Raw genomic sequence first — 55,933 nt, 5'->3', positions numbered from 1 at the left:
TTGGCCGAAGCTCGACCAGTTGTTGGTCACCGTCAAACCCGGGGCGTCGCGGTCGGCGAACACCAAATAGGCCTGCCCATCCTCGGTGACGGCGACGATCGGCACGACATGGGCGAGAAGCGCCCCGGTGGTATAGAATTTCTCGCCGTTGACCACGGCCTCGTCGCCCTCGAACCGGACACGGGTTTCGAAGGCGGCAACGTTTTTGCTCTTCAGCTCGGAAAACGCGTTGCCGAAACGGATGCCCGAGAGCGCCAGCGCAAAGAGGTCGCGCTTCTGCTCGTCGCTTCCGTCGAGATCGATCGTGCCGACGATCGCCAGATGGTTCTGGGTGATCTGGGCGATCGCCGGATCGGCGGCCGCAATGGTCTCGATCACCTTGGCAAGCGTGGCGTAGGAGACGCCCGGTCCGCCATAGGCCTTCGGCACATTGATGCTCCACAGCCCGCTCTGGGAGTATTCATCGAGTTCGACGATCGGCAGCAGGCCCTCGCGATCGCGCAGGGCCGCGCCGACCTTGAACCTTTCGGCAAGCCGCTCGGCGATCTCGATGGCTTCGGCGTCTGTCTTGATGACATGCGCCGGCGTTGCGGGCCGCGGCCGGGGCGCCACCGGATCGGTGGAGTTGACGCGCGGATGGATGGAATGGTCGATCTTGGTTTCGGGAAGCGTACCCATGGTCATATCCTCATTGAAAAGGGGAGAGAGAAATCAGCTGCCGGTCGGGCGCAAAGCTTCGCTGCGCTTGATTGCCTCGATGTCGCGGTAACGGGCGCCCGGATGCGGGGCCTCGAGCCGAGCGCCAAGGCCGAACAGCTTTTCGCGCAAGGTGCCGGGACGGTATTCGGTGGGATAGACGCCGCGCTTCTGCAGCTCGGGCACGAGATAGCCGACGATGTTCTCGAAGGTTTCCGGGGTGACCGCATAGGCGAGATTGAAGCCGTCGACGCCGGTTTCCTCGACCCATTGCTGCAGCTCGTCTGCAACGGTCGCAGCCGAACCGACGATCACCGGGCCCATGCCGCCGATGCCGCCCCATTCGGCGAGTTCGCGGATGGTCCAGCGCTTGTTGGGATCTCCCTCCGACAGGCTCTCGACCGCGGAATGGATCGCGTTGGTCTCCACCTTCGTGACCAGGTCGTCCGGACGGTACTGCGAGAAATCGATGCCGGTCCAGCCGGACATGAAGACCAGCGAACCGTCATAGGAGACGTAGTCGAGATATTCCCGGAACTTGGCGCGCGCCTTTTCGTCGGTCTCATCGATGATCACCGTCAGGAGGTTGTAGATCTTCAAGCTGTCCGGCGCGCGGCCCGCGGCAACGGCCCGCTGGCGGACGTCGGCGACGTAGTTGCGCAGGATGGTCTTGGTCTGGGCGGCAACGAAGACACATTCGGCGTGCTCGGCCGCAAACTTCTTGCCGGCCCCCGATGCGCCCGCCTGGTAAAGAACCGGCGTGCGTTGCGGCGACGGCTCGGTCAGGCCATAGCCCGGAACGTCGAAATATTTGCCCTTGTGGCCGATCTCATGGACCTTTTCCGGCAGCGTGAAGACGCGGTTGTCGCGGTCGCGCACCACCGCCCCGTCTTCCCAGGAGCCTTCGAGCAGCTTGTAGATTACCTCAAGATACTCGTTGGCGATGTCGTAGCGGTTGTCGTGACGCTGCAGCCCGGCCTGGCCGATATTCTTCGCGCCACTCTCCAGGTAGGAAGTGACGATGTTCCAGCCGACACGGCCTTTGGTATGGTGGTCGGCGGTCGCCAGCCGACGTGCGAAGGTGTAGGGGTGTTCGAACGAAGTGGACGCCGTGATGCCGATGCCGAGATGCTCGGTTGCAAGCGCAATCGGCGCGGCCAGCTGCAGTGGATCATTGACCGGGATCTGCGCCGCTTGATGGATCGCGTGGTAATTGTCGCCCTTGTAGACATCGTAATATCCGACGACGTCGGCGATGAAGATGCCATCGAAAATGCCGCTTTCGAGCGTGCGGGCAAGATCCTGCCAATAGTCCAGGTCCTTGTATTTCCACGACCTGTCGCGCGGATGTGCCCAGAGCCCCGGCGATTGATGACCAACGCAGTTCATGTCGAACGCGTTGAAGTGAATGGTCCTGCTCATCGAAAGGCTCCTCAATCGGTCTCAGTGTGCGAGCAGCATCGCAGAGCGCGGGGAGAAAGCCAGTTATTCTATATTTTTTATCAATTATTCGGGGGAACGTTTTTCCCCGAAAGCGGCATTTGCGGAAAACCGCTCTGTCCCGGCAAGGTCGACCTGGCGGCGTCGAGACGCGAGTGGAGTGCGGTGCGCTGCCGATCCGTGACAATTCGGCAAAAGCATTTCGCCTGCGCCCTTCGGAACGATAAAACATACTTTGTCGATATAATAGATAGATTATACTGTCTACCAAGTGTCGAGACGACATCGTTGGAGCAGGCAGAACATGGTCAATTCGATCTTCGGACAAACAGGCACGTCGATCTTCGAATCCATGTCACGTCTTGCGACGGAGACAGGCGCAATCAATCTTGGGCAGGGTTTCCCGGAGGGTTTCGAACCCGCGCCGCTGATCGAGGCCGCGGTTCAGGCCCTGCGCGACGGCCCACACCAGTATCCGCCGATGATGGGTCTGCCCGCGCTTCGCCGGGCGGTCGCAGAAAACGCAAAGCGCTTTCTCGATCTCGACGTGGATTGGCAAAGCGAGGTGCTCGTCACCTCGGGGGCGACCGAAGCCCTGGCGGACACCTTCTTCGCCCTTCTCGATCAGGGCGACGAGGTGATCGTTTTCGAACCGGTCTATGATGCCTATGCCACGCTGATCCGTCGTGCAGGCGCAAAGGTCGTTCCCGTCCGGCTGACGCCCCCGCACTGGGAGCTGCCGCGCGAAGCCCTGGTCAAGGCCATCACGGCGCGCACCCGGCTCATCGTCGTGAACACGCCGATGAACCCGATCGGCAAGATCTTCGATCCTGAGGAATTGTCCTTCCTCGCCGACCTGGCAATCGCCCATGATCTCATCATCGTCGCCGACGAAGTCTATGAGCACCTTGTCTTCGACTACCGCCCGTTCCATTCGCTGTTTGGCGTCGATGCAATCCGCGACCGGGTGGTGCGCATCGGCTCGGCAGGCAAGAGCTTCTCGGTCACGGGATGGAAGGTCGGTTACGTCACGTCAAGTGCCGGACTGTTACAGCCGATCGCCCGCGCGCATCAGTATGTCACTTTCACCACGCCGCCGGCGCTTCAGGCGGCGGTCGCGGTCGGGCTGACGCTGCCGGATGACTACTTTTCCGACCTGCGCCGGACACTTGGCGCACGCCGGGATCTGCTGGTGCGCGGATTGCGGGACGCGGGCTTCGATGTCGCCGATGTGCCGGCAACCTATTTCGCCGTCGCCGATATCGGCCCGCTCGATCCCGACGGCGACGATCTGGCCTTCTGCCGCCGCCTCACACTCGAGGCCGGCGTCACCCCTGTGCCCGTCTCCTCCTTCTATGGCGACCGCGACGTCAAGAGCCATGTGCGGTTCTGCTTCGCCAAGACGGAGGAGACGATCCTCACCGCGATCGAACGGCTTCGCCAATGGCGCGAAAAAGAGGGTTGGAGGGCGGCATCGTGACCCGCCGCGAGACGCCACCCGACATTGGCGCGGCGATCGCCGCGCTCGAAGCGCGTTATCCAGCCTCGGTGACGACCGGCAAGTCGGCGCGCCGCCTGCATGCCAGCGACGAGAGCCATCACGAAGGTCACGAGCCGGACATCGTCGTGCATCCAAGGACGACGGAGGAGGTCGCCGACATTGTGCGGATCGCAGCCCGTAACCGCGTGCCGATCACACCCTTCGGCGCCGGTTCCGGCCTTGAGGGTGGCGCCATTCCGCAATTCGGCGGCATCTCGCTCGACACGTCCGAACTCTCCGAGATATTCGAAGTTCGCGCCGACGACATGATCGCCCGCGTCGGCGCCGGCGTCCGCCGGCTCGACCTCAACAGGGCGCTGCGCGACACGGGCCTGTTCTTTCCCGTCGATCCCGGCGCCAATGCCACGATCGGCGGCATGGCCTCGACGGGAGCCAGCGGTACCAATGCCCTGCGCTATGGCGTCATGCGGGAAAACGTCCTCGGCCTGACCGTGGTTACCGCCGATGGCAACATCGTCAAGACCGGTTCGCTGGCCCGCAAATCCTCCTCCGGCTATGATCTCACCCGTCTCTTCGTCGGCTCGGAAGGCACCCTCGGCATCATCACGGACGTGACGCTCCGGCTCCATCCCATTCCGGATGCGGTCTCGGCCCATGCCGGGTTCGAGACGCTGGCCGGTGCGGTCAATGCGGTCACCGACATCAAGCGCGCCGGCCTTGCCATCGGCCGCGTCGAGCTTCTCGATGCGTCTCTGGTCGAGGTCATCAACCGCCGCGGCGCCATGCGCCTTGCCCCCCTGCCGACCCTGTTCTTCGAATTCCACGCCTCTCCCTCCGAAATTGCCTCCGTCTCCGGGACCGTTTCCGAGATCATCACGGAAAACGGCGGCGGCGGGCTTCAGTGGCCGAGACCTGGCGAGCAAACGACAGCCCTTTGGGAAACCCGCCGCGATTGTCTTTCCTGGGCGAAAGCTGAGCGACCCGGATCGCAGTCCTGGCCGAGCGATGTCTGCGTACCGATCTCAAGGCTCGCCGAAGTGATCCTGGCGACCCGTGAAGATGTCGCCCGCTCGCAGATTCCGGCCCATATCGTCGGCCATGTCGACGACGGCAATTTCCACTGCGTCTTCATCCACCTGCCCGAGGAAGAGCACGCCGTCGCGGAACTCGCGGACCGCATCGTGACACGTGCTCTCGAGGCCGGCGGCACGGCAAGCGGCGAGCACGGCGTCGGTCTCGGCAAGCGAAAATTCCAGCTCGCCGAGCATGGCGCCGCTGCCGTCGCGCTGATGCGCTCGCTGAAGCAGACGCTCGATCCGCTGGGAATTCTCAATCCCGGAAAGGTCCTGCCGGACCTCTCCCACACCTGAACCGCCTCGCATCTCGAAAAGGAAAGACATCGCATGCGTACTCCCTCCCTGATCGCCGGAACCGTATCGGCCATCGCCCTGTTGATCGCCGCCCATGCCCCGGCCTTCGCCGAAACCATTAAGTTCGGCGTCACCGCCGGTCCGCACGCCCAGATCGCCGAGGCACTGGTTCCGGTGGCCAAGGCCAAGGGCCTGGATGTCCAGGTCGTCGAATTCTCCGATGGAGCGCTGATCGACCCGGCCACCAATGACGGTGACCTTGATGCCAACGGTTTCCAGCACACGCCCTATCTCGAGCGGCAGAATAAGGACCGCGGCCTCAACCTCGTGTCCGTCGCCGGCAAAACCGTCCTGCTGCCGATGGCTGGCTATTCCAAGAAATTCAAGTCGCTCGCCGACCTGCCGGATGGCGCTCAGGTGTCGATCCCGAACGATCCGTCCAACGGCGGCCGTGCGCTCAAGCTTCTCGAAGCCGGCGGCGTGATCAAGCTGACGCCGGGCGTCACCTTCCAGGCCACAGAACTCGACATCATCGAGAACCCGAAGAACATCAAGATCATCCCGATGGAGACCGCGCAGCTGCCGAGGTCGCTGGAAGACGTCGATTTCTCGGTCATCACCTCGCATTTCGCCCTTTCCGCCGGACTCAACCCGAAGAAGGACGGCCTGCTGATCGAAGACCAGCTGTCTGAATATTTCTGCCTGATCGCCGTGGCCGACAAGAACAAGGATGCCCCGTGGGTGAAGACCCTGGTCGAGGCCTACAAGTCGCCGGAAGTGAAGGCCGCCATCGAAAAGACGTTCGAAGGTAACGTCATCGCAGGTTGGTAAGATGAGCCTTCTGGCACGCACAGGGCCGGGCTTGTCCCTGCCCGCCCAATCCGAGCTGGCAGATGTGGTGCAATCCGCACCCGCTGCCGCCCGACCGATCATCGAGGTCCAGTCGCTGACCAAGGTCTATGACCTGAAGGCCGGCCCGGTTCTCGATGACGTCTCCATCGTCGTCGAAGAAGGTTCGGTCCACGGCATCATCGGCCGGTCCGGGGCGGGCAAGAGCACGCTCGTGCGGTGTCTGAATGGTCTCGTATCCCCCACTTTCGGCCGGATCACCGTATCCGGCCGCGAGATCAGCGCCCTGAAGGGTGCGGAGCTGCGCAGGGCGCGGCGCGACATCGCCATGATCTTCCAGCATTTCAGCCTCCTGTCGTCGCGGACGGCCGCCGCCAACGTTGCCCTGCCGCTCGAGATCGCCGGCGTGCCAAAGGAGATGATCCGTCAGCGCGTTCCGGCCCTGCTGGACCTGGTCGGGCTTGGCGGCAAGGCAGATTCCTATCCGGTTGAACTCTCAGGCGGCCAGAAGCAGCGCATCGGCATTGCCCGCGCACTGGCCCTGGAACCGACAGTTCTGCTCTCCGACGAAGCAACCTCGGCGCTTGATCCCGAGACGACAGAGCAGATTCTCGCACTGCTCAAGGACATCAACCGTCGCACCGGCATCACCGTCGTCCTCATCACCCACGAGATGGAGGTGGTCCGCCAGATCGCGGATCACGTGACGGTGCTCGAACACGGCAAGGTCATCGAGACCGGCCCGACCTTTGACGTCTTCGCCTTTCCCAAGTCGCCAATCGCCCGCTCGTTCCTGTCGAGCATCGTCGCCCATGACCTGCCGCCCGAGGTGTCGGATGGGCTGGTTGAGAGCGCCACGGCGGAAACCGATCCCGTGCTGCGCATTACCTTCACCGGCGTTGCGGCCCATGATCCGGTCGTCGCGACCCTGGTCGAGCGCTTCAAGGTGCGGCCCAATATCCTGCACGGGCGCATCGATTACATCGCGGGAAAGCCGCTCGGCATCATGACGCTGATCGCCGAAGGCGGCGAGCCGAAGCTCGATGCCATCCTTTCCTATCTGTCTTCCCTCGGTCTCCACGGAGAGGTCATCGGCCATGCTGTCCGGTCTGCTTTCGCCGGCGCTCATCGCGCTCATTCTTGATTCACTGCGGGATACTGTCACCATGGTGACTGTCGCAGCCTTGCTTTCGACGCTGATCGGCCTGCCGCTCGGCGTGCTGCTGGTCGTCACGTCGTCGGGCCAGTTCCTGGAGCGGCCGCTGTTCAACAAGGTGATCGGCACGCTGGTCAACCTGGTGCGCTCGACGCCGTTCATCATCCTGATGGTGGCTATCATTCCGTTTACCCGGCTGATCGCCGGAACGACGGTCGGCACCTATGCCGCCATCGTTCCGCTGACAGTGGCGATCACCCCGCTCTTTGCGCGGCTTGCCGAGGCTGCCATGCGCGAGGTCGATCAAAGCCTGATCGAGGCCGCCGAAAGCATGGGGGCGAGCCCGCTGCAGATCATCTTCAAGGTTCTGCTGCCCGAGGCCCTTCCCGGCATCGTCGCCGGCCAGACCGTCACTCTCGTCAGCCTGATCGGTTACTCGGCCATGGCGGGCACTGTCGGCGGCGGGGGCCTGGGCGACCTTGGGATCCGCTTCGGCTACCAGCGCTTCATGCCCGAGGTCATGGTCGCTGTCGTCGTCATCCTCGTCGTCATCGTCCAATCCGTCCAGATGTCCGGCGATCTCGCCGCCCGTCTCGTCAACCACCGGATCGCCCGCAGCCGCCGATCCCGCTGAAAGCGCACGGCCGCCGGAAACGGGTGGCCGCCGGCGTTGTCAAATTCATCCTCCGATGGCTGCTCGGGGGACGCCCAATAAGGAGAACTCAAATGACCATACACACCCTCCCGGTCCACCTGCCGCTCGTCGACATTTCGCGCTTCCATGCCGGTCCCGCCGAACGCGAGCGCTTCATCGCCGACCTCCGCAAGATCCTGCACGATCACGGTTTCTTCTATCTCACCGGCCACGGCGTCGATCCCAAGCTTGTCGCCGACGTGATTGCCAACTCGAAGCGCTTCTTCGCGCTGCCGCTCGAACAGAAGCTGGAGATCGAGATGGTGAAGTCGCCGCATTTCCGCGGCTACAATCGCGCCGGCTATGAGCGCACCCGCGGGCAGCAGGACTGGCGCGAACAGCTCGACATCAATACCGAGGGCACGGCGGTCGAGATCGGCCCAAACACGCCCGCCTGGAAGCGCCTGCTCGGCCCGAACCAGTGGCCAGCCGCCCTTCCGGAATTGAAACCCCTCCTGCTCGCCTATCAGGCGGAGGTCACCCGCGTCGGTATCGACGTGCTAAAAGCGATCGCGGTTGCCCTCGGCCAGCCAGAGGATGCCTTTGCCCAGATCTATGAGCCGCAGCCGTCGCAGCTTCTGAAGATCATCCGCTATCCCGGCCGTGAAGTGGCTGAGACCGATCAGGGCGTCGGCGCCCACAAGGACGGTGGCTTTGTCACCGTCCTGCTGCAGGATACGGTTCCGGGCCTTCGCGTCCAGACCGAGGATGGCGTCTGGCTCGAGGCTCCGCCGGTTCCAGGAACCTTCGTCATCAACACCGGTGAACTGCTGGAACTGGCAACCAATGGCTTCGTCCGTGCGGACGTGCACGACGTCATCGCACCGCCCGCCGGTGTCGAGCGTTTCTCCGTCGCCTTCTTCCTCGGCTCGCGCTACGACGCCACCATCCCGGTCATCGCGCTGCCGGAAGAACTGAAGCGTGAAGAGCGTGGTGTGACCGTCGACCCGCTCAACCCGATTTTCCGCGAAGTCGGCCAGAACCACCTGAAGAGCCGCCTGCGGTCGCATCCCGACGTCGCACGGGCGCATCACGCGGATCTGCTAACGCCGGAGCAGCTCGCCGGCGAAGCCGTCGCCTCCGCCTATTGACGCACTTCGGCCCCGGAGCGTCCTTGCGCTTCGGGGCCGAGCAAGGACGCCCGCGCGTAACGCGGAGAAGAGCAAAAAAATCCTGCTCGGGCATTTCTATTAGTCTATAAAATCTATCAATTTTATATTGATCAATTAGTCTGTTCCCATCATCTCATCCATGGGGACAAACCGATGACCAAAACGCCTCCCAGGCCACTTCAGCCGGTATCCGGCACGTTTTCGCGCCGCACGCTCCTCAAGACGGCCGGCATCGCCGGGGCCGCCGCCGGTTTTGGCGCTCTCGCCGGCCGCAGCGGTTCCTATGCCATCGCCGGCAACCTCATCCCGATCAAGCTTGAGTGGACGGAAGTTGCCGCCTGCCATTCGCCAGTGGGCTTCGGCCTTGCCAAGGGCATCTATGCTAAGCATGGCCTTGAGGTGGAACTCTTCTATCAGGGCGCCAGCGGCCAGACGCTGATCCAGGCGCTTGCAACCCGCAAAGCGGAAGCAGGCCCAGGACTGCTCTACGATTGGCTGAAGCCGATCGAACAGGGTTTCGACGTCAAGCTGTTCGCCGGATCGCACGGCGGCTGCCAGCGCGTTCTCGTCAAGCCCGATTCCGGCATCAAGACGCTGACGGACCTCAAGGGCAAGACGATCGGCACGTTCGACGTCATGTCGCCGTCGCGCGTTGCCTTCTCGGTGGCGCTGGCCAAGGCCGGCCTCAACCCGGAGACCGACGTGACCTGGAAGGTGTTTCCCTTCGACCTCGTCGCTGAAGGCGTGTTGAAAGGCGAGGCCGATGCCGTGGCGCACATGGACCCCTGGGCCTATTCCTACGAAAAGCAGCACGGCTTCGTGAAGATCGCGGACACCCAGACCGGCGCCTTCCAGGACCGCGTGTGCTGCGTGCTCGGCGTCAACGGCGACTACTATGAAGCCAACAAGGACGCCATCAAGCGCGTCGCCGCGGCCAACCTGGAAATCCACCAGTACACGGCCAAGCATCCGGACGAAGTGGCCAAGTGGTATTTTGATACGCTGAGGCCGGGCCTGCCGCTCGAGGATCTCACCGAAGTGCTGGCCTCCTTCACCTATCACGACCACTGGTTCGGCAAGGAACTGCTGAAGGAGGTCAGGATCGGCTACGAGGACCTGAAGCTCACCGGCGTTGCCGATGCCTCCACCGATCCGGAGGAAATCGCCAACCGCATCACCATCGACATCTTCGCGTGATCCGGCCATGAGCGAGGTCACCCGAAGCGACATCGATCTTCTGTCCCGGGCTGCAACGCCCCGCAGAAGCCTCCTGTGGCGCGACGGCCTTCTGGCCGCCGCGACCTGGGCGACAGCCGCCGCCATCACGGCACTGCTGCCCGATGTCATCACATGGGGCGCGACCGGCCTGTTCGCCATCGTGACGGGCGCCATTGCGGCCGTATTCCTGGCGCTCTCCCTCGCCGTCCCGCAATTTGGTCGTTCGGCGAGAACCCTGGTCCACTACGGTCCGTGGTTCATAGCATTGGGCATCTGGCTTGCCGCTTGGGAACTGCTGACGGCCAAGCTCGGCTGGCTGCCAAAGCCGTTCTTCTCGCCGCCGCAGGGGCTTTTGCATGTCTATGTGACAGACTGGGATCGCCTGCTCGTCTGCGTCGCCTACACTGCGCGGCTCTGGGGCCTCGGCTTCTTCTCCGGCATCGTGGTCGGCTTTGCCGCCGGCGTGGCGCTGGGCTGGTCAAAACGCTTCTCTTATTGGGGCATGCCGCTCCTGAAGCTGATCGGCCCGGTTCCGGCGAGCGCCTGGATCCCCTGCACCTTCTTCATCTTCCCGAGCACCTTCCAGGCCTCGATCTTCCTCGTCGCCCTGGCGTCCGGCATTCCCGTCGCGATCTTGACGGCCGCCGGCGTCGAACAGGTCAACCGCGCCTATTATGACGTCGCCCGCACGCTCGGCGCCTCCAAACGCTACCTGATCTTCAACGTGGCGATCCCGGCCTCGTTGCCCAATGTCTTCGTCGGCCTGTTCATGGCGCTCTATTATTCATTCGCCGTTCTGGTCGTTGCCGAAATGCTCGGGGCCAAGTTCGGGCTCGGCTGGTACCTGCAGTTCAACACCGCCTATTCGGCCTATGCCAATGTCTACGCCGCGCTGATCGTCATGGCGCTGATCTGCGCCGGCCTCGTGCACCTGCTGTTCGTCGCCCGCAACCGGCTTCTCGGCTGGCAGAAGGGGATCCTCTGATGGCGCTGGCTTACCAACAATCCGAAGTGGCAAGCCAGAACCTGGCCCTGGATATCGACCGGGTGTCGCATGCCTATGATCTGGGCGAACGCCTCCTGCCGGTCCTCGACAACGTGTCAATCACCGTGCAGCCCGGCGAGTTCGTCGCGCTGCTTGGGCCTTCCGGCTGCGGCAAGTCGACATTGCTGCGGCTCGCGGCAGGCCTCGAACATCCACGCCAGGGCGAATTGCGCGAAGACGGCGAAACCATCGGCGGACCGAACCCCGACCGCATTCTGGTTTTCCAGGAGGCAACGCTGTTTCCCTGGCTGACCGTGCGCAAGAACATCGCCACGGGCCTTGATGCCCGCGGCGTGCTGCAAGAACAGGGGCACCGAGTGGACGAGGTGCTGAAACTCGTAAAGCTCGAAGCCTTCGCCGACGCCTATCCGCACCAGCTGTCCGGCGGCATGGCCCAGCGCGTGGCGATCGCCCGGGCGCTGGTCAACGATCCGAAACTGCTGCTGCTCGACGAGCCCTTCGGCAAGCTCGATTCGCTGACGCGGCTGTCGATGCAGAAGGATCTGCTTCAGCTATGGAAGCAGGCCGGCTTCACCGCCCTGCTCGTCACCCACGACGTCGAGGAGGCCCTCCTGCTCGCCGACCGCGTCATCGTCTTTTCCGACCGCCCGGCGCGCATCGTCGCCGAGGTAACCGTCGAAAAACCGCATCCGCGCCGACGCGACGATGCCGAACTGGTGCAATTGCGCCAGACGCTCCTCGAACAGTTGGGGGTAGCTCATGACGTCTGAGACGCGGCTCCCCCTGCTGCTGGGGGCACTCGGCCTGATCATCACGGCGCTGGCCGCCGGTTGGTGGTGGCTGATCTTCGGCACGGTCGTCGAAAGCGGCTACATCACCCATGTCCAGGCGGCGAGCTGCCTCGCCGGGACGTCGGCTCTGTGCAACCTCGCCCAAGCGCTCTGCACCAACGATCATCTGTTCGGCATCCGCTGGTATGCGCCGGAAGCCTTTTGGGCCGGTACCGCATTGCTGATTGCCGCCCTCGTCCACGTCACGATCAAGGCGGACAGCCGCTCCGCCGATCAAACCCGCTCAACGGAGGTAGAACCATGACCATTCAACAGTCGACCGACACAATCGAGCAATCGGCAACGCCGCAGGTTCCTGTAGGCGCACCGAGCTTCAAGAGTCTTCACCCGGAAACCCTTGCGCTCCATGGCGGGAACTTCCGCTTCGATCCGACGACCGGCGCCGTCGCCGTTCCGATCTACCAGACCACGTCCTATCAACTGCCGGGCACGGAGGGCGCCGACAAGCTCTTCGCCCTCGAAGCGCCGGGCCATCTCTACAGTCGCGTCTCCAATCCGACCCAGGACGCCTTCGAGCAGCGCCTTGCGGAAATCGAAGGGGGTGCCGCCGCCCTGGCCGTCTCGTCCGGACAGGCTGCCTCGGCATTTGCCATCCTGAATGTCGCCCGCGCCGGCGACAACATCGTCAGCGCCGCCGGCCTCTATGGCGGTACCTGGGCACTGTTTGCCGCGACGCTGAAGAGCTTCGGCATCGAAACCCGCTTCGTCGACGCTGCCGATCCGGAAGCCTTTGCCCGTGCCACCGACGACCGTACGCGCGCCTATTACGCTGAATCGCTGCCCAATCCGAAGCTTGAAGTCTTCCCGATCGGCGAAGTCGCCGCCATCGGTCGCCGCTTCGGGATCCCGCTCATCGTCGACAATACTGCGGCACCGCTCATCATCCGCCCGCTCGAACACGGCGCCGCGGTCGTCGTCTATTCGGCGACCAAATATATCGGCGGACACGGCACGTCGATCGGCGGCGCCATCGTCGATGGCGGCAATTTCCCCTGGGCTGACCTGAAGGATCGTCAACCCAACCTGAACGAGCCCGATGCGAGCTATCAGGGCAAGACCTGGATCGAAAAGGCCGATGCTATCGGCTTCTTCCCCTATATCCTGCGGGCCCGGGCCGTGTTGTTGCGCGACATCGGCGCGGCAATCAGCCCGCAGAATGTCTTCCAGCTGATCCAAGGCCTTGAAACCCTGCCGCTGCGTCTTCGCCAGCACAACGAGAACGCCATCAAGGTGGCCGAATTCCTCAAGAGCCATCCGAAGGTCGCGAACGTGATCTTCCCGAAGTTCCAGACGGGACTGGCCGGCGAGCGCGCGGCGAAGTACCTGAAGTCCGGCTCCTATGGCGCGCTTATCGGTTTCGAACTTAAGGGTGGCCGCGAGGCGGGCCGGCGCTTCATTGATGCGCTCGAGCTCTTCTACCATCTCGCCAATATCGGTGACGCGCGGTCGCTGGCAATCCATCCCTCGACTACGACCCATTCGCAGCTTTCGGCCGACGATCAGCTCGCGACCGGTGTCACGCCCGGCTATGTTCGCCTTTCCATCGGCATCGAACATGCCGATGACATCATCTCCGATCTCTCCCAAGCGATCGACGCTGCCTGAGGCAACTTGGAAAGCAGGAGGAGGGGCGGATGTGAAACCCACATCCGCCCCTCCTTCGTTTCCTATGAGGCTCGAGCGTCTCCGAGTGCGACCCGATCAGCCGGCCAGTTCACGTTCTTTCCGCCGATCGGCTCCCAGGGTTTCAAGTGCCGTGCTCAACTGGTCGGCTACGAAGACGGCATGGTCGGTCACCTGCGGCAAACCCATCAGTTCGCCGAACGTACCGCGCGCCAGAGGTCCGCCGATGAAGAGACCAGGTGCCACCTTGCCGTCGACGCCAAGCGTCCGGGACCGGCCGTCGCACAAGAGCCCGAGCCCGGTCGGGCAAAGCGCCAGATAGCCCTGCGTCTCCAGCTCGGTCAGAAACGGTTGCGACTTGAGAATGCCCCCATGGGCAGGACCCGTCGTCACCACGACCGAATCCACCGTCAGTTCGCGTATTTCGTCGCTTCCCCTGAGCTTCACGCCGACGTTCAAAGCGGTGCCGACTACTGAAGCGGTAGCAAGAGAGGCGGCCAGGACTTCCAGGCGGCCGGCACGGATCGCATCATCCAGCACGCGCTCGAGCTGAGGTGCGATCCGGAACCGGTGGGCATCCCAATAGGGCCGCACGTGACGTGCCAACCTGCGCCGCGCCTGCACGGGGAGGGCCCGCCAGATCTGCTGGCCTTGGGCACGAACGGCGTCAAGCACCGGATGCCAACCGAGACCCAGGCATCGCGCTTCGCGCAGTGCCCCCCGAATACGGAATAGCAGTTGCGATGCGGTGAAGGCCGGCTGCGTGACGAAATCGCCAAACGGTTCGCGCGCCACGGCAGGATGGCCGCGGGATCTAAGGCCGCGGCGGGAGATGGAAACGATATGTCCGACATGACCGCGTTCGGATAGGGCCGCCACGACGTCGGCCGAGGTCAGCCCGTTGCCGATGATCAACACCCGGTCATTCCTGCCGATCGCATCCAGCGCGCCGGGCGCCGTCGGATCGGTGATGTAGTGCGGACTTCCGGCAAGCGGGGACAGCACCCACGGAGGCGCCGTTTCAGGATGACTGGTGGCGAGCACGACGAGGTCAGCCTCCAGATCCGCCCCGTCGGCGGCGCTGACGCGCCATCGCCCCTTGGAGCGCGTCAGTCCGGTCACGCGCGTCCGCCGGTGTTCCACCGCGCCGCTGGAAAGATAGGGCGCCACCATTGCGAAGGCATATTCCCCAAAGACATGGCGGCGCGGAAAGGGCTGGCCGTCCGGGGCGAAGGCCGTTCCATCACCCGCCAACGCGCCCGTCTCGGCGATCCACCGGGCAAAGCTCTCCGGATCGTCGGGAAAGAGGCTCATCTTCGAAGCCGGCACGTTGATCCGGTTCGCCGGTTCGTCGGTATCGTAGGCCAGGCCCTTGCCGAGTTTTTCCCTCGGCTCGAACACGACGATGCGCGCTTCGCGCCCCGCGCGATTTCGCGATGCCAGATGAAGGGAGACAGCGGCTCCGGTGAAACCGCCGCCGATGATTGCGACGACGGGAAGGGGGACGTAGGGCGGCATTTCGATCTCTCCAACGAGGAAAGGGACGGACGCGAAGGCACAGCCGACCTCGGGTGAATGGGACGAACTTATCCAGATAGGAGCGCTAAGCGAACGCATCTATTTCTATAGATTCAGAATACTATAGATTATTTTCCCTCGCACTCTACGCCTTGATGTCAGGGACATCGGGCGCTTTCCGTCGTCGAGACGGATCGAACTACTCGCAAATCTGGCCAAAGCGGAAATTCGTGGCCGCAAGCCTCGGAAAAAGAGAGAAATTTATCTCTACTAATTTGATGGATTAAATCATCATCTCCTCAATCGCATGCAGAGCATCCGCGACCAGCCAAGGAGAGGAACATCATGGCACTGAAACGCAGAGATTTGGCCGGCCTTGTCGCCGCCACCGCCCTTTTCACCATCCTGCAGGGAGCACCGGCTTTCGCCGCTGACGTCACGCTCAACATCGGCTACCAGCCTATCGTCGAGCCGTCGCGCGTGCCGCAGGCCGACGGCACCTATGAGAAGGTGACCGGAGCGAAGATCAACTGGCAGAAATTCGACGGCGGCGCCGACGTCATCGCTGCGATCGCATCCGGTTCGCTCGACATCGGCTATGTCGGCTCCTCGCCGCTCGCCGCGGCCGCAAGCCGCGGCCTGCCGATCGAAACCATCGCCCTCGTCGGTCTGATCAGCGAGGCGGAAGCCCTTGCCGTGCGCGACATTTCCAAGCCCGAAGATCTGGCCGGCAAGAAGATCGCCACACCCTTCGTCTCGACCGCGCACTACAGCCTGCTGACAGCGCTGAAGCACTGGAACATCGATCCGAAATCGGTCGAAATCCTCAATCTGCGCCCGCCGGAAATTGCCGCCGCCTGGTCGCGCGGCGACATTGACGGCGCCTATGTCTGGGATCCTGTTCTGGCCGAGCTCAAGAAGTCCGGCACGGTGCTTGCGACCTCGGCGGACGTCGCCGACTGGGGTGGCCCGACCTTCGACGCCTGGATCGTCAGCAAGACGTTTGCCGAAGCCCATCCTGACATTGTCGCAGCCTTTGTACGGGTTACCGGCGATGCGACCGCGGCCTATCGCGCCGACCCGGAAGCCTGGGGCCCGACCTCCCCCGAGGCCGCGAAAATCGCCAGGCTGACCGGCGCCAAGCAGGACGAAGTACCGACCCTCCTCAAGGGCTACATCTTCCCGACGCTGGAGGAACAGGCCAAGCCCGACCTTCTCGGCGGCGGCACGATCAAGGCGGTCGCGGAGACCTCGGCCTTCCTGAAGGAACAGGGCAAGATCCCGGCCGTCCTCGCCGACTACGCACCCTATGTCTCGTCGCGCTGGGTCGTCGACGCGTCCAAGCTTTCATTCTGACGAGCCAGACGTTGGCAAGTGGCCCGGTTCGCAAGGCCGGGCCATTTCCGTTCAAGATCCAAGAGGAGATTTGACGATGAGCATATTGTCCTTTCATGACGTCTCGCTGCGCTATCCGGCGCGTCAAGCCGGCTCCGGCCAGCCGCCGCTGGTTCTGGAGCGGATCAACCTTTCCGTCGAGACCGGAGAGTTTATCGTCGTCATCGGCCGCTCGGGCTCGGGCAAGACCAGCCTCCTCAATCTCGCTGCCGGCTTCCTGACACCGTCCAATGGCCGGATCGCCGTGGACGGAGCCACGATCGCGGGGCCGGGTTCCGACCGCGCCGTGGTCTTCCAGGACGATGCGCTATACCCCTGGCTCGACGCCCGCGATAATATTGCCTTCCCGCTCAAGCTGCGCGGCGTGAGCGAAAAGGACCGTCGTGTCCGCGCCGAAGAACTGCTCGAGCTTGTCGGCCTCGCCGATGCGGGACGCCGGCGCATCTCGGAGCTTTCCGGCGGCATGCGCCAGCGCGTCGGGATTGCCCGAGCTCTGGCCTCCGATCCGCGTTTCCTGCTGCTCGACGAACCTCTCGGCGCGCTCGATGCGCTGACACGGGCCAAGATGCAGGGTTTCCTGCTCGACGTCTGGTCTAAGAGCCGCGCCGGTGCGCTGCTCATCACCCACAGCATAGACGAGGCCCTGTTGCTTGCCTCGCGTGTCATCGTACTCTCGCCCAATCCCGGCCGGCTGGCCGCTGACATCGAGACGGGTTTCGCCGCCGAACTGCTGGCCGGGGCCTCGGTCAACCAGATCAAGGCATCGCCGCTCTTCAAGCGCATGCATGACGGGCTGACCAATCTCATCCATTCGATCTCCGACGAAACCGAGGTGGCAGCATGACCCTCATCAGCGAAGCTCCCGTGCTCTTGTCAGAGACGCCCTCCGAACAGCCAAGACGGAAGACCGTCGTCCCGCTCTACGTCTATTCGGGCCTGACGGTGACCGCCATCGTCGCCATCTGGTGGCTGGCAGCGCGCCTGGAGCTGGTGTCCCCGGTCTTTCTCCCGTCGCCGATCCTGGTCGCCCAATCGGCATGGAGCCTGCTGACCGTCGGCTTCGTCGATTCGACCCTTGCCGAACATGTTGTCGCCAGCCTCGGCCGCATTCTCGGCGGCCTGCTGGTCTCGATCCTTCTCGGGGTCCCGGCGGGTCTGGCGATCGGCACCAGCCGCATCGGTCGCGGTATTCTCGATCCGATCGTCGAGTTCCTGAGACCGCTGCCGCCGCTTGCCTATCTGCCGCTCGTCATCATCTGGGTCGGCATCGGCGAAGCCTCGAAGATCACCGTGATCGCCCTTTCCATGCTGCCGGCGATCATTCTGTCAACGGCCGCCGGCGTGCGCTCGGTATCGAAGGATCACCTCAATGCCGCCCGCTCCTTCGGTGGAACGGAACGCCAACTTCTGGTGCATGTGATCTTGCCCTCCGCCCTGCCCGCGATCCTTACCGGCATCCGGATCGCGCTTGGCACTGGCTGGTCGACACTGGTCGCCGCCGAACTGGTCGCGGCAACGCGAGGGCTCGGCTTCATGATTCAGTCGGCCGCGCAATTTTTGGTGACGGACGTCGTGCTGGCCGGGATCGGTGTCATCGCCCTGATCGCCATCCTGCTGGAACTGGCCGCTCGCGCGCTCGAACGCTGGCTGGTGCCGTGGGCAGCGGAAAAATGAGACCCGCCGCTTGAGCCGCGGGGAAGAATGGAGAAAGGGCTCCGGTCGGGAGCCCTTTCGTTTGTCGTACTGCCGCTCGGCACCGTCAGAGAAAGACGAGCAAGCCGGCAATGAAAAAGAAGGAGGCAATCAGCGCACCGGCCGGAAGTGCCTTGCGCAGATCTGGCCTGACGGGATTTGCGGTCCTTGACCGGCGGGAGGAGTTGTAGGGGATGTAGGACATGGGTCCCGCTCCCTCAATAGATCGGGAAGAAGCCCGATTGGAAAATCGCCTGATGTTCCAATGGCTTTTCATTGTCACGAATGTCGTGTTGTTGGATTTCGGTTGCGGGCCGCGGGTCCGCACCACGATCCCGCTCGGCGTCGCTCAAGCCGGCCTTCTCGCCGCGCGACGCGCCGAACACGCTGAAGGAGAAGACATTGATCCCAAGGGGCATTGCGCATTCCTCCTGTGTTTTTGCGAGGCCGTGCTCGCGTTGGAGCTGAAACTTCTCAATGGGCCGCTACGCCACGCTCATCGGCGAAACGATTGTCGCTGACAATTTGATCCTGCGCGACGCGGTGGCGGGCCGCGATTTTCAGAAGCGAAAGCAGTTCGTAGCCGCCCGTCCAGCGTCCGAAACCGCTCTTGATGTTGATGTGTCCGGCCTCGCCGATGTCGATGAGTGCGCTCTGCCAAGAGCTTGCAACGGTCTTGGCCTTGCTGAAGGTCATGTAGGGGTCGTCCAGGCTCGCGACCACGAGGCTTGGAAAGGGCAGCGGAGAAAGCGGCATATCACCAAAGTTGAGAACGCAGGGGTGGAGCTTTTCGGTCGCGACGAGGTCGCAAGGGGCGACGAGCAGCGCGCCGCGAATCCGGTTGGCCAGCGGACTTTTCGCGATGTTGGCGGTCAGGATACAACCGAGGCTATGAGCGACGAGCCACACGTCGCCCGACCGTTCAAGAACCGCTTCGAGCCGGCTGCGCCAGTCGGAAAGGTCCGGACAGGTCCAGTTGTCCTGCTCGACGAAGACGGCATCCTCCTTGTCGCGCGCCCAGTGCCATTGCCAATGCCCTTCGCCAGAACCGTTCAGTCCGGGAAGAATAAGCGTCTTGGAATCGTCAGCAGGGCGCATTCGCATCATCGTTGCCATCCTCGACTTGTGATGTCTGAGGGCCATTATGGCGCAACGCGCGGACTTCGCTAAGAAAGCGACACCTATTCTATATATATTTTGTAGAATTAATTTCTTGGAGCGTGCGAGGGCAGCACCGCCTGCCTCGCCAACGGCCGAACTTGTTCTTGGCCACGCCATAGGTTCTGCAAACAGCCTCGTTTCGATGAGATTGTGCTTCGCAGCGCTATTACCCTCGACATCACAAGACACCCTTTGCTGCGTCGCGCAATCTGCGCCTTCCACAAGACCAGAATTTGGGCAACGCGTTCAAAATCTGTGCATTCGACAAAATAAAATACCTATTACATAAAATTACTAGATTTATGATCGTGGCAATTCCGCATCGAACCCAAGCGATGCGAATTTCACGCAAGCAGGAGATTTCATGTCGAACTTTTCGAAACTAAACCGCCTCGCCGCAATCTCCCTGATGGCCGCGACGGCCCTCTCGGCCGGCATTGCCAACGCCGGCGAGACGCTGGACAAGATCAAGGAACGCGGACTCATCAAGGTCGGCGTCGGCACCACCCCCGGCTTCTTCTCGCCCGGCAGCGATGGTCGCTGGAACGGATTCTTCGTCGACTACGGTCGCGCACTGGCCATCACCGTTTTCAATGACCCCGAGAAGGTGGAGTTCACCAACTCCTCGCCGCAGCAGCGCCTGCCGGCACTGCAGTCGGGCGAGTACGACATCCTCCTGTCGGGGGTGACGCAGACGATCACCCGCGCCTTTAAGCTGGGCTTCCATTTCGGCCCGGTGATCTTCTATGACGGCCAGGGGCTGCTGGTTCGCAAGGATCTCGGCGTCACCAAGGGCACCGAGCTCGATGGCGCCACCATCGGCGTCCAGAGCGGCACGACCGGCGAGTTGAACATCGCCGACTTCTTCCGCAAGACCGGCAAGAAATTCACGCCCGTGACGATCGAGGAAACCGGCGAGTTCGTCAAAGCCCTGGAATCGGGCCGCGTCGACGCACTCACCCAGGACTCTACCGACCTGGCCGGCAAGCGTACCCAGTTGAAGAACCCGGACGACTACGTTCTTCTGCCCGAACGCCTGTCCAAGGAGCCGCTGGCTCCTGCGATCCGCGCCGGTGACGATCAGTGGCTCGAAATCGTCAACTGGACGGTCTACGCGACGATCCAGGCTGAAGAACTCGGCATCACCAAGGCCAATGTCGACGAGTTCCTGAAGAGCGAAGACCCGGCGATCCAGCGCTTCCTTGGCGTCGATCCGTCGCTCGGCGAAGCGATCGGCCTCGATCCGAAATTCGCCTACACCATCATCAAGACGGTGGGCAACTACGGCGAAATCTTCGACCGCAACATCGGCAAAGGCACGACGCTCAATCTTGAGCGTGGCTACAACAATCTCTGGACGAATGGTGGTCTTCTCTATTCTCCGCCCTTCCGTTGATCGCGCCGGGGAAACCTCATGACGATCAAAGTCCTGCCGGGTCCGAAAGGGCCCGGCTTGCTCATACGGGTATCCGAATGGATCGGCCCGCTGCCAGTCAGGCAATCGGCCCTGCTCTTTGGTGTGCTGATTGCCTTCTGGTTCTTCGGTGCCAATACGCTTGAAAGCATGAACCGGGCCGGCCTCACCCCGGGGTTCGGCTTCCTTTCCCAGCAGGCCAATTTCGAGATCGGCGAAAGCGTCATCGCTTACCGGGCCGGTGACAGCTATGGCCGGGCCTTGCTGGCGGGCCTGGCCAATACGGCCAAGGTCGCGCTTTTCGGCTGCATCCTTGCAACCATCCTCGGTGTTACGCTCGGCATAGCCCGTCTGGCCGGCAACCGGCTGATCGCCGCGCTGATCCGCGGCTATGTCGAAATCCTGCGCGGTACGCCATTGCTGCTGCAACTGTTTGTCTGGACGGGCATCTTCCAGAGCCTGCCGGCGCCGCGCAATGCCGTGACTGTGCTTGAGCTCGCCTTCCTGAGCAATCGCGGGGTTTTCGTGCCCTCGGTCAGCATCGCCGGTTTCTCGGTCTTCGTCTGGCTCCCGGTGCTGTGCGCATTTGCCGGCGGAGTGGCCCTTGCCGCGCGGCGGATCTTCAAGGGAAGGAGCCTCGATATCTCGAAGAGCGTGGGGTTGGTGGCCGTTTCAATCGGTTTCCTGCTTGCCCTCCTGGCGCTCTTCGGCCATCCGCCGTTGATCGAGGTTCCGACGCGAGGCGGTTTCAACATTCGCGGAGGCTGGTCGCTGACGCCCGAATTCGCGGCCCTTCTCACCGGCCTCACCATCAACGCCTCGGCAATGATCTCGGAGATCGTCCGTAGCGGCATTCAGTCGGTGCAAATGGGACAATGGGAAGCGGCCCGCGCGCTCGGCCTGAAACCGGGCCAGATCATGCGGCTCGTCGTCCTACCCCAGGCCCTTCGCGTGATCACGCCGCTGATGACCTCGAGCTATCTCGACCTGACCAAAAACTCCAGCCTCGCGGTGGCGATCGGCTTTCCCGACATCGTCAGCGTCGCCAATACCACGGCCAACACCACCGGCCAGGTGATCGAGGCGATTGCCATCATCATGACAATCTACCTCACCGTCAATCTCTCCGTCTCGGCACTCATGAACCGATATAATCGCAAGATTGCGCTGAAAGGCGCCTATCCACGATGACCCTGATATCCCTGCCCTTGCCGGCACCGCGCCGTTTTGCGGCAATGCGCCTTCGGCCGCTCCTTTCCCATCCGACCAATACCGCCGTCACGCTTGCCGTTCTGGCCGTGATCTCCTGGATCGCGTTTCCACTGCTGAAATGGGCGGTCCTGGACGCCGTCTGGTGGGGAACGTCGGACGACTGCGCCGCCAGCGATGCGGGAGCCTGCTGGGCCTTCATCGGAGTGAAGCTCCGCTTCATCCTCTTCGCCTTCTATCCCCCCGATCTACAATGGCGGCCGGCGCTTGCCACCCTCTCGGTCCTCGCGCTCCTCGCAATCTCGGCCATGCCGCGCTTCTGGAGCGGCCATCTGATCGGCGTGTGGATCGTTACCCTGATCACGGCATACCTGCTGGTATCCGGCATCATTGCGCCGCCGCAAGTGTCGACGAACCAATGGGGAGGACTGCCGATCACCGTCTTCGTGTCGATTGCGGGCCTTGGCTTTGCTTTTCCCGTGGCGGTCGCCATGGCCCTTGCCCGGCAATCGCGCATGCGCATCCTGCGCGCGCTCGCCATCGCCTATATCGAGATCCTGCGGGGCGTTCCGATGATCGTTGTGCTCTACGTAGCGATGCTGATCGTGCCGATGGCTTTGCCGTCAGGTGCGCTGGTGGACAAGCTGTTGCGCGCGCAGATCGGCATCACGCTCTTTGCGTCCGCCTATCTTGCTGAAGTCATCCGCGCCGGCCTGCAGGCACTATCGCCTGGCCAGACCGATGCCGCATCGGCGCTTGGCCTTACCTACTGGCAAACTGTCCGACTGATCATCATGCCGCAGGCCCTGCGCGCCGTTATCCCGGCGATCGTCAACCTCTCGGTCGGCATCCTGCTCAATACATCCCTGCTCGCCGTCATCGGTATCCACGACCTGCTCAACGCGGCAAAGTCGTCCGCGACCGATCCGCAGTGGCTGGGCTATTACACCGAAGCCTATGTGCCAGCAGCCGCGATCTATTTCGCCATCAGCTTCAGCGCCTCGCGCTACAGCCTGTGGCTCGAACGGCATCTACGCGCAAGCGGTAATCACTAGGACAATAACTGAGGTGTTGCAGGCAGACTGAAGCAGGCTCCGAACAACCCAGAACATTCCCGGCAGAAAGAGAAGGGGCGCCGCGATGGAAGCGGCGCCCCTTCTGTTTTATGATGCCAAAGTGAGGCATATCTCAAGCGGCGGGCAGCGGCTCCCCGATCGACAGCATCAGGCGGTTCGCCCAGTTGAAGAACGCGGCCCCGTGAATCACGTCGGAGATTTCGTATTCCGTAAGTCCGGCACTCTTCAGCCGCGCCACATGCTCCTGGCCAAAGAACGAGGGAGTGGCGGTCAAGGCCACCGAGGCGGCGACGATCGCGTTCCACCGCTCACCGAGATCGGCAGTCACCCCCTCATCCAGTAGCCGCTGGACGTCCTCTGTCCGTTTCGAGTGATGCGAGGCGAACCGGGAATGCACGGAGGCGCAGAAAATGCAGCCGTTGAAGCGCGAGGCAGCGGTTGCAGCGAGCTCGCGCTCGGCGCGTGGTAGGCCGTCCGCGGTGTTGTAGAAGATATCCTTGTCGGTCAGCGTGCGTGCCTCAAGGATATCTGGATCGCGGGCAAGCAGCATGAAGTAATCAGATCTGAGTCGCGCTGCGTCCACCAACGCTTCGCGATGGCGCGGTGTGAGCTCTGCTTCCTTCAAAGGTTCCAGCCAAGGGGTCCAGCCGATATTGTCCTGCGTAAAGACGTTAGGCGCGCCGACAACGGGCGGTTCGATGATCTTGTCAGTCATTGGATGATCCTTTTCAGGCGGCAACCAGAGCCCTTAGCCCGCTGACGACGCGAAGCTGGAAGGCCAGGAAGGAAACAAGTTGCGAGAGCGTGACGATACCATTGGCGCTCCAGCCGGCATCGATCAGCCGCTGCAGCGCTTCAGGACTGGAATCGCGCGGATGGAAGACCAGAAGATGCGTGTGTTCCAAGGCCGCGGCCAGCCGCGGCCCGAGGATGGCCGCCTCCGCAACGGCCACCTGATAGACGGGTCCTGCCTGCGCCTGAGTACTCAATGGGCCTGCCGGAAAGTGGCCATAGGGACCACGGGCCGTGGCAGCCTTGGCCGCAGTGTCAATGGCAACCGCAATTGCGGGACCGCTTTTCGCATCGGCGAGGAGACCGCCATAGTGACCCGCCGCGACGGCATCGCCATGCAGCAGCGCCACGAAGGTTGCCACGGCAAGGCGCTCGCTGAGGCTGACATCGGCAACCGATGTTGGTTCGAACAACGCAAGATAGCTTTGCTGCGCCTGCGCCTTCGTGACAGGCCGACGCGCACGAAGCGGTTCGAGCCTTGCGCCTTCGCTGGCACCGGCCAGTCGATCGATGATGTCGATATTTGTCTCGGTCATGGGATTTCCAATCAAAGGTTACTGCGCGGCGGCAAGGCGGGCGGCTGATGGCCCCTGCCAGCCGAGCGCCGGGGCTACCTCGGTGGCGGCAAGCTCGATAGAACGCAGGATCGCTTCATGCGGCGGGTCGATCGAGTGTACCTGGAAGACGATGTCGGTGGAGCGGGCCAGCGCCGTATCCTGCTTGAGCGAAGCGATCACGTCGTCCGGCGTGCCGACATGGCTGTCGAGCGCACGGATCAGGTCGTTCACCGAATTGCCGGGAATTCGATGGCCGGCTTCGGCAAAGCGCGCGGCGACACGCGTCAGGCCGATCTCGGCCAGTCGAAGCGCTTCCCTGCGGTCGTCGGCCACGAACAGGCTGCGTGAACCAAGGATGCGTGGCGCACGACCGGCGGGAAGTGCCGCCAGATAGGCATCGATGATCGGGTTCTGCAGATCCCACAGCGTCGCGTCGGGATTGTCGTCCGGGCGCGGCTGCGTGCGCGACAGCATGAGGCCGTCACCGGTTTCGCCTGCGAGTTTCGCTCCCGATGTGGAGAAGGTTGCGAGCCAGACGCGGTCGAGCAGATGGGGGGCCGCCGGATAGAGCTGGTTCCCGGCGCCGAGATCGCGGCCGGCCCATGCATCGCGGACAATCTTCAGGTTGGCGCCATAAACCTCGCCGCGCTTGTCGCTGTCGATGCCGAAAGCCTCGAAGGACTCGCGCGTACCGCCGGTGCCGAAGCCAACCTCAAGTCGTCCATTGGAAAGCAGATCGAGAACGGCGGTATCTTCCGCAACCCGGATGGCATTTTCCATCGGCAGGGTAATGACGCCGGTGCCGAGGCGGATCTTCGAGGTCCGCGCAGTAACATGGGCGAGGAAGACGGCCGGAGCCGGCAAACCACCTTCATCCGCATGGAAGTGATGCTGGGCGATCCAGGCGCTGTCGAAGCCGAAGGATTCGGCATGGGCGATCTGCTCTGCGGCGAGCCGGTAACGGTCCCCCGCCTCGACTTGATCGAGAAGACGCGTGAAGAAGCCAAGCCGCTTGTCTGCCTTTATGCTGGTCATGATTTTCATCCTGCTGCGTGTTTGGAAAAGGTGCCCTGAAGGCGCGCCAACTTCTTCCCCGGAATGGCGGCGAGCAATTCGCGCGTGTAGTCGCTGGTCGGTCGGGTGAAGACATCCTCAACCGAGCCGTGGTCCACCTGTCTGCCGGCATGAAGCACCGAAACGGTGTCGGCGATCTGGCGCACGACCGCGAGATCGTGCGAGACGAACAGATAAGTCAGCCCGAAATCGTTCTGGAGCTTGGCGAGAAGCTCGAGGATCTGTGCCTGGACGGTGACGTCGAGCGCCGAGACCGCCTCATCCAGCACGACCACCTTCGGTTCGAGGATCAGCGCCCGGGCAATGGCGACTCGCTGCCGCTGCCCGCCGGACAGGGCGTGCGGGCGCCGCGTGAGGACGGATTGCGGCAGGCCGACGCGATCGATGATTCCGGCGACCCGCTCGACTCGCTCCGCGCGCGGCACTGCAGCAAAATTCAACAGCGGTTCTTCGACAATGGAGAGGATCGTCTGGCGCGGATCAAGGGAGCCATAGGGGTTCTGGTAGACCAGCTGCACCGTCCGGCGAAACTGGCGAAGCGTCTCGCCGCGCAGATCGTTTAGATCGAGGCCGCCGATTGCGACACGGCCAATGGTCGGCCGGTGGAAACCTGCGATGGCACGGATCGTCGTCGTTTTTCCGGAGCCGGACTCGCCCACGATCGCGTGGGTGCTCCCCCGCTTGACCTTGAAAGACACGCCATCGACAGCACGAAATGCAGTCCGGCCTGCAAGACTGAAATCCTGGCAGAGCCCGTCGACGACGACGACATCGTCGGCATCCTCTGGTATCGGCGCGCGCGGCACGGCCGGCGCCAGGGATGGCGCGTCCGAAAGGAGTTTGCGCGTGTAGGCACTTTCCGGAGCAGCCAAAATGTCGGTGGTTCGGCCCTGCTCCTGGATGCGCCCGCCCTGTAGCACGATCAACCGGTCTGACCGGTCGGCAGCAACCCCGAGATCATGGGTGACAAGCAGGACAGCAGTTCCGTATTCACGACGCAGATCATCGATCAGGTCGAGGATCCGCCGCTGCACGGTCACGTCGAGAGCCGAGGTCGGCTCGTCGGCGATGATCAGTGCCGGCTGGAGGGCAATGGCGATGGCGATCAGCACGCGTTGCTTCATGCCGCCGGACAGCTCGTGCGGATATTGCCTTGCCCGAAGCGCGGGATCCGAGAGGCCGACATGGCCAAGCAGCTCGACGACCATTCGGTCGGCTTCGCGCCCCTTGGCGCGGCCATGAATTTCGAGGATCTCGCGAACCTGCGCGCCGATTGTCAGCACCGGATTGAGCGAACTCGCCGGATCCTGCGGGATGAGGCTGATGGCCGCGCCGCGCACCGCATCGAGCCGCTTCTGGCTCCATCCGGAGATTTCCGTGCCGTTCAGACGGATCGAACCCTTGTCCAGCCGGCCATTGCCGGCAAGCAGTCCGATCACTGCCTGGGCCGTCGATGTCTTGCCCGAGCCGCTTTCACCCACCAGCGCCACAACCTCGCCGGGCTCCACCGTGAACGAAACGTCATGGACCACGCGGGTATAGGTCTCATCGTCGCCATAGGAAATGCTGAGGCCCGAGACTTCGAGAACCGGCCTGTTGTCGGTGCTCATGCGCCCCTCCTGCCGATCGACAGACTTACCCGATTGGCCGACAGGACGACGGCGACCACCACCAGCCCCGGTATAGCGGTCAGCCACCAGGCGGTCGCGATATAGTTGCGGCCCTCGGCGATCAACAGGCCCCATTCGGGCGTCGGCGGCGGAGCGCCATAGCCCAGGAAGCCGAGAGTGGAGATCTGCAGGATGGCCCAGCCGAACTGCAGGGCAGTGAAGGCTATGACCGAAGTCAGCGAATTGGGCAGGATATGGCGCCACAGCACCTTGAAGAAAGTGCCTCCGCTACCGAAAGCCGCTTCGACGAATTCGGCACGGCGGACCCTGACGACCTCGGATCGCATCAGCCTGGCAAAGCCGGCAATCGCGGTCGCGCCGACCGCAATGGCCGCGTTCACCGTGCCGAAGCCGAGCAGGATGATGATGCTGAGCGACAGGAGCAGGGTCGGGATCGACAGGAGAACATCGACGAGGCGCATGATCGTATCGTCGATCCACCCGCCGATGGAACCGGCGGCAAGCCCGAGCGTCGCGCCGACGAACAGGCCGACGCCGACCGCGGCGAGCGCGCCGGAGAGCGAATGGACCGCGCCATATACGATACGGGCATAGAGATCACGGCCAAGCGAATCCGTGCCGAGCAGATGAAGCGCGCTGGGCCCCTTGAGCTGTCCGCCGGGCACGCCCTCCAACGGGTCGTAGGTGGAGAAGAGACCCGGGGCGACGGCCCACAGAATGACGGTAGCCAACACAAGCCACGACAAGACCAGTCCGGGCTGGATACGCCCGAAGCGTCGAAGGATGCTGGTCTTGCGAACGACAGCGACCGCAGTCCTGCCGGACACGGAGAAATCGGCGCCCGATGTATCGAACGTGGTCATGACGTGGCTCCTGTCCTAGCGCGAAGGCGCGGATCGAGAAGAGGATAGGCAAGATCGACGATGAGGTTGATCAGCACGAAAGCGGTGGCGGAAATCACCACGATGGCCTGGAGCACGGCGAGATCCTGATTGCCGACCGCCTTCTCGGTCAGCCCGCCAATGCCGTTGAGCCCGAAGACGGTCTCCGTGACGACAGCGCCGGCCACCAGTTCGCCGAACAGCACGCCGGCAATGGTCAGGACCGGCAGAACGGCGTTGCGGGCCACATGGCGCCAAAGGACTCGCCCGCGGGATGCTCCCTTGGCACGGGCGACCGACACGAATGGTCGCGTCTGGACTTCATCGAGATTGCGAATGAGGATCTGCGCCAGCGGTGCAGAAATCGGCACGGCCAGTGTGAGCACCGGCAGGACAAGGCTTTCCCAGGGGCCTGGATTGATGACCGAGACAAGCTTCAAACGGAAAGAGAAGATCTGGATCAGCATGATGCCGAGCCAGAAGACAGGGATCGAGATGAACAGCGACGGCAGGGCCTGAACGAGGTTCCGAATCCAGGCGAAAGGCGAAAGGCTCGAGCCGAAGGCAATCAGGCCGGCGAGAAGCGACGCCGCGACAAAACCGAAAAAGCTGAGTTGCAAGGTTTCCGGAAGATTGGCGGCAAGCTGGGCCGAGACCGGCACTCCCGCATGGACCGAATAGCCGAAATCGCCCTGCAGGAAGTTCGCAAGCGTATGCAGGTATTGCGTCACGATCGGGCTGTCGATGGCATAGGAGGCGCGGATCTCAGCGATTTGCTCGGGACTGAGGCCATATTCCGGATTGAGAAACTTGATCAGTACCGCGTCGCCGGGCATGGCCTGCAGCAGGATGAATGACAGCGTGAAGGCGGCCCACAACACGATCAGGGCCTGACCGATGCGCAGGATGACATATTTGGGCATGAGCAAGCTCCCGGATTCCTGGACGCAGAAGGCGGCCGGCCGAAGCCGGCCGCCTTGGACTGCTTACTTGTTGAGCCAGACGCTGTAGAAGCTCGGACGTCCGACAGCTTCGAAGGCAACGCCTTCGACATAAGGCGCAGCGGCAAAAGCCTGCGGCTCTTCGAAGATCGGGATCGCATAGGCTTGGTCGAGGACGTAAGCCTGCGTGTCGGCAACCGTCTTCAATCGCTTTTCGCGATCCGGCTCGGAGGCGATGCCTTCAAGGAGCGTATTCAGCTTGTCGTCGACGAATGACTTTATCTTGTCGCTGGCTCCGCCCTTCTGGCGCAATACGTCGCGGTTCTTCGGATAGTACTGACTCTTGATGACGTCGGGATCGGCGCGGCCCACCATGGCCGGCGAGACTGGCGTCTTCAGCGGATCGAGGTCGTCGACAGTCCTGCTGCCAGCATCACCGGCGAGCACGTTGAGCGTCACCCCAACCTTTCCCCACTGCTGGGCGACAAGCTGCAACGTCGCCTTGTTCTGCGGCTGCGGCAGCGATTCATAGGCCGTCAGAACGAGCTTCTGGCCATCTTTTTCCCGGATCCCGTCCGCGCCCGGCTTGAAGCCTGCTTCATCGAGCAGCGCCTTGGCTTTTTCCAGATCAAAGCCCAGCTTGGCAGACTGATCGACGTAGCCGATCGCCGTCGAGGCGATGATCGAGGTTGCCACCGGATAGTTCTTAGAGAAAAGGGTTGAAACGATTTCCGGGCGGTTCGTCGCGGCCAGCAGAGCCTGACGAACCCGGACATCGGCGACCAGCGGATTGTCCGGCCGGAAGACAATACTGTTGTTGATGCCACGGGTGCTCGGCGCATGGATCTTGAAGCCCTGGGCTTCGACCTGCGGCTCGTCATAGGCCTGGATCTGGCGGATGAAGTCCGCCTGCCCCGCCAGAAGCGCTCCGATGCGCACGCTGTCTTCGCCGGTGATGATGTACTTGATTCCGTCGAGATAGGGGCGCCCCTGATGCTCAAGCTTGGCCGGACCCCAGTTGTAATCGTCGCGTGCCTTGAGGCTCAGCTCCTTGCCGAGCGTTTCGCTCTCGACGACGAAGGGGCCGGAACCGATGATCTTGGTCGCGTCGCCGAGCTGTTCGAACGGCAGCTCCAGAGTCTTCAACGAGACAAGACCGGAGCCGATGACTGAGGTGCCCTGCAGGAAGCCCGGCGACGGCTTCTTGAAATAGAATCTCACCGTCAGCGGATCGATGACTTCGCTGTGGTCGTAGTTGTTGACCACTTCGGAGACCGGTTGTTTCAACTCCTTGTTGCCAAGGCCGAATGTATCGTAGTTCTTGGCAACGGCGGCCGCATCGACCGGCGTGCCGTCGGAGAAGGTGACGCCCGGCTTCAGTCTGAACGTATATTCGGTCGCCTCGGCATTGATCTCCCAGGATTGCGCGATCCACGGCTCGATCTCCAGCGTCTTCGGATTCTGGTAGGTCAGCTTGTCGGTGATCTGGTTGAGAATGCCGCCGTTCGGGTAGAAACCGCCGGCCGGCGGATAGAGATTGGTGTGAGCCTGTTGCTCCAGATAGATCAGGGTGCCCCCCTTGATCGGGTCTGCGGCCTGCGCGCCACTAACCACCGCCCCAACGATTGAAAACGCCGCAACGCTCAGCAGGGCGAGATGTCGATATGCCGTCATGGGAAAACCTTCCAGTCATTTGATGACCAATAGGGTAATCCCTTTCCTCTCTGGATCAATGTAGTATACTAAATCCATATACTATAATGAAAACAGACTTTGTATAAATGTGCTAGGCTGCCCACACCGCGCGGAAAAATTGCCTCTGCCCCACGCGAACCGATTTAGGTCACTCAGGCAGTTCTCCAAATGACGGCGGGCTGTGGCTCAACTGCATACGAGCCGTTTGCAGGCCTCCCGAGAAGAAGGGGAAGATGGGACGCGTTTCCCCGAAAAAGGGCTGGGCAACAAGGCCCTGACAATGGTCAGTAGGGCTGGAACGCCGGTGCCTGTCAAAGGTTATTTCGACGAATTTCGAAATAGTAATTGACAGGCGTGATGCGGCAGACTAAGCATATTTCCATGAAACTCGAATTAGCATCATCACAGATGGAATCGTTGGGCAACCCGACGCGGCTGCGCATCTACCGCATGCTCGTGCGCGCGGGTTACGATGGCCTTCCCGTGGGTGGCCTTCAGCAGAAACTCGACATTCCCGGCTCGACGCTCTCGCATCACTGCAGGAACCTGATCGAGGCAGGGCTCATGACCCAGGAACGGATTGGAACGACGCTGGTCTGCAGGGCGAACTACAAGGCGATGTCCGCTCTCATCGGCTACCTCTCGGATGAATGCTGCGCTGACGGCGCCTGCGAGGATGTCCGGGAGGCGGCCAAAGCCTGATTTTTTGCCGTTTTATTTCGATCTTGCTAGAAATACAGAAGGAAAAAATGGATGGAAGCGATCAAGAACCTACCCGTCGCCATCATCGGTGCAGGACCTGTCGGTCTTGCGGCGGCAGCCCAGCTCGTTCGCCGCGGCCTGAAGCCGTTGATCCTCGAGAGCGGCCCGTCAGCCGGAACCTCGCTGCGGGCATGGGGGCATGTGCGCGTCTTTTCGCCGTGGCGCTATGTCGTTGAGGCGGCCGCCGCCGAACTGCTCCGTTCCACCGGATGGAACGCACCAGACGACGATGCCCTTCCGACCGGTACCGAGATCGTCGAGCAATACCTGGAACCGCTGGCCCGCGTTCCGGAGATTGCGAAGAACATCCTGTTCGACGCGAAGGTCAGCGCGATCACCCGCCAGGGGCTCGACAAGGTGGCCAGCCAAGAGCGCGACGCGGCTCCCTTCCAGATGAGATACACCGACAAAACGGGTACGGAGAGATCCGTAATCGTTCGCGCAGTCCTTGATGCTTCCGGTACATGGAGCCGGCCAAGCCCAATGGGCGTCGACGGGCTGCCGGTAATCGGCGAGAAAAGCGCCTCCGACAAGATCGCCTACGGCATCCCCGATGTCACCGGACGAGACAAGGCAGACTATGCCGGTCGCTGCGTCCTTGTGGTCGGGAGTGGACATTCCGCAATCAATGCCGTGCTCTCTCTCCTTGATCTGCAGGCAACCGCTCCGGCCACGAAAGTGCTCTGGGCACTCAGGCGAAACCGCATCGAGCGACTGCTTGGCGGCGGCCTGAACGACCAGCTGCCGGCGCGTGGCGATCTGGGCCTGGCGGCCAAGGCGGCAATCGAAAACGGGCGCGTCAGGCTGCTGGCGCCGTTCTCCGCCCAGTCAATCCAGACCGCGGGCGACGGACTGCATGTCGAAGCCTTGGTTGACGGCCAGCCTGAACAAATCGCCGTTGACAGGATAATCGTCGCGACCGGTCTCCGCCCCGATCTCGACATGCTGAGGGAAATCAGGGTTGACCTTGATCCAGCGGTGGAAGCCCCTCGCAAGCTCGCACCGATGATCGACCCCAATTTACACTCCTGCGGCACAGTCCCTCCGCATGGTGTGGTCGAACTGACCCAGCCTGAGCCGGGCTTCTTCATTGTCGGCGGAAAATCCTACGGACGGGCACCGACATTCCTCATGGCGACCGGCTATGAACAGGTGAGATCGGTCGTGGCGGAACTTGCCGGCGACCACAAGGCCGCGCGGGAAGTTCACCTCGTCCTGCCGGAGACCGGCGTCTGCAACGTGTCGTCGTCGCCTTCGGCGGCACCATCCGCCGGGGGGTGCTGTGGCGGCCCTGCCCCGGCAAAGGTCGACGCCTGCTGTGTCCCCGACGTCGAGGTCAAGGAAGCGGGCAAGTCCGGTTGCGGTTGCGGCTCTACCGCACCGACGCAGAGCGAAACGGCAGCCGCCGAATGAATGGCCGGACAGCGCCCGCGCGCCTCATCTGGGCGCTCGGGGCGACGCAGATCATCGGCTACGGCTCGCTCTACTACTCGTTCAGTATTCTCGCGCCGGATATGGCGCGGGAGTTCTCCATTCCGGTTGTTCGGATTGCTATCGGCAGTTCTCATGGTCGCGGCCTGTTTGCGCCGAAGCCTGGACGGGAAGCGGAATCGACTGGTCCCGGCGCGGGACCATAGGAGGGGCCGCCCTTCCCTCACCGCCCCGGTCGCGCAAGCGATCGTGCGATGTCAATGATGTCGTCACGCGCCGCCGTCGGGTCCTCCTTGTTCCAGGCAACCCCAAGCCCGATCCGGAAATCAATGCCCCGCACCTTCTTCAGCACGATGTCGCGATCGGGAAGCTCGGCTGTCCATTCCGGCGCAAAGCCGACACCGAGACCGGCGGACACCAGCGAGATCAGCGCAAAGGTGTCGTCGCAGGTGTAGGCGACATTGCCGGCCAGATCATGCTCTTCAAACTTCTCGGCGAAGTACCGCTCCGTGTAGGAGAGGTTCTGCCGCCTGAAGCCGATGATCTTCTGATCCCGCAGATCGGAAACGGAAACTTCCTCAAGACCGGCCAGCGGATTGTCCCGCCCCACCGCCAGCAGATAGCGCTCATGGGCAATGGAGAAGAAGCGCAGCGAACCTATATTCTCAACTGGCCGGATGAAGCCGAGGTTGATGCGGCCACATTCCAGCTGGCGGATGATGTCGCTGGTCGAGCCATTGGAGACATGCAGGCGGATGTCGGGATATTTCCGACCGATACGCGACAGGAACGCCGGCAGCACGCCGGTGGTCGCCGGATAGATCGTGCCGATCCGGATCTCACGCACCGTCTTGCCGGCAACCGAGCGGGCCATCTCGGCCGAGAGCTCCAGATCGCTTAGCATCCTGACACAGCGATCGTAGAACACCTCCCCTGCCCGGGTCAGTTCCACCCGCCGCGTCGAGCGCAACAGCAGCTGCACCCCCAGAGACTTCTCCAGCGCCTGCACCTGGGTGCTGAGCGCCGGCTGGGCGATGTTGACCCGCATGGCGGCACGCCCAAAGTGCAGCTCCTCGGCAACGGCCACGAAATAGGAAAGCTGGCGGATTTCCATGACAAGTAGTCCCACCACGTTCACCTTGCCCCACAGATCCGGCACGCGGCTCGCTGCTGCGACAATGGCACGAACATACCCGATTTTGGAGTACTCTGAAAGAGGGTTCAAGTTGACGGCCAACTCAACAGATCTGGCTATCCCAATGCCCTCATTTCACGCGCTGCTTTACGGTCGGCTAATTGACGCGCTCGTGGATGCGCGTAAGTCTGCGAAACTCACACAGGAAGAGGTTGGAAGACGAATCGGTTCTCGCCAGACTTTTGTCTCAAAGTTCGAACTCGGCGAACGAAGACTGGATGTAGCAGAATTCATAAAGGTCAGCCGAGCAATAGGCGCCGATCCCCATGAACTTATTCGTCAGGCTGAGAGCGGCGACTAAGTTTGAACCGCCATCGATCGCGCACGGCGCTTGGCGAAACGCTTAACAAGCTAACAGCTAGCCACGATGGCGCCGGACAACCGCCATTTACAATGCCCACATTCACCGTGACACTTTGGTGTACGTCCGCCGATGTAGTAACCTTGCCGCACCTAGTGTTGACTGGTAATGGGATGATGAACGTTAAGCTGTCAACGAGGACACTATGGCAACTGGCACGGTAAAATTCTTCGCCCAAGACAAAGGTTTTGGTTTCATCACCCCCGATAATGGCGGGCCGGATGTGTTCGTTCACATTTCAGCTGTCGGCTTCGGTGGCTCGCTTCAGGATGGCCAGAAGGTCAGCTACGACGTGGGGCAAGACCGTAAGACCGGAAAGTCGAAGGCTGAAAACGTCAGCGTTCTCTAAAATCAGCTTGATCGGCCCCGTTCAAATTTACGGGGCTGAAAGCGGTTCAACAGTCGCTCTTGAACGGATTCGAACCTTCTACCCCCGCATCTGCAAATGAAGCCCCTGATTACAAATGATAAAAGGCTTCGCTTGCAACTTGCGCGACGTTCCTAAAATGTTCTAAGCTTGGTCGTCTGGAACCTTGGTGAACTGCTCTGTTGGTTTCCACGCGGAACTGAGCCGGTTAGGCGCCAGGAAGCTGTCGGGCTCGCAGGAGCTATTCGATCCTCGTTTAATTTACCGGACGGAAAAGCTGCCGACATAACAGTTCCGACTAAACCAGAACACTAAGCCCAATCCACATGGCTTGCCAACTGGCCACCGAAGATTCGCGAATGCCCGCGAAACTCCGCAACGATCAGGCCGTCTTGATTGGAGATACGAACATCGTAGAGGCCCGACCGGCCTTGCTGGGAAATCTCTTTCGCTACGGCGGTGAGCCGGTCATTTCGCCGCGCGGGGTTCACATAGGTAATCGAACAATGCTGGCCGACCGTCATCTGGTTGCGGCTGTTGCAGGCAAAGGCGAAAGCACAATCCGCCAGCGTAAAGATATAGCCGCCATGACAGGTGCCGAACCCGTTCAGCAAGTTCTCGGTCACCAGCATCGAGACGGTCACATGACCGGCTGCGACCTGATCGACGGTGAGGCCGAGATTTCGGACCGCCTGATCGGACGCCAGCATCGTCTGAACGCAAATCTCGGCAACTTCCTGTTCGGTGATGGTCATCGGCCCTGAAACTCCGGTTTGCGTTTTTCCAGAAACGCCATCACGCCTTCGGAATAATCGGCGGTGAGGCCGGCTTGCCGCTGCAATTCGCGTTCAAGGTCGAGCTGGCTGTCAAAGCCATTGTCGCTGGCCGCATGGATTGCCCGCTTGGTGAGGCCAAGACCCTGGGTTGGGCCGGATGCCAGTTTCCGCGCCAGCGCTTCGGCTTCCGCGGCGAGTTCACCATCCGGAACCGCCCGCCAGATCAGGCCCCAGGCGGCAGCGGTGGTTGCATCGAGCGGCTCGCCCAGCATAGCAAGCGCCTTGGCACGCGGTTCACCCAGCCGTCGTGCCAGCGTCCAGCTGCCACCCGCATCGGGGATCAGTCCGAGACGGACGAAGGACTGGATGAATTTTGCCGATTCTGCCGCAAGCACGATGTCACATGCCAGAGCGAGATTGGCACCGGCACCGGCCGCAACGGCGTTGACGGCGCAGACGATCGGCTTTTCGAGACAGCACATCAATCGCAATGTCGGATTGTAGAAGGTCTCGAGCGAATGACCGAGGTCGGGCGCGGAGGTACGGTTGCGCGGATCGCGGGCGGAAAGGTCCTGTCCGGCCGAAAAGCCGCGCCCGGCACCTGTCAGCAGAACCGCCCGAACAGAGGGATCGCTCCCAGCCCGCTCGAGGCCGGCTCGCAAGGCCAGATGCATCTCCTCATTAAAGGCATTGAGCTTATCGGGCCGATTGAGGGTGAGCCGGAGCAGGCCATCGGAATATTCGGAAAGAACCGTGTCCATCTCAGTTTCCCTTCCCGCTGCTTGTCTCGGCACAATGCATCGGCCCGCCGCGCCAGCGCGGAAAGCCATAGCCATGGATGAGCACGAGATCGATATCGGCGGCAGAGCCCGCAATCCCTTCATCGAGGATCGCGCGCCCTTCCTCCGCCATCACTTCCAGCAGGCGTGCCGCAATCTGTGTGTCCGAAATCTCGTTCTGGGAAACGGCGGGAAGCGCGAGAATTTCGCCAACGGTCGATGAAACCTGCGGCTTACCATTCCCATCGGGATAGTCGTACCAGCCGGCACCGGTCTTGCGACCCTTGCGACCAGCCCGCACCAACCGGTCGCACAGCGTTTCGGGAAGCGCCTGGCCATCCGCCCGCGCGGCTTCGCGCTGCAGGAAAGCGATATCGAGCCCTCCAAGGTCCTGCGCCTCGAAGGGCCCCATGGCAAAGCCGAAGTTCCGCATCGCTGTATCGACCGCCCCGATCGACACGCCCTCCAGCAACAGGGCCTCGGCACCAGCTCGATAGCGCTTCAGAATTCGATTGCCGATGAACCCGTCGCAGATCCCGGCCTGAACCGGCACTTTCCCCAATTGTCGGGCCAGTGCGAAAGCGGTCGCCAGGACGTCCGCCGACGTCGCTGCGGCCGGCACAATCTCCAGCAGCTTCATGACATTGGCGGGGCTGAAGAAATGCAGCCCGAGAAAGCGTTCCGGCTGTTCCAGCCCTTCGGCAATCGCCGCAGGATCGAGATAGGACGTATTGGTCGCCAGAATGGCATCCTTGCGGCACGCCGCCTGCAGCTTGGCAAAGACGGCACGCTTGACGTCCAGTTTTTCGAACACCGCCTCGATGGCGAGATCGACATCCGAAAGAACGCCATAGTCGGTTGATCCGTCCAACTGCGCCATACGCGCTTCGGTCTCGGATTCCGTCAAACGACCGCGCTCGACATTGGTCCGGTAGAGATTGCGCAAGGTTGCAAGACCATGGTCGAGTGCGGCCTGATCCCGCTCGATCAGCACCACCGGCAGTCCCGCATCGAGAAGTGCCGCCGCAATCCCCGTTCCCATGGTGCCACCGCCGATAACGGCGGTCTTCCGGATAGGCAGCGGACGCACGCCTTCGAGCGCCTGCGGACGGGGTGCCGCCCGTTCAGCCAGGAAAACATGGCGAAGCGCCGCCGCCTCGGCTGAGTCTCGCAATTCGAGAAAAGTCGCTCGTTCATGACGCATCGCGCGATCGAAATCCGTCTCGGCCGAATTCCTGAGGCTGGCAAGCGCCCAGGCCGGCGCCTGCTGCCCGCGATAGCGTCGGCTGAGAGCCTGTGCCTGTTGTTTCCAGAACGCCTCTGGCGGAGACGTAGGAACCCTGTCACGGCTGAGTGTCGGCCGCGGCTTGGCGGCGATGTCGCGGGCAAACGCAATCGCGGCCTGGCGCAGATCCGTCCCGTCCACCAAAAGATCGACGAGGCCGAGCGCATTGGCCTTGCCGGCACTGACCGGCTTGCCGGAGGTGACCATATCGGCGGCGGCTTCGAAACCGATCAGCCTTGGCAGCCGCACGGTGCCGCCGGCACCCGGGATGAGACCGAGATTGACTTCTGGCAGCCCCAGTTTCGCCCCCGGCATTGCGATGCGATAGTGGCAGCCAAGTGCGACTTCGAGACCACCTCCGAGCGCGGATCCATGGATCGCCGCCACCCAGGGCACGCTTGCGCCTTCGATGCGGGCGATGACATCCGGCAGATGCGGCGCAAGCGTCGGTTTGCCGAATTCACCGAGATCGGCCCCGGCGATGAAGGTTCTGCCGGCGCAGATCAGCACCACCGCCTCGACGGACGGATCGGCATCGAGCGCCACAGCCGTTTCGATCAATGCCTGCCGCAGCGCCTGCGACAGGGCGTTCACCGGCGGATGATCGATGGTGACGATGGCCACGCCACCATCAATTTCAACAGTCACGATCATTTCATATTCCCAGATAGGCTTCGCGGATCTTCGGATCGGCAATCAGTTCATCCGCCGGTCCTTCCATGGCGATCCGGCCGGTTTCCATGACATAGCCCCGGTCGGCGATCGAAAGAGCGCCATAGGCATTCTGCTCGACGAGCAGAACGGTCACCCCGAGCGCCTTCAAATTGCGCACGACATCGAAGATCTGGGCGACCAGGATCGGCGCCAGTCCCATCGATGGTTCGTCGAGCAGCAGGCAGGATGGACGCCCCATCAGAGCCCGGGCAATGGCCAGCATCTGCAATTGCCCGCCGGAGAGACCGCCGGCCACCAGGTTCCGCTTTTCCTTGAGGATCGGGAACATCGCGAAGGCATCGTCCATATCGGACCCGACGCGATCATCGCGAAACAGGAAGGCACCGAGACGAAGATTTTCCTCGACCGAGAGGTTGGTGAAGATCTGTCTTCCTTCCGGCGATTGCGCCAGGCCTCGACCGACCCGTTTGTAGGCTGGCACCTTGTCGAGCGCTTCGCCACGGAAGGTGATGGCGCCGGTAGATACCGGCTGCACGCCGGAAAGACAGCGCAGCAGCGTTGTCTTGCCCGCACCGTTGGCGCCGACGACTGTGACGATTTCGCCGGAATGGACTGTCAGGTCCACGCCATGCAGAACCTCGATGCGACCGTAACGCGATCTGAGACCTTCAACTGTCAGCATGGGCATCCTCCGCAGCCTGTTTGCCGAGATAGGCGGCAATCACTTTCGGGTTCTTGCCGACGGAGGCAGGGTCACCCTCGGCGATCTTCACGCCATGGTCGAGCACCACGACATGGTTGGAGATGCGCATCACCATCTTCATGTCGTGCTCGACGAGCAGTATGGCGACGCCGCTTCTGGCGACTTCGGCGATCAGGTGGTCGATCTCCTCGGTTTCCACGGCATTGCAGCCAGCGGCCGGTTCATCGAGCAGCAGCACTTTCGGGTTGAGCGCGAGCGCCCGCGCGATCTCGAGCCGTTTCAGCGCACCATAGGAGAGGCTCGCCGCTTCCTGGCTCGCCGCCCGCGCCAGCCCGACCCGGTCCAGCAATGCGAGGGCCTCCTGGGCGGCAATGCGGGCACGCCGGCGCGAAGACGGCAATGCGAGGAGATCGGCGATCAGCGGGCCGCTTTCCTTGAGATGAAAGCCGGCAATCACATTTTCCTGCACCGTCATCGCCTGGAAGATCTGCAGGTTCTGGAAGGTGCGCGACATGCCTCGTCGGGCCAGAAGATGCGGGCTGATCGCCGTCACATCGGTCCCATCCAGCATTACCCGCCCCGATTTCGGCCGGTAGACGCCCGAAATCATGTTGAACAGGGTGGTCTTGCCGGCGCCGTTCGGCCCGATCACCGATACGATTTCACCCTTCTCTATCGAAAAGGAAACATCATCCACGGCGCGCAGGCCGCCGAAGGCAATTCCGAGGCCTTCGATGCTCAAGAGGCTCATTCTCCACTCCCCCGGACCAGTCGCGCCAGCGAGGGCAATAGGCCTTCGCGCATATAGATCATCACCAGCATCATGATCAGTCCGAGCATGATCTGCTCGTACTCGGCAAAGATGGTCAGCGCCTGCGGCAACAGGGTCAGGATCGCCGCGCCGAAGATTGCGCCGAGCACCGATCCGGCGCCACCGAGGACGGCCATCGTCACGAGTTCGATCGAATGCATGTAGCCGGCCACTTCCGGCGTCACGAACTTGTTCTGCAGCGCGATCAGCGAACCGGAGACCGAGGCATAGACCGCCGAAATGACGAAGGCCTGCAGTTTGTATCTGGCGATATCGACACCGACGGTGCGTGCTGCCACTTCCGAACCATGCAGCGCCCGCAGGGCGCGTCCGGTGGGACTGTCATAGAGATTGAGCGCCAGCCAGGCGCCTAGGATCATGCAGAGACCCGACAGGATGTACCAGAGTTCGCTGTTGGACAGATCGAGACCCGACGCCTTGACGAGGGCGCGAATGCCGAGATCCGGCACTTCGATCCCGTCCGGACCCTTGGTGATGTCGCGTTCGTTGGTCAGCACCATCGCCACGAGAATGCCGAAGCCGAGGCTGGCCACGGCCAGATAATAGCCCTTGAGCCGCAGGATCGGACGTCCGACCAGATAGGCGATGATCGCCGAAAGTGCTGCTCCCAGCAGCACAGCCAGGGCCGGATGCAAGCCGAGATAGGCCGGTGCCAGTGCACAGGCATAGGCCCCGATCCCGACGAAACCGGCATGTCCAAGGCTGATCTGGCCGGCATAGCCGGTCAGAATGACGATGCCGGTGACCGCGAGCCCGTTGACGAAGACCAGCGAGCCGATACGGAAATAATAGGCGGACGGGAAAAAGAACGGTGCGGCGATGACCAGTAGGATCAGAAACAGCAGCGTCGTGTGTTTGGTTCCGAGTTTCATCATCAGACGCGATCCGTGAATGTCCGGCCGAACAGGCCCTGCGGCATCATGAACAGCACCGCGAGAATGACGATGAAGGCGACGGCATCCTTGTACTGACTGGAGATGAAACCGGCCGAAAGCGCTTCGAAAATGCCGAGCAGAAGGCCGCCGACAAGCGCGCCCTTGGGATTGCCCATGCCACCGAGCATAGCGGCGGCGAAACCCTTGAGGGCGAGCGCGATGCCGATGTCATAGCCCGTCATGGTGATCGGCGTCATCAGAATGCCCGCGAGCGCGCCGATTGCCGCCGATAGCGCGAAAGACAGAGCCATCACCCAGTTGGTGTTGATGCCGACCAGTTGGGCGGCGAGCCTGTTGTTGGATGTCGCCAGCACCGCCTTGCCGGTCAAAGTCCGGGTGAAGAACAGCCAGAGCGCCGTAAAGACCAGCACCGCGCCGGCAATGACCCAGAGGCTCTGCGGCAGAATGGTCGCGCCGAAAAGGATGATCGGCTGATCACCGGAAAAGGCCGGGAAGCGATGCAGCTGCTTGTCGAATACATTCTGCGTGACGCCACGAATGAAGATGGAGGCGCCGATGGTGATGATGATCAGCGACACGACCGGCGCCTTGCGGGCAGGTTCGATCGCCAACTTGTTGAGAATGATGCCGATCAAGGCAACGGCGACGATCGCGATCAGGGCTGCCAGCGGCAGCGGTTGACCGGCATCGTGAAGAAATACCGTCACCATGCCGCCCAGCATGACGAACTCGCCCTGCGCGAAATTCACAACGTCCGAGGCATTGTAGATGATGGTAAAACCAAGGGCCACCAGCGCATAGACCGCGCCGACCGTCACCCCTGAAAGTATAAACTGCATCAGTTCAGGCATCAGGTTCCGAGCTCCTGCTTCGTGATGGAAGGCCGGGCTCAGGCCCGGCCAAGCCGGTTCACTCGACGATGGTCCAGTGGCCCTTGCGGATTTCGAGCATCTTGAAGGCCGAGAGGTCGAAACCAAGATGGTCCTGCGGCGACATCGTCACCGTGCCGGTGGTCCCGACCAGACCCTTGGTGGTTTCGATCGCATCGCGGATAGCCTTCGGCTCGGCGGAGCCTGCCCGCTTGATGGCATCGGCAAGAATGCGCACGGCATCATGGGCATAACCACCGAAGGTGCCGACCGGAGCGCCGGTCGCGCCTTCGAACAGCGTCTTGTAGGCGGCAACGACCGGCTTCTGCGGATCGGAATCGCCGAGCAGGTCGCCAACCAGAAGTGCCGTTCCGGGGAGGCGGACACCTTCGCTCGCCTCTGGGCCGGCAAGGTCGATATAGCCCTGCGAGGCGACACCATGGGATTCATAGAGCGGGATCTTGATGCCGAGCTGGACGACATTGCGCGTGACGACCGCGGCACCCTGGCCGAAACCCGGATTGAGGATAGCCTGGATGCCGTCCTTGCCACGAATGTTGGTCAGCTGCGGCGTCATGTCCGCATCCTGCGGGCCGTAATTTTCGTCCGCCAGCACCTCAATGCCATACTCATTGACGATGCCGAGACATTGCTTGCGCATCGAAGAGCCGAAGCCATCGGTCGACGAGATCATGCCGATCTTGGTGATACCGCGCTTCTTCATGTCTTCGAAAATCTTGGCGCAGGCCATGCGGTCGGTATGCGGCGTCTTGAACACCCAATGCTTGACCGGGTCGATGATCTCGATGGCGCCGGCAAGCGAAATGAAGGGGATCTCCGCTTCCTCGACCACCGGAATGATCGCCATCGAGGTGCCCGAGGTCGTTCCGCCGATGACGGCGTTGACTTCGTCTTCCTCGACGAGCCGGGTGGCGAAGGTGCGGGCCTTGTTGGGATCACCGCCATCGTCATAGACCACGAGCGAGATCTTCTCGCCATTGATGCCGCCGGCCGCATTGATCTCCTCGATCAGCAGCTTGAGGGTTTTCGCCTGCGGATCCCCCAGAGCGCCGGCCGGGCCGGTTTCTGAAAGCGTGGCGCCGATCTTGATATCCGCAGCAGCGGCACCGGTCATTGCCATAAGCGCGGCAAGGCAAGTCATTCCTGTTTTCATGGTCTCCTCCGAAGATCCTGAATTTCCGTTTGGTCGGACAGACCTGCGCCCTCTCGGCGCAGCCTGATCACAGCCCCTCCCCCGATCTATTAATAAACAGATCGCTCGTTCTATATATTGCTTTTTCTTGCGAATCTACAAAAAACTTCAAACAGTCCGCCGAGATCTCAAACCGAGACGGAAACCTCAATAAATCAACTTTGCCAAACGTTTCATGGATTTCAAATCGCCTTTTACTGGCTTCTTGCCACCTACCCTTAAATCCGCATTTCGATTTCGGTTGCGGATCACTCTTGACATCCAGCAAAACCATCCCAATAAATAGAACGATCGGTCGAGTAATTAAAGACCAATTGGAGAAGGAGGAGCACCTTGTCGTCCACAGAAGAGAGCATCGATTACAATGCGTTGATCGAGCCCAATCGGGTCCATAGCCGCGTCTATTATGACGAGGCGATCTTTCAGGAAGAGCTGGAGAAGATCTGGTACCGCACCTGGGTCTATGTCGGGCATACGAGCGAGATCCCGAACAAGAACGACTATGTCGTCAAATCGATCGGCCCGACGCCGATCCTGATGGTGCGCGACAAGGATGGTGAAATCCGGTTGCTGCTTAACAAATGTCCGCACCGCGGCAACCAGCTTTGCGCCTATCAGGGCGGCAACCGCACGAGCTTCACCTGTCCCTATCACGCCTGGACCTTCTCCAATACCGGCGATCTCATGGGCTTTGCCCTGCCGGATGGCTATGTCGGCACGGAAAAGAAGGGGCTCGGCCTCGGTAAGGTGCCGCGCATCGCAATCTATCGCGGCTTCATCTTTGGTTCCTTCGCGCATGAGGGGCCGAGCCTTGAGGAGCATCTCGGCGGCGCCAAGGCATCGCTCGATCAGCTGCTCGACAATTCGCCGACCGGCGAACTCGAACTGACGGCCGGCTTCCTGCAACACCGCACCAAGGCCAACTGGAAATTCATGCTGGAGAATGAAACCGACGGCTATCATCCGGGTTTCGTGCATGGCTCGATCTTCCAGGTCACCGACAGTGGCATTGCCAATCTCTACGGCCCGGATTCGACCGCGCTGACCCGCGACTATGGCAATGGGCACACGGAATTCGATCTGCGTCCCGAATGGCGCCGGATCGACAAGCCGCTCGAATGGTTCGGCACCAATGAAGCGCGCCTACCGGCTTATGTGAAGGCCATGAACGAGGCCTATGGCGACGAACGCGCCCGCCAGATCATGATCGACGGTTCACCGCATATCATGATCTTCCCCAACCTGTTCATCGCCGAAATCCAGATGTTCGTGTTGCAGCCAACGGCCGTGGACGAAACCATCCAGCATGTGACAGCGATCCAGTTCAAGGATGCGCCCGACATGAACCGGCGCCTGCGTCAGCAGACCATGGGCTCGGTGGGGCCAGCAGGCTTCCTGCTTGCCGACGATACCGAAATGTATGAACGCAACCATCGTGGCGCTGCCATCCGCGATCCGGAATGGCTGCTTCTGAGCCGCGGCGAGCACCGCGAGCGCCTGGACGAAAACGGCTTCCGCATCGCCCATTCGACCGACGAGACGCCGCAGCGCGGCATCTGGCGCCACTATCTCAAACTGATGTCGGAGTGATCCCAATGAATGTTGCAATCAAGGAAAAATCGCCGGCATCCGCCGAAAACCTCGGCTCGCTCTCGCCGCTTGAGCTTCAGCATGCGGTGACGCAGTTTCTCTATATGGAAGCCCGTCTGCAGGACAGCCACGCCTATGACGAATGGGAAGCGCTCTGGAGCGAGGATGCGATCTACTGGGTGCCGGCCAACGGCCATGACATCGATCCCGAACGTCAGATGTCGATCCTTTATGACAACCGCTCGCGCATCGGCGTGCGTATCAAGCAGCTCAAGACCGGTCGCCGGCACACCCAGACGCCGCGGTCGGAGCTGGCCCGCATCGTCTCCAATGTCGAGATTGTCAGTGTTGTCGACAATGAGGTGAAGGTGCATGCCAACGCCATGATCTTCGAGGACAATCTGCGTGCCGAGACCGTCTGGGCCACGCGCAACGAATATAAGTTGCGCTATTTCGACGGTGCATTCCGCCTCGCCTACAAGAAGGTCGGCCTGGTGAACAACCACAAGCCGATCTACACGCTCTCCTTCCTGGTCTGAGGCGCGCAATGTCTGAAAACACAATGGCCGATACCGATCGGCAGGTCTGGATCGGCGAAGGGCCGGTCCTGGTCGATTATGCCGATCATGTCGCCCGCATCACGCTCAACCGCCCGGAGGCGGCCAATGGCATGAACATCGAGCTGATGCAGGCTCTCTATCGGGCCGTGATGCGCTGCCATCGCGAACCGGGGGTGCGGGTCGTGCATCTGCGCGGTGCCGGCAGGAATTTCTGCGCTGGCGGCGATGTGCGCGAATTCGCATCGAAAGGAGAGGAGTTGGGCGATTTTCTGCGGGAAGTCACCTCCTATCTGCAGATCGCCATCGGTGCTTTGATCCGCCTTGAACCCATCGTCGTCACGGAGGTCCAAGGCTACGCTGCCGGCGGCGGTGGCCTCGGCCTGGTCTGCGCCTCCGATGTGGTGATTGCCGGTTCCGGTGCGAAGTTCCTGGCCGGCGCCACCCGCGTCGGCATGGCCCCGGATGGTGGCGCCTCGGTGATCCTGCCGCGCCTGATCGGCTTCCGCCGCGCGACGGAAATGTTCCTCACCAACCGCATCGTCGAGGCCGGGGAAGCGCAGGAGATCGGGCTGATTACCCGCTGCGTTCCCGATGAGACGCTTGCCGAAGAAGCCCGAAAGGCGACACGAACCTATGCCGAAGGCGCGCCACTGGCACTGGCGGCCACCAAACGGCTGCTCTGGAACGGCTTGAACGTCGAATCCTGCCTGCCGGAAGAGGCCCGCACCGTCTCCACACTGTCGGCGACGGCCGACTCCCGCGAAGGGCTTGCCGCTGTCATTGAGAAGCGCAAGCCGGTGTTCAAGGGCGCATGATCATGGCCGGATTGCGCCGGACACGGCATGCGCTGGTCACGGGCGGCGCCAATGGCATCGGTGCCGCTATTGTCCACCGCCTTCTGGCGGACGGCATGGCGGTGACCTTCTGCGATCGCGACATCGCCGGCGGCGATGCCCTGGCATCGGCAACCGGCGCGAATTTCCGGCCCGTCGATGCCACCGACCTCGCAGCGATTGCGACACTCGGTGGCTCGCTTGGGCCGGTCGACGTGCTGGTCAACAATATCGGCGTTGACCAGCACGCCTTCTTCACCGAGACCGGACCTGAGAACTGGCGCTCGCTGCTGACGATCAATCTGGAAAGCGCCTTTGCCTTCACCCATACCGCGCTGCCCGCCATGCAGGCCAATCGTTATGGCCGCATCGTCAATATCGCATCCGAGGCCGGGCGACTGGGCTCGAAAGGTGGCTCGGTCTATGCCGCAGCGAAGGCGGGCCTCATCGGCTTCACCCGCTCGATCGCGCGTGAGAATGCCCGCTACGGCATCACGGCCAATGCAATCGCCCCCGGCCCGGTTCTGACACCGATGGTCGAACGCGCCATCGCCGAGGTCGGCGAGAAACTTCACGCCGACATGGCTGCGCTAACCTTGATGAAACGTCTTGGCCGGCCATCCGAGATTGCGGCCGCCGTCGCCTTCTTCGCATCGGAGGATTCATCCTTCGTCACTGGCGAATGCCTCGGCGTTTCGGGCGGCATGGGCTGCGGCGCCTGATCATCCGCCCCGCCGGGACGGGAGACCATCCAAACAAGAAAAGCCGAGAGACAGAGACATGACACAAATTACTTTCGTGGCCGCCAATGGCGAGAGCCACCAGATCGAGGCGACCGACGGACTGAATCTCATGGAATGCGCGCGGCGTGCCAACATTCCCGGTATTATTGCCGAATGCGGTGGCGCCTGTGCCTGTGCGACCTGCCATGTCTATGTCGATGACGAATGGGCGGCGCTCGTCGGCATTGCCAATGCAATGGAACGCGACATGCTGGAATTCGCCGATGCCGTCCGCGACAATTCGCGGCTGTCCTGCCAAATCAAGGTCACCGACCAGCTCGACGGTCTCACCGTCTATCTGCCCGCAAGCTGAGCCAAGGCACGATCCCGGCCCATCGCACGAACAATGAGGAATAGGACATGTCTGGTCCCTTGCAAGGATTGAAGATCATCGAAATGGTCGGACTCGGCCCCGCCCCGTTTGCCGCGATGATGCTGGCCGATCAGGGCGCCGAGGTGATCCGCTTCCATGCGAAAGGCCAGCGACCCGACATTCCGCTGATGAACACCCGCTTTGACGTCCTCGCCCGTGGCCGACGGTCGATCGCACTCGATCTCAAGGCACCCGGTGCCGTCGATCTGGCGCTCGAACTGATCGGTCAGGCCGATGGGCTTATCGAAGGGTTCCGGCCTGGAGTCATGGAACGGCTGGGACTGGGTCCCGACATTTGTCTTGCCCGCAACAGCCGCCTCGCCTATGGCCGCATGACCGGCTGGGGACAGGACGGGCCGCTGTCCCATACGGCCGGTCACGACCTCAATTACATCGCCATGACCGGCGCCCTTGCCTCCATGGGCCCGGCCGACCAGCCACCGCCCGTACCGCTCAATCTCGTCGGGGATTTCGGCGGCGGCGGCATGTTGATGGCCTTCGGCATGGTTTCGGCGATCCTGCAGGCGAAATCGACCGGCCTCGGGCAGGTGATCGACGCGGCAATGGTGGATGGCGCCTCGTTGCTGGCCGGAATGTTCTGGGGCTTTCGCGCCGGCGGCATGTGGTCGGATGAGCGCGAAGCCAATCTGCTCGATGGCGGCGCCTATTTCTACACGACCTATCTTTGTGCGGACGGCAAGGCTTTTGCTGTGGCAGCAGTCGAGCCCAAATTCCATGCCATCCTGATCGAAAGGCTGGGGCTCGATCCGGCCGAATTCACCCATGTCCGCAACCCGTCTGCCTGGCCGGGTCTGCGTCAGCGCATGGCGGCGGTCTTTCGTGCCCATCCGCGCGATCACTGGACCCGGATTTTTGCCGGCAGCGATGCCTGTGCCAGTCCTGTGCTCTCCTGGGACGAGGCGCAGGCGGATGAACTGGCAACGGCCCGCTCCGCCTTCATCGAGGTGGAAGGCGTCCGCCAGCCGGCACCGGCACCCCGCTTCAGCTGTACGCCGGCGGCAGCACCCGCGGTCGCCGTCCAACCCGGCAGCCATTCTAGAGAAATCCTGTCCGATTGGGGTATCGACGGCGACCGCATTGCGGCAGCAGAACAATCAGGCGCCATCTGAGGCGCCTGATCCATCTCTCTCCATCCCGGTTCAAAGCCCGTCGAAAAAGGCGCCGATTTCAGCGAGCGACTGCGCGGTTTCCGGCAATTCCGGAAAGACCTGGAAATGGTGGCACATGCGATCGAAGATCCGGAGCGTGATCGCCCCGCCGGCATCCTTGATGCGCTTTTCCAACAGGCGCGCATCATCAAGCGTGATGTCGCAGGCACCGGCGTGAACGAGCATCGGCGGCAGCCCGTCAAGCCGGGCAAAAAGCGGGGAAAGCGAAGGATCGGACGGATTGCCGTTGCGACCGATATAAGTCTTCGCCATGGCGCGCAGCTGCGCCGGCTTAGAAAAGATATCCGCCTCGGCAAGTGACACGTAGCTGTCGCCGCTCAGCGAAAGATCGAGCCAGGGTGACAGGAGCGCGATCGCGCGCGGGAGCGGCAGGCCGCCGTCGCGCGCCCTGATCGCCGTGGCGAGCGCAAGCGCCCCGCCGGCGGAATCGCCCATGATTGCGTCGGGCACAATCCCGGAGGCGATGAGCCAGCGATAGGCTGCAAAAGCATCGTCATGGGCAGCGGGAAAACGATGTTCCGGCGCGAGTCTATAATCGACGGCCAGAACGCGGGCATTCGCGGCACTGGCGATACGGGTCATCAGATCGGCATGAGAGCGCAGCGAACCGATCTGGAAACCACCGCCATGGAGATAGAATATCGTCCGCTCGAGGCCGTTCCCGATCCAGCTGGCCGGCAAGCCTTCGAGATCGAAAATCTCAAGCCGATCCGCCGCAAAATCGCCGCCGAAAAACTCATCGAAACTTGTCCTGATCTCATCAAGCGTCATGCCGTTCGCCCAGGAGGATGTGATGGAACGGATCCTGTCGCTGACCGCGAGAAGGGGATCGGGATTACCGGCCATATCATGCCTCGTCGTTAAAGCGCCGGACAGGGCAAAAGCCCTATCCAGCGCTGCTTGGGAGATCAAAGCCTAACCCTTTAGCGGGCTTCGGCGCGGTGCAGCACGCGAGTTGCCTTGGCTTCGTAGCGCGGCAGCGTCCCTTCCGGATGGCATTCGACATTGATGTTCATGCCGAGCCGTGCCTTGGTTTCGCGGCGAATGTCGCTGACGATCTGTTCGGCAGGACGCTGGTCGGCATGGGTCGCTTCCACGGCCACCGTCAGCGTGCCGATCGTCGTCAGTTCCTTGTCGATATAGATCTGCCAGGCTTCGCGCACTGCTCCCTTGGTGCCGGCGATGATATCTTCAATCTGCGAGGGGAAGACGATAACGCCCTTGAATTTGATCATGTCATCACTGCGGCCGATGATACGGCCGATCTTGCGCATGCCCCGACGGCCCGAAGGACAGTCATACGGTCGGCTGGAAAGGCGCACGAGATCCCGCGTCCGCCAACGCACGACAGGCGATGCTTCCTTGCGGATGGTGGTGACGACGATTTCCCCAACCTCGCCTTCCGACACCGGCTTCATGGTGTTGGGGTCGAGAATCTCGACAATGACCGTATCTTCGTTGATGAGCTGCAGTTCATCATCCGCATGGGTATAGGGGGTCGAGATCGCCAGGATCGGGCCGCCGGCTTCGGTGGTTCCGTAAATATTGTGGCTGATGAAACCCTCCGGCAACTCCCCTTCGAGCTGGGCGCGGAATTCGGCGGAAACCGACTGACCGCCGAGGATCGCCACTTTCAGGCTCCAGTCGGTTTTCGGATTGATGCCCTGCTGCTTGGCGGATTGCACGAGCGTCATCAACCAGAGCGGCGACATCGAGGCAACGTCATACTGGTGATCACGCAACCAGCGCGCGGCGAGTTCGCCACGACCTGGACCGATCGGAAAGTTGGTGCAGCCGAGTGCGGCAAAGCCGGCATCCAGCGCCGGGCCACCGATCCAGAGGCCATAACCATAGCCCTGATAGGCCCGATACCCTTTCTTGACACCGGCTGCCGTCAGGGCACGTGCCATCTGCGACGGCAGGAGCGACTGCAGGTCGTTTTTCGTCATGCCGAACATCATCGGCAACCCAGTGGTTCCAGACGTGGCAACAAACCGCTCGACCTGCTCAGGCTCCACCGTCAGATAGGGGAACGGATAATGGGCGCGCAGATTTTCCTTCTCCATGAAGGGAACATTCGCAAGCGCATCCGGTGCCGCCAGATCCTCAGGCTTCATGCCGGCCCGAGCGAAATGATCCCGCCACAGCTGGCTCGAGGCCAGGCGCGCGCCCATGGCGGCCAGACCTTCCTGCTGAACCTTCAGGATCCCTTCGCGATCCTTTATCTCGATTTCCGGGTGCTGCATGTCCTGAGTCCTCCCTGTCAATAGTCGCGATCCGCCCGGCATTACGTGCAGACCACCTCCAACCCATGCGCAATTAATAGAACGAACGATTGGTTTATGTAAACGAGATTTTTAACAAATCGCAGTTCAAGCCGTCCGCCCCCCACCGCAGACGCTTCCACAATTTACAAATTCACCCCAAGGTGATTATAGTCCGATCGTTCAAATCAATTATGCAGGCGAAACGATCTTGGCGAGAACCCGTTCGCCCGATTACGACAAGGTCCGCGATGACATTATCGAGAAGGCGGCCAGCATGTTCGCCAAGCGCGGCTACGCCGCGACCTCGATCGGCGACATTGCGGATGCCTGCGACTGCTCGAAATCGAGGCTTTACCATTACTTCGATTGCAAGGAGGCAATCCTGCTCGACATGCTTAACACGCATGTCGATAAATTGCTCTGGAGCTGCCGTCATTCGCTCTATGGTTTTAAGGACCCGATCGAACGTTTCCAGCAGCTGACGCGCTTTTTTCTCGAGGTCTACGCCGTCTCGCGTGACCAGCATGTCGTCCTGCTGACGTGCCTGGATTTCCTGGCACCGGAAAACCGGAAGGAACTGATCGCAAAACAGCGCGAACTCATCGCCTATGTGCGCGACATCCTGCTCCAGCTTCGGCCCGATATGGCGGGCGACATGAGCATGGCCCATGTCGACACAATGTTGTTCTTCGGCATGATCAACTGGACCTACACCTGGTACAGAGCCAATGGCGCCGTCTCTCCGGAGCAACTGGCAGACCGAACGGTCGAGCTTTTTACCAAGGGCTACGCGCTCGTCGGCCGCAAGCCCTGACAGAACGGCCGGCGGGAAGCCGGCTTCATCCGCGCAGCACTGAGACCGGGTCGAAATCCGGCCGCGCCAGATCCTCCGCGGTGATTTTCACGCCTTTCTCGAACAGTTTTCGGGCCGCCATATAGGTGCGTCCGTCATTGATCGTATCGACGGCAACCACCACGCCATCGCGGAGATACCAGTGCGCAAAGGTCCGCTCAGCCCGCTTCGCCACCACTGAATCATAGCCGCGATTGAGACCGACGATCTGCAGCTTGGTGTCATACTGGTCGGACCAGAACCAGGGGACCGGCTTGTAATCCCGGGTCTTTCCCAGCATGTCATCAGCGACGATCTCGGCCAGATCAACGGCATTCTGAACGCTTTCGAGCCGTGTCGGCAGGCCCCCGAACGGGAAATTCGCACAATCCCCGGCAGCCCAGATTCCCTTTTTCGACGTTCGGCCATGGACGTCGACGACTATGCCATTGTCGCAGTGGAGGCCGGCGCGTTCGGCGAGATCGGTGCGCGGCAGCACGCCAACCCCGACCACCGCAAGATCGGCTGCCAGCGTCTCGCCATTCTCAAGGGTCACCGCGGTCAACTGTCCGTCCTGGCTCGAAACGGAGGCAATTGCACCATCTTCGATGATCCTGACACCTTTCGACTGATGAAGCGCACGGAAATGATCCGAAGTGCGCGAGCAGGCAACCCGCTCGAGAATGCGCGGCGCCCGTTCGATAACGGTGACATCGAGACCTGCCATGGCCGCGACCGCCGCAGTCTCGAGGCCGATATAGCCACCGCCAATGACGAGAAGCCGCTTACCCGGCAGAAAATCGGGACCGAGCCGATCGACATCGTCAATGGTTCGCAAACGGTGCACGGCTCGTAGCCCGACAAACCCGTCCGGCATCGGGCGGGGCTCGGTTCCCGTTGCAAAGGCAAGCTTGCTCCAGCCGATCGTCCTGCCATCGATCGCGACGGTGTGGCGTCCGGCATCGACCGCCGTCACAGCTTTCCCTGTTACGACCTCGATCTCCATTCGGCGCCAGAAGTCATCGGGCCGCAGCATCAGCCGTTCACGCTGCCATTCGCCGGAGAGATATTTCTTCGACAGCGGCGGGCGCTGGTAGGGTAGATAGGGTTCCTCGCCAACCAGCATGATGTCGCCACCATAGCCTCCGGTCCGCAAACCCATGGCGACCGATTCTCCAGCCTGCCCCGCCCCGATAATCACAACCCGTTCCCGACCCATTCCGCTCCCCCCAACAAGTTATTAGTTGACCGACCGTTCTGACTATTATATCGAGAATTGACAAGATGCAACTGCTGGCGCGCCAGAGGAGCGGATGGAGCGATCCTTCCGGCGGGCGCGGGAACGGGGGAAATCGTGGTCGTCATTTCATCGATCGGAACCTATCTGCCGAAGATGCGGCTCGAACGGACCGCAATCGCCCAAGCGATGGGGTGGCTGACCGCATCAGCGGGAGCAGGCAAAGGCGCACGCAGCCTCGCCTTCTGGGACGAGGACAGCGTCACCATGGCGGTCGAGGCAGCCCGCAACTGCCTGGCGGGCCAGATGCCCGACGCCGTTCGGCGGTTGGTTGTCGCCTCGACGACCGCGCCCTTTGCCGAATTTCAGAACGCGGTTCTCGTGCATGGCGCCTTGCGGCTAGGCACAGACTGCCTCACCGAGGATACGGCAAACACTCGCCGCGCCGGTCTTATCGCCCTGCAGCAGGCGCTCGAACAGAGCCAGAAAAGCCTCGTTGTGGCCGCAGAAACACCGAAACATCCGGCAGGCAGCAGTGCGGAAAGCAAATCGGGCGATGGCGCGGCAGCGGTTCTTGTCGAACCATCGGGCGACGGCCTGTTGCGCTATCTTGGTGGCGGTTCCATTACCCGGCCTTTCACCGATAGATACCGCGCGACCGGACGCGATTTCGCGCTCGAATGGGAAGAGAGATGGATCCGGGAAGAGGGCTATCTGAAGATCGTGCCCGAGGCGATTTCGGCGGCGCTCAAGGCCGCGTACCTCTCCCCGACGGAGATCGACCATTTCGTGCTGCCGAGCACCATCGCCGGATGCGCAAAGGCTGTGGGTCAGGCATCCGGGCTCGGTCACGCCCGCCTCGCCTCCGATCTCGCAACGGATTGCGGGGATACCGGATCGGCCCATGCGCTTTTAATGCTCGCCGGAGCCATGGAGGTGATGAAACCGGGAGAGAAGGTTCTGGTCGCCGAATTCGGCCAGGGGGCGACTGCGCTCATCTTCGAGGCTGGTCCGGCAATCGCCACAATCGTGCCGCAGGTCTCGCGCCAAATTGAAAGCGGCCTGCCCGAACAGAATTACCTCAAACTGGCAATCTTTCGCGGCATGCTCGACTGGGAGCGCGGCCTTCGCGGCAGGGTGCAGGTCAATGAAGCCCTGACGACGGCCTATCGGCGCTCGGACGAGCTGCTCGGCTTCGTCGGCGGACGCAACCGCCAGACAGGAACCGTCCAGTTCCCGCAATCGCGCCTAGCCGCAACGCGCGAGGGACTCGATGTCGATGCGCTGGAGCCCTATCCGCTCGCCGAGCGCGGTGGCACCATCGCCACATCCACCGCCGATCTCCTCGCCTTCTCGCGCCATCCGCCCAACTGTTACGGGCTTGTCGATTTCAATGGCGGCGGCCGTCTGATGATGGATTTCACAGATCCGGGCGCCGACCAGCTGAAGGCTGGCGACGCAGTTCGTTTCGTCTTCCGCATCAAGGATATCGACGAACGAACCGGCTTCCGACGCTATTTCTGGAAGGCGATCGCCGCCGACACGCAATCGAACCGAACCGGAGGGGAATAGACCATGGCTAGCGGAATCAAGGATCGGGTCGCCATTCTCTCCATGGGTTGTTCACGCTTCGGCGAACGGTGGGATGTCTCACAGGACGAACTGATGTGCGAGGCCTATCTCGAGGCGCTCGATCGGGCCGGTATCGACCCTTCGATGATCGGGGCGGCCTGGTATTCCTCGCACTACGACGATATCGGCGCCGGCAAGGCCGGGACACCGATGGCGCAAGCCCTGCGTCTGCCCAATATCGGCGTCACGCGGGTCGAGAATTTCTGCGCCGGCGGCACCGAGGCCTTTCGCGGCGCCGTCTACGCTGTCGCCTCCGGTGCGGTCGATATCGCGCTCGCGGTCGGGGTGGAGAAGCTCAAGGATACAGGCTTTGCCGGTTTGCCCACCGCATCCCGCGGTACCTTTGCGCCGATGTATCTGCCGACCCACACCAATCCCGGCAATTTCTCCCAGCTCGCGCGCGCCTATGCGACAAAGCACGGCATCTCGCGCGATGATCTGAAGCGCGCCATGGCGCATACATCGATGAAGAGCCATGCCAACGCGATCAGCAATCCGAATGCACACCTGCGCAAGGCGATCACCATCGAACAGGCGATGAATGCGCCCCTGGTGGCCGAACCGCTCGGCCTGTTCGACTGCTGCCCGGTTTCCGATGGCGCGGCCTGCGCCATCGTGACGACGCCAGACATCGCCCGCAGCCTCGGCAAGACCGCGCCGGTGCTGATCAAGGCAATCCAGGTCGTGACCTCGAACGGCTGGGAAGCGCAGCAGGCGGAATGGGATGGAACCTATGTCCACACGGCCCGCATCGCCGCCGCGCGCGCCTATCGGGAGGCAGGCATCACCGATCCACGCGCCAGCATCGGCATGGCGGAACTGCATGACTGTTTCTCGATTACCGAACTGGTGACGCTTGAGGATCTCGGACTCAGCGCCGAAGGGCGAGCCTGGAAGGACATGCTTGACGGTCTCTATGATGCGGATGGCAGCCTGCCCTGCCAGATCGATGGCGGTCTGAAATGCTTCGGCCATCCGGTCGGCGCATCGGGCCTGCGCATGCTCTATGAAGCCTGGCTGCAACTGACCGGACAGGCCGGCGATCGCCAACTTAAAGATCCGAAACAGGCACTGACGCATAATCTCGGCGGCGGCCCGGCCCAGAATGTCTGCTCCATTACAGTTCTTGGCGGAGCGTGAGACACGACAAACTAATGCCTGAAAATCAACGTTGACGTGTTATCAACTCGATGAAGGGTGCGAGGTGAATCACGCCGGGTTTGCCGAACACTGGCCAGCCCGCGGCATCCTGAATCGACTAATGCTTGAGTTAGATTCGATCTACGACCTGGCGCCCCCCTTCCCATTGGCATCAGCGGCAATTGCGCCATTGCGGTCAGTAGCCGAAAACCGGGGAGATTTCTCGTTCGGCCCTCTTTGGTGTGGACAAAAGGGCGGTCGGGAAATCGCTGCTGCGGAACTGACCAGGTGGCTATCAAATGGAATCCGATCGCTATCGAATGATGTTCAGGGCCAACGGAGTTAGCGATCAGTGAATTGTGCAAGCTGCGCATTCGTCTGCAAACTGTCCAATTGCGCTCGTAAGTTCGAGTTGTATGGATGACCACTTGCGCACGATTTTCAGTCGTTCACCAGCTACTCAGAATGTTCGTGGTAGGTGAAAATTCCGGCTTTTAACCTTCAGCGTATCGATGTGCAGGTCAGGTACGTTCGTCGAGGATATCGACAATCTCGATCTCGCCAAAGCCGAGCTGCGTCCATTGTCCGAGAAAGTCTGGAGGTATTGCGAGGCGCACGACATCACGGGGAAGACCGTGACGGGGCTCCGTGGGCATTTCTACATTAATACACGCTAAGGGAATTTGAAGTTGTTTGGATTGAAGCGGTTAGCCCGGATTGGCCTGAAGCGTTCGAGGGGTCGGTCAATTTCGTTCCAGAGGTAGTCGCCGGTGAGCGCGATATGCGCCCATGGTAGTGGTG

54 protein-coding genes and 1 pseudogene (1 of these 55 cut by a window edge) are annotated in these 55,933 nt (G+C 61.9%); 31 read left to right on the top strand and 24 right to left on the bottom strand.

Features of this window, described 5'->3' with window-relative positions; translation table 11 throughout:
- A protein-coding gene (locus DYZ14_RS17830; protein WP_154721943.1) for an SfnB family sulfur acquisition oxidoreductase crosses the window boundary here: on the bottom strand, positions 1-678 show its 5' portion. It extends 591 nt beyond the left edge of the window; only the first 678 of its 1,269 coding nucleotides appear in the window; the start codon lies at positions 676-678; the stop codon falls past the left edge of the window.
- Positions 679-711: 33 nt separating this feature from the next.
- Positions 712-2,118, bottom strand: a complete 1,407-nt coding sequence (locus tag DYZ14_RS17825; RefSeq protein ID WP_154721942.1) for an LLM class flavin-dependent oxidoreductase — start codon at positions 2,116-2,118, stop codon at positions 712-714.
- Between the two features lie 322 nt (positions 2,119-2,440).
- On the opposite strand from DYZ14_RS17825, the gene DYZ14_RS17820 reads away from it, so the two are divergent.
- The 11 genes from DYZ14_RS17820 (at position 2,441) to DYZ14_RS17770 (ending at position 13,498) form a co-directional block, all read left to right on the top strand.
- A complete protein-coding gene (locus tag DYZ14_RS17820) occupies positions 2,441-3,616 on the top strand; it encodes an aminotransferase (protein WP_154721941.1) in 1,176 nt (391 codons plus the stop codon).
- The gene (locus DYZ14_RS17815) at positions 3,613-5,007 is read left to right on the top strand and encodes an FAD-binding oxidoreductase (protein WP_232365580.1); all 1,395 of its coding nucleotides are present in this window, start codon (positions 3,613-3,615) and stop codon (positions 5,005-5,007) included. The genes DYZ14_RS17820 and DYZ14_RS17815 overlap by 4 nt, the downstream gene beginning before the upstream one ends.
- A 33-nt stretch (positions 5,008-5,040) precedes the next feature.
- Entirely contained in the window at positions 5,041-5,838 is a 798-nt protein-coding gene (locus DYZ14_RS17810; RefSeq protein WP_154721939.1) for a MetQ/NlpA family ABC transporter substrate-binding protein, read from the top strand.
- Between the two features lies 1 nt (position 5,839).
- A complete protein-coding gene (locus DYZ14_RS17805) occupies positions 5,840-7,000 on the top strand; it encodes a methionine ABC transporter ATP-binding protein (RefSeq protein ID WP_154721938.1) in 1,161 nt (386 codons plus the stop codon).
- Positions 6,954-7,646 carry a methionine ABC transporter permease gene (locus DYZ14_RS17800; RefSeq protein ID WP_154721937.1) on the top strand — a complete coding sequence of 231 codons (693 nt, stop codon included), beginning with the start codon at positions 6,954-6,956 and terminating at the stop codon, positions 7,644-7,646. Before DYZ14_RS17805 ends, DYZ14_RS17800 begins: the two co-directional genes overlap by 47 nt.
- Positions 7,647-7,738: 92 nt before the next feature.
- A complete protein-coding gene (locus tag DYZ14_RS17795) occupies positions 7,739-8,797 on the top strand; it encodes an isopenicillin N synthase family dioxygenase (protein ID WP_154721936.1) in 1,059 nt (352 codons plus the stop codon).
- Between the two features lie 174 nt (positions 8,798-8,971).
- The gene (locus DYZ14_RS17790) at positions 8,972-10,015 is read left to right on the top strand and encodes an ABC transporter substrate-binding protein (protein WP_154721935.1); all 1,044 of its coding nucleotides are present in this window, start codon (positions 8,972-8,974) and stop codon (positions 10,013-10,015) included.
- 7 nt (positions 10,016-10,022) lie between these two features.
- Positions 10,023-11,021 (top strand): ABC transporter permease, encoded by a 999-nt coding sequence (locus DYZ14_RS17785; protein ID WP_154721934.1) that lies wholly within the window; start codon positions 10,023-10,025, stop codon positions 11,019-11,021.
- A complete protein-coding gene (locus DYZ14_RS17780) occupies positions 11,021-11,812 on the top strand; it encodes an ABC transporter ATP-binding protein (protein WP_154721933.1) in 792 nt (263 codons plus the stop codon). Before DYZ14_RS17785 ends, DYZ14_RS17780 begins: the two co-directional genes overlap by 1 nt.
- The gene (locus DYZ14_RS17775) at positions 11,802-12,137 is read left to right on the top strand and encodes a hypothetical protein (protein ID WP_154721932.1); all 336 of its coding nucleotides are present in this window, start codon (positions 11,802-11,804) and stop codon (positions 12,135-12,137) included. The genes DYZ14_RS17780 and DYZ14_RS17775 overlap by 11 nt, the downstream gene beginning before the upstream one ends.
- Positions 12,134-13,498 carry an O-acetylhomoserine aminocarboxypropyltransferase/cysteine synthase family protein gene (locus DYZ14_RS17770; protein ID WP_154721931.1) on the top strand — a complete coding sequence of 455 codons (1,365 nt, stop codon included), beginning with the start codon at positions 12,134-12,136 and terminating at the stop codon, positions 13,496-13,498. The genes DYZ14_RS17775 and DYZ14_RS17770 overlap by 4 nt, the downstream gene beginning before the upstream one ends.
- Positions 13,499-13,594: 96 nt before the next feature.
- On the opposite strand, the gene DYZ14_RS17765 is transcribed toward DYZ14_RS17770, so the two are convergent.
- A complete protein-coding gene (locus tag DYZ14_RS17765) occupies positions 13,595-15,034 on the bottom strand; it encodes an FAD/NAD(P)-binding protein (protein WP_154721930.1) in 1,440 nt (479 codons plus the stop codon).
- Between the two features lie 345 nt (positions 15,035-15,379).
- Here DYZ14_RS17765 and tauA point away from each other — a divergent pair, with 345 nt between their 5' ends.
- The 3 genes from tauA (at position 15,380) to DYZ14_RS17750 (ending at position 18,103) form a co-directional block, all read left to right on the top strand.
- Positions 15,380-16,390: a taurine ABC transporter substrate-binding protein gene (gene tauA, locus DYZ14_RS17760; RefSeq protein ID WP_154721929.1), complete on the top strand. Its 1,011-nt coding sequence runs from the start codon at positions 15,380-15,382 to the stop codon at positions 16,388-16,390.
- Positions 16,391-16,466: 76 nt separating this feature from the next.
- Positions 16,467-17,273 (top strand): taurine ABC transporter ATP-binding protein, encoded by an 807-nt coding sequence (locus tag DYZ14_RS17755; protein WP_154721928.1) that lies wholly within the window; start codon positions 16,467-16,469, stop codon positions 17,271-17,273.
- Entirely contained in the window at positions 17,270-18,103 is an 834-nt protein-coding gene (locus DYZ14_RS17750; RefSeq protein WP_154721927.1) for an ABC transporter permease subunit, read from the top strand. The genes DYZ14_RS17755 and DYZ14_RS17750 overlap by 4 nt, the downstream gene beginning before the upstream one ends.
- Positions 18,104-18,339: 236 nt before the next feature.
- On the opposite strand, the gene DYZ14_RS17745 is transcribed toward DYZ14_RS17750, so the two are convergent.
- Both DYZ14_RS17745 and DYZ14_RS17740 read right to left on the bottom strand, forming a co-directional pair.
- Positions 18,340-18,540: a hypothetical protein gene (locus DYZ14_RS17745; RefSeq protein ID WP_154721926.1), complete on the bottom strand. Its 201-nt coding sequence runs from the start codon at positions 18,538-18,540 to the stop codon at positions 18,340-18,342.
- Positions 18,541-18,595: 55 nt separating this feature from the next.
- Positions 18,596-19,228 (bottom strand): RBBP9/YdeN family alpha/beta hydrolase, encoded by a 633-nt coding sequence (locus tag DYZ14_RS17740; protein WP_232365579.1) that lies wholly within the window; start codon positions 19,226-19,228, stop codon positions 18,596-18,598.
- Positions 19,229-19,691: 463 nt separating this feature from the next.
- On the opposite strand from DYZ14_RS17740, the gene DYZ14_RS17735 reads away from it, so the two are divergent.
- Genes DYZ14_RS17735 through DYZ14_RS17725 form a run of 3 tightly spaced genes read left to right on the top strand, consistent with a single transcriptional unit; the run spans position 19,692 to position 22,960 of the window.
- On the top strand, positions 19,692-20,678 hold the full coding sequence (locus tag DYZ14_RS17735) for an amino acid ABC transporter substrate-binding protein (RefSeq protein ID WP_232363977.1): 987 nt from the start codon (positions 19,692-19,694) through the stop codon (positions 20,676-20,678).
- 18 nt (positions 20,679-20,696) lie between these two features.
- Positions 20,697-21,887 carry an amino acid ABC transporter permease gene (locus DYZ14_RS17730; RefSeq protein WP_154721924.1) on the top strand — a complete coding sequence of 397 codons (1,191 nt, stop codon included), beginning with the start codon at positions 20,697-20,699 and terminating at the stop codon, positions 21,885-21,887.
- Complete coding sequence (locus tag DYZ14_RS17725; protein WP_154721923.1) at positions 21,884-22,960, top strand: amino acid ABC transporter permease; 1,077 nt, start codon at positions 21,884-21,886, stop codon at positions 22,958-22,960. The genes DYZ14_RS17730 and DYZ14_RS17725 overlap by 4 nt, the downstream gene beginning before the upstream one ends.
- A gap of 133 nt (positions 22,961-23,093) precedes the next feature.
- Here the strand turns inward: DYZ14_RS17725 and DYZ14_RS17720 are convergent, their stop codons facing one another.
- The 7 genes from DYZ14_RS17720 to DYZ14_RS17690 all read right to left on the bottom strand — a co-directional run bounded on the left by DYZ14_RS17720 (position 23,094) and on the right by DYZ14_RS17690 (position 30,531).
- Entirely contained in the window at positions 23,094-23,696 is a 603-nt protein-coding gene (locus DYZ14_RS17720) for an alkylhydroperoxidase domain protein (RefSeq protein WP_154721922.1), read from the bottom strand.
- 13 nt (positions 23,697-23,709) lie between these two features.
- On the bottom strand, positions 23,710-24,309 hold the full coding sequence (locus DYZ14_RS17715) for a CMD domain protein (protein ID WP_154721921.1): 600 nt from the start codon (positions 24,307-24,309) through the stop codon (positions 23,710-23,712).
- An 18-nt stretch (positions 24,310-24,327) separates the two neighbouring features.
- Positions 24,328-25,365, bottom strand: a complete 1,038-nt coding sequence (locus tag DYZ14_RS17710) for a putative FMN-dependent luciferase-like monooxygenase (protein WP_154721920.1) — start codon at positions 25,363-25,365, stop codon at positions 24,328-24,330.
- A 5-nt stretch (positions 25,366-25,370) separates the two neighbouring features.
- Positions 25,371-27,014: a dipeptide ABC transporter ATP-binding protein gene (locus DYZ14_RS17705; protein ID WP_154721919.1), complete on the bottom strand. Its 1,644-nt coding sequence runs from the start codon at positions 27,012-27,014 to the stop codon at positions 25,371-25,373.
- Positions 27,011-27,898, bottom strand: a complete 888-nt coding sequence (locus DYZ14_RS17700) for an ABC transporter permease (protein WP_154721918.1) — start codon at positions 27,896-27,898, stop codon at positions 27,011-27,013. The genes DYZ14_RS17705 and DYZ14_RS17700 overlap by 4 nt, the downstream gene beginning before the upstream one ends.
- Positions 27,895-28,839, bottom strand: a complete 945-nt coding sequence (locus DYZ14_RS17695; RefSeq protein ID WP_154721917.1) for an ABC transporter permease — start codon at positions 28,837-28,839, stop codon at positions 27,895-27,897. The genes DYZ14_RS17700 and DYZ14_RS17695 overlap by 4 nt, the downstream gene beginning before the upstream one ends.
- A gap of 63 nt (positions 28,840-28,902) precedes the next feature.
- Positions 28,903-30,531 carry a TIGR04028 family ABC transporter substrate-binding protein gene (locus DYZ14_RS17690; protein WP_154721916.1) on the bottom strand — a complete coding sequence of 543 codons (1,629 nt, stop codon included), beginning with the start codon at positions 30,529-30,531 and terminating at the stop codon, positions 28,903-28,905.
- A 402-nt stretch (positions 30,532-30,933) separates the two neighbouring features.
- On the opposite strand from DYZ14_RS17690, the gene DYZ14_RS17685 reads away from it, so the two are divergent.
- Positions 30,934-31,254: an ArsR/SmtB family transcription factor gene (locus DYZ14_RS17685; protein ID WP_154721915.1), complete on the top strand. Its 321-nt coding sequence runs from the start codon at positions 30,934-30,936 to the stop codon at positions 31,252-31,254.
- Positions 31,255-31,305: 51 nt separating this feature from the next.
- Complete coding sequence (locus DYZ14_RS17680; RefSeq protein ID WP_154721914.1) at positions 31,306-32,727, top strand: FAD-dependent oxidoreductase; 1,422 nt, start codon at positions 31,306-31,308, stop codon at positions 32,725-32,727.
- 241 nt (positions 32,728-32,968) lie between these two features.
- On the opposite strand, the gene DYZ14_RS17670 is transcribed toward DYZ14_RS17680, so the two are convergent.
- Complete coding sequence (locus DYZ14_RS17670; RefSeq protein ID WP_154721961.1) at positions 32,969-33,859, bottom strand: LysR family transcriptional regulator; 891 nt, start codon at positions 33,857-33,859, stop codon at positions 32,969-32,971.
- On the opposite strand from DYZ14_RS17670, the gene DYZ14_RS24605 reads away from it, so the two are divergent.
- Together DYZ14_RS24605 and DYZ14_RS17660 are read left to right on the top strand one after the other, a co-directional pair.
- Positions 33,858-34,241 (top strand): helix-turn-helix domain-containing protein, encoded by a 384-nt coding sequence (locus DYZ14_RS24605; protein WP_332308685.1) that lies wholly within the window; start codon positions 33,858-33,860, stop codon positions 34,239-34,241. The two genes, DYZ14_RS17670 and DYZ14_RS24605, sit on opposite strands and share 2 nt — an antisense overlap.
- 205 nt (positions 34,242-34,446) lie before the next feature.
- Entirely contained in the window at positions 34,447-34,650 is a 204-nt protein-coding gene (locus DYZ14_RS17660; protein ID WP_080830080.1) for a cold-shock protein, read from the top strand.
- Positions 34,651-34,979: 329 nt separating this feature from the next.
- Here DYZ14_RS17660 and paaI read toward each other — a convergent pair whose 3' ends face one another.
- From paaI to DYZ14_RS17620, 8 genes are read right to left on the bottom strand one after another with little or no spacing between them, the layout of a single operon-like run.
- Positions 34,980-35,423, bottom strand: coding sequence for a hydroxyphenylacetyl-CoA thioesterase PaaI (gene paaI / locus DYZ14_RS17655; RefSeq protein ID WP_154721912.1), 444 nt, complete (start codon positions 35,421-35,423; stop codon positions 34,980-34,982).
- Entirely contained in the window at positions 35,420-36,205 is a 786-nt protein-coding gene (gene paaG / locus DYZ14_RS17650) for a 2-(1,2-epoxy-1,2-dihydrophenyl)acetyl-CoA isomerase PaaG (RefSeq protein WP_232365578.1), read from the bottom strand. Before paaG ends, paaI begins: the two co-directional genes overlap by 4 nt.
- 1 nt (position 36,206) lies before the next feature.
- Complete coding sequence (locus tag DYZ14_RS17645; RefSeq protein ID WP_154721911.1) at positions 36,207-38,162, bottom strand: 3-hydroxyacyl-CoA dehydrogenase NAD-binding domain-containing protein; 1,956 nt, start codon at positions 38,160-38,162, stop codon at positions 36,207-36,209.
- 1 nt (position 38,163) lies between these two features.
- On the bottom strand, positions 38,164-38,865 hold the full coding sequence (locus DYZ14_RS17640; protein ID WP_154721910.1) for an ABC transporter ATP-binding protein: 702 nt from the start codon (positions 38,863-38,865) through the stop codon (positions 38,164-38,166).
- Entirely contained in the window at positions 38,852-39,637 is a 786-nt protein-coding gene (locus DYZ14_RS17635; protein ID WP_154721909.1) for an ABC transporter ATP-binding protein, read from the bottom strand. The genes DYZ14_RS17640 and DYZ14_RS17635 overlap by 14 nt, the downstream gene beginning before the upstream one ends.
- Positions 39,634-40,590 carry a branched-chain amino acid ABC transporter permease gene (locus DYZ14_RS17630; protein WP_195950012.1) on the bottom strand — a complete coding sequence of 319 codons (957 nt, stop codon included), beginning with the start codon at positions 40,588-40,590 and terminating at the stop codon, positions 39,634-39,636. The genes DYZ14_RS17635 and DYZ14_RS17630 overlap by 4 nt, the downstream gene beginning before the upstream one ends.
- 2 nt (positions 40,591-40,592) lie before the next feature.
- Positions 40,593-41,465 carry a branched-chain amino acid ABC transporter permease gene (locus tag DYZ14_RS17625; RefSeq protein WP_154721907.1) on the bottom strand — a complete coding sequence of 291 codons (873 nt, stop codon included), beginning with the start codon at positions 41,463-41,465 and terminating at the stop codon, positions 40,593-40,595.
- 58 nt (positions 41,466-41,523) lie between these two features.
- Positions 41,524-42,657 (bottom strand): ABC transporter substrate-binding protein, encoded by a 1,134-nt coding sequence (locus tag DYZ14_RS17620; RefSeq protein WP_154721906.1) that lies wholly within the window; start codon positions 42,655-42,657, stop codon positions 41,524-41,526.
- A 372-nt stretch (positions 42,658-43,029) separates the two neighbouring features.
- Here DYZ14_RS17620 and DYZ14_RS17615 point away from each other — a divergent pair, with 372 nt between their 5' ends.
- Genes DYZ14_RS17615 through DYZ14_RS17590 form a run of 6 tightly spaced genes read left to right on the top strand, consistent with a single transcriptional unit; the run spans position 43,030 to position 47,964 of the window.
- Entirely contained in the window at positions 43,030-44,286 is a 1,257-nt protein-coding gene (locus DYZ14_RS17615) for an aromatic ring-hydroxylating oxygenase subunit alpha (RefSeq protein WP_154721905.1), read from the top strand.
- Between the two features lie 5 nt (positions 44,287-44,291).
- Complete coding sequence (locus tag DYZ14_RS17610) at positions 44,292-44,825, top strand: aromatic-ring-hydroxylating dioxygenase subunit beta (protein ID WP_154721904.1); 534 nt, start codon at positions 44,292-44,294, stop codon at positions 44,823-44,825.
- A gap of 8 nt (positions 44,826-44,833) precedes the next feature.
- Positions 44,834-45,661, top strand: a complete 828-nt coding sequence (locus DYZ14_RS17605) for an enoyl-CoA hydratase/isomerase family protein (protein ID WP_232365577.1) — start codon at positions 44,834-44,836, stop codon at positions 45,659-45,661.
- A 2-nt stretch (positions 45,662-45,663) separates the two neighbouring features.
- The gene (locus tag DYZ14_RS17600) at positions 45,664-46,401 is read left to right on the top strand and encodes an SDR family NAD(P)-dependent oxidoreductase (protein WP_154721903.1); all 738 of its coding nucleotides are present in this window, start codon (positions 45,664-45,666) and stop codon (positions 46,399-46,401) included.
- Between the two features lie 58 nt (positions 46,402-46,459).
- Complete coding sequence (locus DYZ14_RS17595) at positions 46,460-46,774, top strand: 2Fe-2S iron-sulfur cluster-binding protein (RefSeq protein WP_154721902.1); 315 nt, start codon at positions 46,460-46,462, stop codon at positions 46,772-46,774.
- Positions 46,775-46,821: 47 nt separating this feature from the next.
- Positions 46,822-47,964, top strand: a complete 1,143-nt coding sequence (locus DYZ14_RS17590) for a CaiB/BaiF CoA transferase family protein (RefSeq protein WP_154721901.1) — start codon at positions 46,822-46,824, stop codon at positions 47,962-47,964.
- 30 nt (positions 47,965-47,994) lie between these two features.
- Here the strand turns inward: DYZ14_RS17590 and DYZ14_RS17585 are convergent, their stop codons facing one another.
- Entirely contained in the window at positions 47,995-48,870 is an 876-nt protein-coding gene (locus DYZ14_RS17585; protein WP_154721900.1) for an alpha/beta hydrolase, read from the bottom strand.
- Positions 48,871-48,947: 77 nt separating this feature from the next.
- Positions 48,948-50,270, bottom strand: coding sequence for a phenylacetate--CoA ligase family protein (locus DYZ14_RS17580; RefSeq protein ID WP_154721899.1), 1,323 nt, complete (start codon positions 50,268-50,270; stop codon positions 48,948-48,950).
- Positions 50,271-50,499: 229 nt separating this feature from the next.
- Here DYZ14_RS17580 and DYZ14_RS17575 point away from each other — a divergent pair, with 229 nt between their 5' ends.
- A complete protein-coding gene (locus DYZ14_RS17575; RefSeq protein WP_154721898.1) occupies positions 50,500-51,105 on the top strand; it encodes a TetR/AcrR family transcriptional regulator in 606 nt (201 codons plus the stop codon).
- Between the two features lie 25 nt (positions 51,106-51,130).
- Here the strand turns inward: DYZ14_RS17575 and DYZ14_RS17570 are convergent, their stop codons facing one another.
- Positions 51,131-52,342: an NAD(P)/FAD-dependent oxidoreductase gene (locus DYZ14_RS17570; RefSeq protein ID WP_154721897.1), complete on the bottom strand. Its 1,212-nt coding sequence runs from the start codon at positions 52,340-52,342 to the stop codon at positions 51,131-51,133.
- A 135-nt stretch (positions 52,343-52,477) separates the two neighbouring features.
- Between DYZ14_RS17570 and DYZ14_RS17565 the strand changes: the two genes are divergently transcribed.
- The 3 genes and pseudogenes from DYZ14_RS17565 to DYZ14_RS24440 form a co-directional block, all read left to right on the top strand.
- The gene (locus DYZ14_RS17565) at positions 52,478-53,932 is read left to right on the top strand and encodes a 3-oxoacyl-[acyl-carrier-protein] synthase III C-terminal domain-containing protein (RefSeq protein WP_210209301.1); all 1,455 of its coding nucleotides are present in this window, start codon (positions 52,478-52,480) and stop codon (positions 53,930-53,932) included.
- Positions 53,933-53,935: 3 nt separating this feature from the next.
- Positions 53,936-55,132, top strand: coding sequence for an acetyl-CoA acetyltransferase (locus DYZ14_RS17560; protein ID WP_154721896.1), 1,197 nt, complete (start codon positions 53,936-53,938; stop codon positions 55,130-55,132).
- Between the two features lie 527 nt (positions 55,133-55,659).
- Positions 55,660-55,773: pseudogene (locus DYZ14_RS24440) on the top strand (DNA polymerase IV); the annotation flags it as partial.
- Between the last annotated feature and the right edge of the window lie 160 nt (positions 55,774-55,933).

Origin of the sequence: Ciceribacter sp. T2.26MG-112.2 (assembly GCF_900492205.1) — a bacterium.
Classification (GTDB): Bacteria; Pseudomonadota; Alphaproteobacteria; order Rhizobiales; family Rhizobiaceae; genus Allorhizobium; species Allorhizobium naphthalenivorans_A.
Note: the sequence above shows the minus strand (reverse complement) of the source record. Positions and strands in the feature narration are given on the sequence as shown.

Bases quoted from the DNA above. Each gene is read 5' to 3' on its own strand.
- DYZ14_RS17825 (WP_154721942.1), bottom strand. From the start codon at position 2,118: ATGAGCAGGACCATTCACTTCAACGCGTTCGACATGAACTGCGTTGGT.
- DYZ14_RS17820 (WP_154721941.1), top strand. From the start codon at position 2,441: ATGGTCAATTCGATCTTCGGACAAACAGGCACGTCGATCTTCGAATCC.
- DYZ14_RS17810 (WP_154721939.1), top strand. From the start codon at position 5,041: ATGCGTACTCCCTCCCTGATCGCCGGAACCGTATCGGCCATCGCCCTG.
- DYZ14_RS17805 (WP_154721938.1), top strand. From the start codon at position 5,840: ATGAGCCTTCTGGCACGCACAGGGCCGGGCTTGTCCCTGCCCGCCCAA.
- DYZ14_RS17800 (WP_154721937.1), top strand. From the start codon at position 6,954: ATGCTGTCCGGTCTGCTTTCGCCGGCGCTCATCGCGCTCATTCTTGAT.
- DYZ14_RS17795 (WP_154721936.1), top strand. From the start codon at position 7,739: ATGACCATACACACCCTCCCGGTCCACCTGCCGCTCGTCGACATTTCG.
- DYZ14_RS17790 (WP_154721935.1), top strand. From the start codon at position 8,972: ATGACCAAAACGCCTCCCAGGCCACTTCAGCCGGTATCCGGCACGTTT.
- DYZ14_RS17785 (WP_154721934.1), top strand. From the start codon at position 10,023: ATGAGCGAGGTCACCCGAAGCGACATCGATCTTCTGTCCCGGGCTGCA.
- DYZ14_RS17780 (WP_154721933.1), top strand. From the start codon at position 11,021: ATGGCGCTGGCTTACCAACAATCCGAAGTGGCAAGCCAGAACCTGGCC.
- DYZ14_RS17775 (WP_154721932.1), top strand. From the start codon at position 11,802: ATGACGTCTGAGACGCGGCTCCCCCTGCTGCTGGGGGCACTCGGCCTG.
- DYZ14_RS17770 (WP_154721931.1), top strand. From the start codon at position 12,134: ATGACCATTCAACAGTCGACCGACACAATCGAGCAATCGGCAACGCCG.
- DYZ14_RS17765 (WP_154721930.1), bottom strand. From the start codon at position 15,034: ATGCCGCCCTACGTCCCCCTTCCCGTCGTCGCAATCATCGGCGGCGGT.
- tauA (WP_154721929.1), top strand. From the start codon at position 15,380: ATGGCACTGAAACGCAGAGATTTGGCCGGCCTTGTCGCCGCCACCGCC.
- DYZ14_RS17755 (WP_154721928.1), top strand. From the start codon at position 16,467: ATGAGCATATTGTCCTTTCATGACGTCTCGCTGCGCTATCCGGCGCGT.
- DYZ14_RS17750 (WP_154721927.1), top strand. From the start codon at position 17,270: ATGACCCTCATCAGCGAAGCTCCCGTGCTCTTGTCAGAGACGCCCTCC.
- DYZ14_RS17745 (WP_154721926.1), bottom strand. From the start codon at position 18,540: ATGCCCCTTGGGATCAATGTCTTCTCCTTCAGCGTGTTCGGCGCGTCG.
- DYZ14_RS17740 (WP_232365579.1), bottom strand. From the start codon at position 19,228: ATGATGCGAATGCGCCCTGCTGACGATTCCAAGACGCTTATTCTTCCC.
- DYZ14_RS17735 (WP_232363977.1), top strand. From the start codon at position 19,692: ATGGCCGCGACGGCCCTCTCGGCCGGCATTGCCAACGCCGGCGAGACG.
- DYZ14_RS17730 (WP_154721924.1), top strand. From the start codon at position 20,697: ATGACGATCAAAGTCCTGCCGGGTCCGAAAGGGCCCGGCTTGCTCATA.
- DYZ14_RS17725 (WP_154721923.1), top strand. From the start codon at position 21,884: ATGACCCTGATATCCCTGCCCTTGCCGGCACCGCGCCGTTTTGCGGCA.
- DYZ14_RS17720 (WP_154721922.1), bottom strand. From the start codon at position 23,696: ATGACTGACAAGATCATCGAACCGCCCGTTGTCGGCGCGCCTAACGTC.
- DYZ14_RS17715 (WP_154721921.1), bottom strand. From the start codon at position 24,309: ATGACCGAGACAAATATCGACATCATCGATCGACTGGCCGGTGCCAGC.
- DYZ14_RS17710 (WP_154721920.1), bottom strand. From the start codon at position 25,365: ATGACCAGCATAAAGGCAGACAAGCGGCTTGGCTTCTTCACGCGTCTT.
- DYZ14_RS17705 (WP_154721919.1), bottom strand. From the start codon at position 27,014: ATGAGCACCGACAACAGGCCGGTTCTCGAAGTCTCGGGCCTCAGCATT.
- DYZ14_RS17700 (WP_154721918.1), bottom strand. From the start codon at position 27,898: ATGACCACGTTCGATACATCGGGCGCCGATTTCTCCGTGTCCGGCAGG.
- DYZ14_RS17695 (WP_154721917.1), bottom strand. From the start codon at position 28,839: ATGCCCAAATATGTCATCCTGCGCATCGGTCAGGCCCTGATCGTGTTG.
- DYZ14_RS17690 (WP_154721916.1), bottom strand. From the start codon at position 30,531: ATGACGGCATATCGACATCTCGCCCTGCTGAGCGTTGCGGCGTTTTCA.
- DYZ14_RS17685 (WP_154721915.1), top strand. From the start codon at position 30,934: ATGAAACTCGAATTAGCATCATCACAGATGGAATCGTTGGGCAACCCG.
- DYZ14_RS17680 (WP_154721914.1), top strand. From the start codon at position 31,306: ATGGAAGCGATCAAGAACCTACCCGTCGCCATCATCGGTGCAGGACCT.
- DYZ14_RS24605 (WP_332308685.1), top strand. From the start codon at position 33,858: ATGACAAGTAGTCCCACCACGTTCACCTTGCCCCACAGATCCGGCACG.
- DYZ14_RS17670 (WP_154721961.1), bottom strand. From the start codon at position 33,859: ATGGAAATCCGCCAGCTTTCCTATTTCGTGGCCGTTGCCGAGGAGCTG.
- DYZ14_RS17660 (WP_080830080.1), top strand. From the start codon at position 34,447: ATGGCAACTGGCACGGTAAAATTCTTCGCCCAAGACAAAGGTTTTGGT.
- paaI (WP_154721912.1), bottom strand. From the start codon at position 35,423: ATGACCATCACCGAACAGGAAGTTGCCGAGATTTGCGTTCAGACGATG.
- paaG (WP_232365578.1), bottom strand. From the start codon at position 36,205: ATGGACACGGTTCTTTCCGAATATTCCGATGGCCTGCTCCGGCTCACC.
- DYZ14_RS17645 (WP_154721911.1), bottom strand. From the start codon at position 38,162: ATGATCGTGACTGTTGAAATTGATGGTGGCGTGGCCATCGTCACCATC.
- DYZ14_RS17640 (WP_154721910.1), bottom strand. From the start codon at position 38,865: ATGCTGACAGTTGAAGGTCTCAGATCGCGTTACGGTCGCATCGAGGTT.
- DYZ14_RS17635 (WP_154721909.1), bottom strand. From the start codon at position 39,637: ATGAGCCTCTTGAGCATCGAAGGCCTCGGAATTGCCTTCGGCGGCCTG.
- DYZ14_RS17630 (WP_195950012.1), bottom strand. From the start codon at position 40,590: ATGAAACTCGGAACCAAACACACGACGCTGCTGTTTCTGATCCTACTG.
- DYZ14_RS17625 (WP_154721907.1), bottom strand. From the start codon at position 41,465: ATGCCTGAACTGATGCAGTTTATACTTTCAGGGGTGACGGTCGGCGCG.
- DYZ14_RS17620 (WP_154721906.1), bottom strand. From the start codon at position 42,657: ATGAAAACAGGAATGACTTGCCTTGCCGCGCTTATGGCAATGACCGGT.
- DYZ14_RS17610 (WP_154721904.1), top strand. From the start codon at position 44,292: ATGAATGTTGCAATCAAGGAAAAATCGCCGGCATCCGCCGAAAACCTC.
- DYZ14_RS17605 (WP_232365577.1), top strand. From the start codon at position 44,834: ATGTCTGAAAACACAATGGCCGATACCGATCGGCAGGTCTGGATCGGC.
- DYZ14_RS17600 (WP_154721903.1), top strand. From the start codon at position 45,664: ATGGCCGGATTGCGCCGGACACGGCATGCGCTGGTCACGGGCGGCGCC.
- DYZ14_RS17595 (WP_154721902.1), top strand. From the start codon at position 46,460: ATGACACAAATTACTTTCGTGGCCGCCAATGGCGAGAGCCACCAGATC.
- DYZ14_RS17590 (WP_154721901.1), top strand. From the start codon at position 46,822: ATGTCTGGTCCCTTGCAAGGATTGAAGATCATCGAAATGGTCGGACTC.
- DYZ14_RS17585 (WP_154721900.1), bottom strand. From the start codon at position 48,870: ATGGCCGGTAATCCCGATCCCCTTCTCGCGGTCAGCGACAGGATCCGT.
- DYZ14_RS17580 (WP_154721899.1), bottom strand. From the start codon at position 50,270: ATGCAGCACCCGGAAATCGAGATAAAGGATCGCGAAGGGATCCTGAAG.
- DYZ14_RS17570 (WP_154721897.1), bottom strand. From the start codon at position 52,342: ATGGGTCGGGAACGGGTTGTGATTATCGGGGCGGGGCAGGCTGGAGAA.
- DYZ14_RS17560 (WP_154721896.1), top strand. From the start codon at position 53,936: ATGGCTAGCGGAATCAAGGATCGGGTCGCCATTCTCTCCATGGGTTGT.